This is a genomic window from Mesorhizobium sp. M1006 (genome assembly GCF_040318825.1).
Classification (GTDB): domain Bacteria; phylum Pseudomonadota; class Alphaproteobacteria; order Rhizobiales; family Rhizobiaceae; genus Mesorhizobium.
The window spans coordinates 1-55,433 of the sequence record NZ_JAMYMZ010000035.1; the positions used below are offsets into that span (position 1 = coordinate 1).

At 59.5% G+C, this 55,433-nt stretch carries 59 protein-coding genes and 5 pseudogenes (1 of these 64 running past the window's edge); 38 read left to right on the forward strand and 26 right to left on the reverse strand.

The features are described 5' to 3' along the window. Window positions 1–181: 181 nt before the first annotated feature. From NKH60_RS25350 to NKH60_RS25365, 4 genes and pseudogenes are all read right to left on the reverse strand, one after another. A pseudogene (locus NKH60_RS25350) lies at window positions 182–394 on the reverse strand (IS5/IS1182 family transposase); the annotation flags it as partial. 23 nt (window positions 395–417) lie between these two features. After that, complete coding sequence (locus NKH60_RS25355; protein WP_352873743.1) at window positions 418–1,308, reverse strand: hypothetical protein; 891 nt, start codon at window positions 1,306–1,308, stop codon at window positions 418–420. A 619-nt stretch (window positions 1,309–1,927) separates the two neighbouring features. Further along, window positions 1,928–4,279 (reverse strand): P-loop NTPase family protein, encoded by a 2,352-nt coding sequence (locus NKH60_RS25360; protein ID WP_352873745.1) that lies wholly within the window; start codon window positions 4,277–4,279, stop codon window positions 1,928–1,930. Window positions 4,280–4,543: 264 nt separating this feature from the next. Continuing rightward, window positions 4,544–6,022, reverse strand: a complete 1,479-nt coding sequence (locus NKH60_RS25365; RefSeq protein WP_352873747.1) for a serine/threonine-protein kinase — start codon at window positions 6,020–6,022, stop codon at window positions 4,544–4,546. A 436-nt stretch (window positions 6,023–6,458) separates the two neighbouring features. Here NKH60_RS25365 and NKH60_RS25370 point away from each other — a divergent pair, with 436 nt between their 5' ends. Next, window positions 6,459–6,740, forward strand: coding sequence for a hypothetical protein (locus NKH60_RS25370; protein ID WP_352502694.1), 282 nt, complete (start codon window positions 6,459–6,461; stop codon window positions 6,738–6,740). Between the two features lie 7 nt (window positions 6,741–6,747). On the opposite strand, the gene NKH60_RS25375 is transcribed toward NKH60_RS25370, so the two are convergent. Next, window positions 6,748–6,999, reverse strand: coding sequence for a DUF6074 family protein (locus tag NKH60_RS25375; protein WP_352457909.1), 252 nt, complete (start codon window positions 6,997–6,999; stop codon window positions 6,748–6,750). Between the two features lie 75 nt (window positions 7,000–7,074). Between NKH60_RS25375 and NKH60_RS25380 the strand changes: the two are divergent. The 10 genes and pseudogenes from NKH60_RS25380 to NKH60_RS25425 form a co-directional block, all read left to right on the forward strand. Then, window positions 7,075–7,273: pseudogene (locus tag NKH60_RS25380) on the forward strand (transposase); the annotation flags it as partial. Between the two features lie 644 nt (window positions 7,274–7,917). Beyond that, window positions 7,918–8,115 carry a hypothetical protein gene (locus tag NKH60_RS25385; protein WP_023722969.1) on the forward strand — a complete coding sequence of 66 codons (198 nt, stop codon included), beginning with the start codon at window positions 7,918–7,920 and terminating at the stop codon, window positions 8,113–8,115. A 665-nt stretch (window positions 8,116–8,780) separates the two neighbouring features. After that, entirely contained in the window at window positions 8,781–9,008 is a 228-nt protein-coding gene (locus NKH60_RS25390) for a hypothetical protein (RefSeq protein ID WP_352662301.1), read from the forward strand. A 274-nt stretch (window positions 9,009–9,282) separates the two neighbouring features. Further along, window positions 9,283–9,501, forward strand: coding sequence for a hypothetical protein (locus tag NKH60_RS25395; protein ID WP_352566830.1), 219 nt, complete (start codon window positions 9,283–9,285; stop codon window positions 9,499–9,501). A gap of 190 nt (window positions 9,502–9,691) precedes the next feature. Then, on the forward strand, window positions 9,692–9,946 hold the full coding sequence (locus NKH60_RS25400) for a DUF982 domain-containing protein (RefSeq protein WP_352566828.1): 255 nt from the start codon (window positions 9,692–9,694) through the stop codon (window positions 9,944–9,946). 540 nt (window positions 9,947–10,486) lie between these two features. Continuing rightward, a complete protein-coding gene (locus tag NKH60_RS25405; protein WP_352873789.1) occupies window positions 10,487–10,678 on the forward strand; it encodes a DUF982 domain-containing protein in 192 nt (63 codons plus the stop codon). 8 nt (window positions 10,679–10,686) lie between these two features. Next, window positions 10,687–10,926, forward strand: coding sequence for a DUF982 domain-containing protein (locus NKH60_RS25410; protein ID WP_352873751.1), 240 nt, complete (start codon window positions 10,687–10,689; stop codon window positions 10,924–10,926). 49 nt (window positions 10,927–10,975) lie between these two features. Then, complete coding sequence (locus NKH60_RS25415) at window positions 10,976–11,137, forward strand: hypothetical protein (protein ID WP_352873753.1); 162 nt, start codon at window positions 10,976–10,978, stop codon at window positions 11,135–11,137. A 327-nt stretch (window positions 11,138–11,464) separates the two neighbouring features. Next, complete coding sequence (gene ligD, locus NKH60_RS25420) at window positions 11,465–13,363, forward strand: DNA ligase D (RefSeq protein ID WP_352873754.1); 1,899 nt, start codon at window positions 11,465–11,467, stop codon at window positions 13,361–13,363. 104 nt (window positions 13,364–13,467) lie between these two features. Beyond that, complete coding sequence (locus NKH60_RS25425; protein ID WP_352873791.1) at window positions 13,468–15,129, forward strand: DNA polymerase/3'-5' exonuclease PolX; 1,662 nt, start codon at window positions 13,468–13,470, stop codon at window positions 15,127–15,129. 21 nt (window positions 15,130–15,150) lie between these two features. On the opposite strand, the gene NKH60_RS25430 is transcribed toward NKH60_RS25425, so the two are convergent. Next, on the reverse strand, window positions 15,151–15,789 hold the full coding sequence (locus NKH60_RS25430; protein ID WP_352873756.1) for a hypothetical protein: 639 nt from the start codon (window positions 15,787–15,789) through the stop codon (window positions 15,151–15,153). A 374-nt stretch (window positions 15,790–16,163) separates the two neighbouring features. Between NKH60_RS25430 and NKH60_RS25435 the strand changes: the two genes are divergently transcribed. The 6 genes from NKH60_RS25435 to NKH60_RS25460 all read left to right on the forward strand — a co-directional run bounded on the left by NKH60_RS25435 (window position 16,164) and on the right by NKH60_RS25460 (window position 21,923). Next, a complete protein-coding gene (locus NKH60_RS25435; protein WP_352873758.1) occupies window positions 16,164–16,478 on the forward strand; it encodes an alpha/beta fold hydrolase in 315 nt (104 codons plus the stop codon). A gap of 1,170 nt (window positions 16,479–17,648) precedes the next feature. Continuing rightward, window positions 17,649–18,518, forward strand: coding sequence for an MBL fold metallo-hydrolase (locus NKH60_RS25440; protein WP_352467862.1), 870 nt, complete (start codon window positions 17,649–17,651; stop codon window positions 18,516–18,518). A gap of 354 nt (window positions 18,519–18,872) precedes the next feature. Beyond that, a complete protein-coding gene (locus NKH60_RS25445; protein ID WP_352503351.1) occupies window positions 18,873–19,325 on the forward strand; it encodes a YidB family protein in 453 nt (150 codons plus the stop codon). Between the two features lie 15 nt (window positions 19,326–19,340). Beyond that, window positions 19,341–19,772, forward strand: a complete 432-nt coding sequence (locus NKH60_RS25450; protein WP_352503350.1) for a TPR end-of-group domain-containing protein — start codon at window positions 19,341–19,343, stop codon at window positions 19,770–19,772. Window positions 19,773–20,236: 464 nt separating this feature from the next. Then, window positions 20,237–20,443, forward strand: coding sequence for an alpha/beta fold hydrolase (locus NKH60_RS25455; RefSeq protein ID WP_352873760.1), 207 nt, complete (start codon window positions 20,237–20,239; stop codon window positions 20,441–20,443). Window positions 20,444–20,996: 553 nt separating this feature from the next. Then, complete coding sequence (locus NKH60_RS25460; RefSeq protein ID WP_352873762.1) at window positions 20,997–21,923, forward strand: ArsR/SmtB family transcription factor; 927 nt, start codon at window positions 20,997–20,999, stop codon at window positions 21,921–21,923. Window positions 21,924–22,149: 226 nt separating this feature from the next. Here NKH60_RS25460 and NKH60_RS25465 read toward each other — a convergent pair whose 3' ends face one another. Continuing rightward, window positions 22,150–23,073, reverse strand: coding sequence for a glycoside hydrolase family protein (locus NKH60_RS25465; RefSeq protein WP_352473704.1), 924 nt, complete (start codon window positions 23,071–23,073; stop codon window positions 22,150–22,152). Window positions 23,074–23,472: 399 nt separating this feature from the next. On the opposite strand from NKH60_RS25465, the gene NKH60_RS25470 reads away from it, so the two are divergent. Continuing rightward, complete coding sequence (locus tag NKH60_RS25470; protein ID WP_352873764.1) at window positions 23,473–24,645, forward strand: glycosyltransferase family protein; 1,173 nt, start codon at window positions 23,473–23,475, stop codon at window positions 24,643–24,645. Between the two features lie 2 nt (window positions 24,646–24,647). Further along, complete coding sequence (gene glf / locus NKH60_RS25475) at window positions 24,648–25,790, forward strand: UDP-galactopyranose mutase (RefSeq protein ID WP_352467893.1); 1,143 nt, start codon at window positions 24,648–24,650, stop codon at window positions 25,788–25,790. A gap of 139 nt (window positions 25,791–25,929) precedes the next feature. On the opposite strand, the gene NKH60_RS25480 is transcribed toward glf, so the two are convergent. Together NKH60_RS25480 and NKH60_RS25485 are read right to left on the reverse strand one after the other, a co-directional pair. Then, the gene (locus tag NKH60_RS25480; RefSeq protein ID WP_352503346.1) at window positions 25,930–27,096 is read right to left on the reverse strand and encodes a glycoside hydrolase family 1 protein; all 1,167 of its coding nucleotides are present in this window, start codon (window positions 27,094–27,096) and stop codon (window positions 25,930–25,932) included. A 206-nt stretch (window positions 27,097–27,302) separates the two neighbouring features. Continuing rightward, window positions 27,303–27,827, reverse strand: a complete 525-nt coding sequence (locus NKH60_RS25485) for a YciE/YciF ferroxidase family protein (protein WP_023677856.1) — start codon at window positions 27,825–27,827, stop codon at window positions 27,303–27,305. Between the two features lie 551 nt (window positions 27,828–28,378). On the opposite strand from NKH60_RS25485, the gene NKH60_RS25490 reads away from it, so the two are divergent. The 3 genes from NKH60_RS25490 to NKH60_RS25500 are packed head-to-tail and all read left to right on the forward strand — an operon-like array spanning window position 28,379 to window position 29,225. Next, complete coding sequence (locus NKH60_RS25490) at window positions 28,379–28,543, forward strand: hypothetical protein (protein WP_352503345.1); 165 nt, start codon at window positions 28,379–28,381, stop codon at window positions 28,541–28,543. Between the two features lie 11 nt (window positions 28,544–28,554). Further along, complete coding sequence (locus NKH60_RS25495; RefSeq protein WP_352822687.1) at window positions 28,555–28,953, forward strand: DUF2231 domain-containing protein; 399 nt, start codon at window positions 28,555–28,557, stop codon at window positions 28,951–28,953. An 8-nt stretch (window positions 28,954–28,961) separates the two neighbouring features. After that, on the forward strand, window positions 28,962–29,225 hold the full coding sequence (locus NKH60_RS25500; RefSeq protein WP_352706234.1) for an SDR family NAD(P)-dependent oxidoreductase: 264 nt from the start codon (window positions 28,962–28,964) through the stop codon (window positions 29,223–29,225). 1,155 nt (window positions 29,226–30,380) lie between these two features. On the opposite strand, the gene NKH60_RS25505 is transcribed toward NKH60_RS25500, so the two are convergent. The 3 genes from NKH60_RS25505 to NKH60_RS25515 all read right to left on the reverse strand — a co-directional run bounded on the left by NKH60_RS25505 (window position 30,381) and on the right by NKH60_RS25515 (window position 32,723). Beyond that, window positions 30,381–30,608, reverse strand: a complete 228-nt coding sequence (locus NKH60_RS25505; RefSeq protein WP_352873768.1) for a hypothetical protein — start codon at window positions 30,606–30,608, stop codon at window positions 30,381–30,383. Between the two features lie 394 nt (window positions 30,609–31,002). After that, complete coding sequence (locus NKH60_RS25510; RefSeq protein ID WP_352473695.1) at window positions 31,003–31,386, reverse strand: hypothetical protein; 384 nt, start codon at window positions 31,384–31,386, stop codon at window positions 31,003–31,005. 983 nt (window positions 31,387–32,369) lie between these two features. After that, a complete protein-coding gene (locus tag NKH60_RS25515) occupies window positions 32,370–32,723 on the reverse strand; it encodes a hypothetical protein (protein WP_023680319.1) in 354 nt (117 codons plus the stop codon). A gap of 644 nt (window positions 32,724–33,367) precedes the next feature. Here NKH60_RS25515 and NKH60_RS25520 point away from each other — a divergent pair. Further along, on the forward strand, window positions 33,368–33,877 hold the full coding sequence (locus NKH60_RS25520) for a ferritin-like domain-containing protein (RefSeq protein ID WP_352690964.1): 510 nt from the start codon (window positions 33,368–33,370) through the stop codon (window positions 33,875–33,877). Window positions 33,878–34,576: 699 nt separating this feature from the next. On the opposite strand, the gene NKH60_RS25525 is transcribed toward NKH60_RS25520, so the two are convergent. From NKH60_RS25525 to NKH60_RS25555, 6 genes and pseudogenes are all read right to left on the reverse strand, one after another. Then, window positions 34,577–35,347, reverse strand: coding sequence for a hypothetical protein (locus tag NKH60_RS25525; RefSeq protein WP_352508326.1), 771 nt, complete (start codon window positions 35,345–35,347; stop codon window positions 34,577–34,579). Next, a complete protein-coding gene (locus NKH60_RS25530) occupies window positions 35,344–36,228 on the reverse strand; it encodes a hypothetical protein (protein ID WP_352873771.1) in 885 nt (294 codons plus the stop codon). Before NKH60_RS25530 ends, NKH60_RS25525 begins: the two co-directional genes overlap by 4 nt. Further along, on the reverse strand, window positions 36,225–36,620 hold the full coding sequence (locus NKH60_RS25535) for a phage holin family protein (protein ID WP_352508328.1): 396 nt from the start codon (window positions 36,618–36,620) through the stop codon (window positions 36,225–36,227). Before NKH60_RS25535 ends, NKH60_RS25530 begins: the two co-directional genes overlap by 4 nt. A gap of 4 nt (window positions 36,621–36,624) precedes the next feature. Beyond that, window positions 36,625–36,972 carry a hypothetical protein gene (locus tag NKH60_RS25540; RefSeq protein WP_352508329.1) on the reverse strand — a complete coding sequence of 116 codons (348 nt, stop codon included), beginning with the start codon at window positions 36,970–36,972 and terminating at the stop codon, window positions 36,625–36,627. Between the two features lie 229 nt (window positions 36,973–37,201). Continuing rightward, window positions 37,202–37,770, reverse strand: a pseudogene (locus NKH60_RS35200) (transposase); the annotation flags it as partial. 62 nt (window positions 37,771–37,832) lie between these two features. Then, the gene (locus NKH60_RS25555; RefSeq protein WP_352873774.1) at window positions 37,833–38,882 is read right to left on the reverse strand and encodes a YihY/virulence factor BrkB family protein; all 1,050 of its coding nucleotides are present in this window, start codon (window positions 38,880–38,882) and stop codon (window positions 37,833–37,835) included. A 242-nt stretch (window positions 38,883–39,124) separates the two neighbouring features. On the opposite strand from NKH60_RS25555, the gene NKH60_RS25560 reads away from it, so the two are divergent. Next, window positions 39,125–39,982: an alpha/beta fold hydrolase gene (locus NKH60_RS25560; RefSeq protein WP_352508333.1), complete on the forward strand. Its 858-nt coding sequence runs from the start codon at window positions 39,125–39,127 to the stop codon at window positions 39,980–39,982. Between the two features lie 340 nt (window positions 39,983–40,322). On the opposite strand, the gene NKH60_RS25565 is transcribed toward NKH60_RS25560, so the two are convergent. The 3 genes and pseudogenes from NKH60_RS25565 to NKH60_RS25575 all read right to left on the reverse strand — a co-directional run bounded on the left by NKH60_RS25565 (window position 40,323) and on the right by NKH60_RS25575 (window position 41,638). Next, window positions 40,323–40,487 (reverse strand): hypothetical protein, encoded by a 165-nt coding sequence (locus tag NKH60_RS25565; RefSeq protein WP_352873776.1) that lies wholly within the window; start codon window positions 40,485–40,487, stop codon window positions 40,323–40,325. A gap of 538 nt (window positions 40,488–41,025) precedes the next feature. Then, a pseudogene (locus tag NKH60_RS25570) lies at window positions 41,026–41,239 on the reverse strand (alcohol dehydrogenase catalytic domain-containing protein); the annotation flags it as partial. A 150-nt stretch (window positions 41,240–41,389) separates the two neighbouring features. Next, complete coding sequence (locus NKH60_RS25575; RefSeq protein ID WP_352516146.1) at window positions 41,390–41,638, reverse strand: cyclophilin-like fold protein; 249 nt, start codon at window positions 41,636–41,638, stop codon at window positions 41,390–41,392. Window positions 41,639–41,791: 153 nt separating this feature from the next. On the opposite strand from NKH60_RS25575, the gene NKH60_RS25580 reads away from it, so the two are divergent. Beyond that, entirely contained in the window at window positions 41,792–42,349 is a 558-nt protein-coding gene (locus NKH60_RS25580) for a 5'-3' exonuclease (RefSeq protein WP_352508345.1), read from the forward strand. Window positions 42,350–42,748: 399 nt separating this feature from the next. Here NKH60_RS25580 and NKH60_RS25585 read toward each other — a convergent pair whose 3' ends face one another. Then, window positions 42,749–43,033 carry a DUF982 domain-containing protein gene (locus NKH60_RS25585; RefSeq protein WP_023680323.1) on the reverse strand — a complete coding sequence of 95 codons (285 nt, stop codon included), beginning with the start codon at window positions 43,031–43,033 and terminating at the stop codon, window positions 42,749–42,751. 57 nt (window positions 43,034–43,090) lie between these two features. On the opposite strand from NKH60_RS25585, the gene NKH60_RS25590 reads away from it, so the two are divergent. Beyond that, window positions 43,091–43,510 (forward strand): hypothetical protein, encoded by a 420-nt coding sequence (locus NKH60_RS25590; RefSeq protein ID WP_352682210.1) that lies wholly within the window; start codon window positions 43,091–43,093, stop codon window positions 43,508–43,510. Between the two features lie 186 nt (window positions 43,511–43,696). On the opposite strand, the pseudogene NKH60_RS25595 reads toward NKH60_RS25590, so the two are convergent. Further along, window positions 43,697–43,849 (reverse strand): annotated as a pseudogene (locus NKH60_RS25595) (diguanylate cyclase); the annotation flags it as partial. A 244-nt stretch (window positions 43,850–44,093) separates the two neighbouring features. Continuing rightward, on the reverse strand, window positions 44,094–44,321 hold the full coding sequence (locus NKH60_RS25600; protein WP_352508336.1) for a helix-turn-helix domain-containing protein: 228 nt from the start codon (window positions 44,319–44,321) through the stop codon (window positions 44,094–44,096). Here NKH60_RS25600 and NKH60_RS25605 point away from each other — a divergent pair. Next, the gene (locus tag NKH60_RS25605; protein ID WP_352508346.1) at window positions 44,254–44,625 is read left to right on the forward strand and encodes a hypothetical protein; all 372 of its coding nucleotides are present in this window, start codon (window positions 44,254–44,256) and stop codon (window positions 44,623–44,625) included. The genes NKH60_RS25600 and NKH60_RS25605 overlap by 68 nt on opposite strands. Before the next feature lie 296 nt (window positions 44,626–44,921). On the opposite strand, the gene NKH60_RS25610 is transcribed toward NKH60_RS25605, so the two are convergent. Continuing rightward, complete coding sequence (locus NKH60_RS25610; RefSeq protein WP_352457937.1) at window positions 44,922–45,260, reverse strand: hypothetical protein; 339 nt, start codon at window positions 45,258–45,260, stop codon at window positions 44,922–44,924. Window positions 45,261–45,436: 176 nt separating this feature from the next. On the opposite strand from NKH60_RS25610, the gene NKH60_RS25615 reads away from it, so the two are divergent. Next, window positions 45,437–45,745 (forward strand): hypothetical protein, encoded by a 309-nt coding sequence (locus NKH60_RS25615; protein ID WP_352682161.1) that lies wholly within the window; start codon window positions 45,437–45,439, stop codon window positions 45,743–45,745. Beyond that, window positions 45,732–45,920: a hypothetical protein gene (locus NKH60_RS25620; protein WP_352508339.1), complete on the forward strand. Its 189-nt coding sequence runs from the start codon at window positions 45,732–45,734 to the stop codon at window positions 45,918–45,920. The genes NKH60_RS25615 and NKH60_RS25620 overlap by 14 nt, the downstream gene beginning before the upstream one ends. 315 nt (window positions 45,921–46,235) lie before the next feature. On the opposite strand, the gene NKH60_RS25625 is transcribed toward NKH60_RS25620, so the two are convergent. Then, window positions 46,236–46,553 carry a KTSC domain-containing protein gene (locus NKH60_RS25625; RefSeq protein ID WP_352508340.1) on the reverse strand — a complete coding sequence of 106 codons (318 nt, stop codon included), beginning with the start codon at window positions 46,551–46,553 and terminating at the stop codon, window positions 46,236–46,238. Between the two features lie 172 nt (window positions 46,554–46,725). On the opposite strand from NKH60_RS25625, the gene NKH60_RS25630 reads away from it, so the two are divergent. From NKH60_RS25630 to trbL, 9 genes are all read left to right on the forward strand, one after another. After that, on the forward strand, window positions 46,726–46,959 hold the full coding sequence (locus NKH60_RS25630; protein ID WP_352508341.1) for a hypothetical protein: 234 nt from the start codon (window positions 46,726–46,728) through the stop codon (window positions 46,957–46,959). 969 nt (window positions 46,960–47,928) lie between these two features. After that, entirely contained in the window at window positions 47,929–49,956 is a 2,028-nt protein-coding gene (locus NKH60_RS25640; protein ID WP_352509271.1) for a conjugal transfer protein TraG, read from the forward strand. 120 nt (window positions 49,957–50,076) lie between these two features. Beyond that, window positions 50,077–50,490 carry a CopG family transcriptional regulator gene (locus NKH60_RS25645; protein WP_352509270.1) on the forward strand — a complete coding sequence of 138 codons (414 nt, stop codon included), beginning with the start codon at window positions 50,077–50,079 and terminating at the stop codon, window positions 50,488–50,490. After that, window positions 50,487–51,455, forward strand: coding sequence for a P-type conjugative transfer ATPase TrbB (trbB, locus tag NKH60_RS25650; RefSeq protein WP_352509269.1), 969 nt, complete (start codon window positions 50,487–50,489; stop codon window positions 51,453–51,455). The genes NKH60_RS25645 and trbB overlap by 4 nt, the downstream gene beginning before the upstream one ends. An 11-nt stretch (window positions 51,456–51,466) precedes the next feature. Then, a complete protein-coding gene (locus NKH60_RS25655) occupies window positions 51,467–51,775 on the forward strand; it encodes a TrbC/VirB2 family type IV secretion system protein (protein ID WP_352509267.1) in 309 nt (102 codons plus the stop codon). After that, on the forward strand, window positions 51,775–52,047 hold the full coding sequence (locus NKH60_RS25660; protein ID WP_023680309.1) for a VirB3 family type IV secretion system protein: 273 nt from the start codon (window positions 51,775–51,777) through the stop codon (window positions 52,045–52,047). The genes NKH60_RS25655 and NKH60_RS25660 overlap by 1 nt, the downstream gene beginning before the upstream one ends. Then, window positions 52,041–54,491 (forward strand): conjugal transfer protein TrbE, encoded by a 2,451-nt coding sequence (gene trbE, locus NKH60_RS25665; protein WP_352873781.1) that lies wholly within the window; start codon window positions 52,041–52,043, stop codon window positions 54,489–54,491. Before NKH60_RS25660 ends, trbE begins: the two co-directional genes overlap by 7 nt. Then, window positions 54,488–55,213 (forward strand): P-type conjugative transfer protein TrbJ, encoded by a 726-nt coding sequence (trbJ, locus tag NKH60_RS25670; protein ID WP_352473678.1) that lies wholly within the window; start codon window positions 54,488–54,490, stop codon window positions 55,211–55,213. The genes trbE and trbJ overlap by 4 nt, the downstream gene beginning before the upstream one ends. Before the next feature lie 36 nt (window positions 55,214–55,249). Further along, window positions 55,250–55,433, forward strand: partial view of a P-type conjugative transfer protein TrbL gene (gene trbL, locus NKH60_RS25675; protein WP_352873783.1) — the 5' portion only. Its footprint extends 1,139 nt past the window's final position; the window shows 184 of its 1,323 coding nt (coding positions 1–184); it begins with the start codon at window positions 55,250–55,252; its stop codon lies off the right edge, out of view.

A 55,433-nucleotide genomic window follows, 5' to 3' on the forward strand; every position in this document is an offset into this window, starting at 1 on the left:
CAAGACGAAGATTGACAGCACGTTGCGGTTGAGGAGCTGGCAAAACCCAGGCTGTGTGCAAGCGAATGGGTTGGCCCCGCTTTTCATTTTCCGCGTAGCCTGTGCCTGTGGCTGCCCGGGGCCACAAGGCGTTGGTGCACAAATGTGGCATTAGGCACAATCAGCTCTTTGATGCCGCCTGCTATGTCGGCCTTGCCGGGCGGCGAACGGACTCCGGGCGTGCGCACGCCGTCATGCGGTTGAGAACGGCGCAGCCGATGGCGACCTCGGTCTGCTGAGCCGAAAAGGAGCGGGCTCGCAGGCGACGTCCGATCAGCCCCTTGTAGCGCCCGACGGCGGTCTCGATCAGGGCGCGCTTGCCATAGCCGGTGGACGCCTGCCAATTCAGCCTTCCAGCATTGGCGAGCCCACCGCGCGTCAGTTCTTGACCCCCACTCGAGCGCGCAGCGTCGCCGTGACATGATCCTCGCGCGGTTCAACGAAATCGATAGCGTTACCATTCCTCGATTGAAGGCTGATCGTCATCCAGTTCTCGCCACCTACTAGGACGCGAGTGACAAGCTCGGCGACTTGACTGGCCTGCTGAACAGTCGCCGGATCGAGTTTGAAATCGTCATCAAGCAGCGTGCGGACGTCCCATAGAGGGACGGTCCCATCGTCGACGGGGCCGCGTCGCATCGCTCCCGTAAGGATACCTCCATCGATCGCACAGGACAGCGAAGACATTTTCAAGAAACTCAACCGATGGTCAGGACGCGCAAGATCGGCAGCAACTGTCGCGATATGCAGAGCAGCTAACCCAGCCTCGGGGGTACTCCATTGCTCAGAACGCTCGCGTAGGCGCCCGATGGTGTGATCTGAAAGGTAAACAGATGGGGCGACGTCAAAAGCGTCGCGCTTGCCCCGATTTGTAGTGAAGGTGGCGCATAGTGCAGTTACTCCGCTTTCGTGCTCCAACCCTTGAAGCGGATGGCTGCCATGCACCAGCATGCGCAGATCGAATATCGTTGCCTGCCGGTTGCCTTCCAAAAATAGCGCGATGCGAAAGCCACGATCAGAGGGAGGGAGGCGCACCAGACGCGTAGCAGCGGCATCAAGAAGCTTTACCCGTCGCGGCGGCGATCCTTCATCCATGAACGCATGACGCAACGCTACTTGCGCATCGCGCCACGTCGCCGCCTTGCCGCCGGGATCGAGCGCAGGCGCGCCTATCCTCTCTCGTCGAGCAATCTCGTAAGCGAGATTTTTCGCGTAGATGCGCGCTTCCGTACCAAGTTTGCCAGGCGACTGTCTCATGACGGCATCCATAGCCCATTCCCACCATTTGGGTATAGGCGAGCGGATCTTGGCTCGGCGGGATCGAGGGGGACACTGCGGAGCGGGGCGGATAGCGCGCACGTCGCGCGAATAAAAACAGAGCGCCCCGTCGCTGGGACGCCCTCATGTCGGCCTTCGTTGAAGCGAGTAGCCATGGGGAGTTCCTCTCGTTGAAGGAACTTCATCGTCTGATAGCAGCCTTTACCTGCTCACGGACGATGATTTACCGCAGCCCCACAACTAGGCGACCCTCCCGCGGAGCGGGTTTGTACATGAGGCGCCTTGCGCCCGGCAGCCTTGGGGCCGATAACGGACCGGCAGCTTACAGGATGATGTCCAGCCGCGGCCTGCTCGAGTCGGCATTTCGGTGAAACACGGTGACCTGATGCGTCCTGGCCCGTTTGCTTAATGCTTGGCCACGAGGCTAGCGCTCAGCGCGAGAGAACAACCTGCACACGGGTGGTGTCGCAGGTTGAATCCCTGCATCAAACTTAACAGCCCGGAGGCGGGGCAAGAACCACACTCGTTTCCCACCTGGTGTAAAGACATTTTAGCTTGGCAAGAGATTCTTAGACGGCTTTAGCGTTTGGCTTCAGCTTGATGAATCATTTCAAGCTCCGCCAGGCCGACCTTTATAGCCGAGGCGCGGAGCAGCCTTGGTGCCCGTGCGGAGCCCTTCCATTTGGGCATGCGCATAAGTAATCGACGCAATGATTTGCCGGCCGCCAAATCCAGCCTCTTCGTAGAATGGATGCCGGCGACAACGCCGCTGAAATTCGAAGGAAAAATATTCCTTAAGGTGGTTGAGGACCCTCACTTTGGACCCCATCGACATCTCTTGTTGTTGCTGCTCAGCCCCCGACCAAATCGACCCAATAGCGTCGGCTGTATCGCGCGATGCGAGCTTCAGGTTGGTCGTCACGCCGACCAGGTATTCATCGCGGCGTAACAACATACGCCCGTGCGCAAATCCCGAGGCATGAACCCGAACGGCATCGTCGTCCTTCAGGTCCGTAATCATGTGGCTTTCCGGTTCAACAAGCCCTTTCTCGACCAAAATCATCAAGGCCTTGTACGAGTCTTGCTCATCATAACCGAGACGGCCCATTTCACTTACCATCCTGCGGACAGTGGCATAACCCTCCTGTTGGAAATCAAGTCGAAACTTCCGATTACGGATGAGGTATTCGAGGATGTCACAGGTCAGCAGATTGCTGGGCCTTACGTGGGTTTCATCTGCGCTGAGGATGTCGTGAATGTATTTCGAACCGCCGTTGAAATACTGGTAGCGACCGCGCATCAGTGCCCGAATGATATGCCGGTCGGGGATGCGGAATGATGTTCCCAAGATCGCCGCGCCAGTGATTTGGTTCGTTGGCACGTGAGGGGAGATGATTATGTCGCCAAACATGCCCAATGCCCGCCGCACATCCTTTGCGACGAGGGCTTCCAAAGCAGGTGCAACCTGGATTTCGTGGTTATCGAAAAGCGAGAGGTAAATCGCCATCAGGAATTCACCAAGCCGCGATGCAGGGTAGCGAACCCGATTCCCGTTGGAGAGGTAATATTCCTGATGCTTCTCGACCTCGCTAGGTAGCGTCTCCAGCACCAGCTCCATGCGCTTCTTGATTACCTGGGCGAAGCGCGGAGGGCGAATATAGAAATTGATGGCGTTGATGAACGCATTCAGCGGCGGTTCGTCTTTGTGGGCTTCGAAGGTCGAATCCCTGAGATTTATGAGGACAAGCCCCTTGGTGACATCTTTGAACCATTGGGATGCCTCAAATATCTTCAATTCCTGGTCGCGCGAACGCTTATCCACGTTGTCGAAGACGATGACCATTCCCAGCTGCTTTTCACCTGAGAAGTGGCGCGAGATGCACTCCGCAAACTTCACCGGGTCGGCCATCAGCGCTTCGAGAAGTGAGGTCCGCCGACGTGCATAGTCCGCCGGGTCTGCGGTTTGCAGTAGCTTCGCCGGGCCGCGCTCAAACTTCGCCAACTCGCTTGAAAAAATACGTTCGACCTGCTCCAGATCGTAGATGTCGACCCCATTAACTTCCGCGAACGAAGCGAGGAATTTCTCAGCTATAAACGTGGTGAGGTGGTCCAAATCTGGAGGAATATTGTTGAAGTTTATGAATGCCCATACCGTCTTGCTGGAAAGCTCCCTTGTCATCAGGTGGCGGTAATACCGGCGAATAAAGGTGCTTTTACCGGCCCCGACATTCCCTACAATCAGCTGCACGCGGCTAAAGAACATCGGATTACCGGCGAATTTTTTGACCTCTGTCGTTAGGCCGGTGGCGGCGGTGCGGGTTATCTCTAGGGTCTTTAGCTGGTTGCCTGTGATGCTAGAGGTGCGGTCCTTTAGGAACGTCTCCAGTAGCCCTTCATAGCCGGTGATTTCATCCGACGTGACGTAGGCGCGGTCGATAACGTCGTCCGACGTGTCATCCGTGTTATTGAAGTACTTAGTCAGGACGGGAAAGAGTGGGTTGGCGAACTCATTGACGCCCAGCTGTTGACGGAGCTTCGCTTGCCCTCCCAGCGCCGTTGACACTGGCCAGAACCGACGCCCTTGGAAATGCGGCGCCAGAGACGCAGCGCGCGTTTCTAATGCGTGCTTGCCTATCGCTCCCACAATAGCGTCAAAGACCGCCGTGCCAGGCTTGACATCCGCCGCCTGTGCCAGAAGCACATTTGTCTCGCTATCCCATTCGCAAAGGCCAATCTGCTCGCCATTACTCGCTAGCACGTAACCGATTGGATTGACTTCAGGCGGGTACCGCCGATTGATTTCTCCGGCATATAGCCGGGCTTCCCTCAACCCGACCTCAATCTTCACGTCCAGTGCTTTGGCTTCGACAATGGCCAGTGGCAGGCCGCTCAGCCAGACGGAATAGTCGGGAATATAGCCATACCGCTTCCCGGCGGCCTTATCGATTTCGGTGGGCGACATGTATTCCTTCGTCCGAAGCCAAGCCGAAGGAATGTTGAGATATGTGGGACTTGCCAGAAAGGGATAGAGGAGTTTTTGCTCAACATCGCTCTCGGTTCGAAGCTCGTTGGCTGCGTACCGGGGGTTTGCTGGCTTCGGCTTCTGTTGGAGCCGGGCTATCATTGCGCCCTCATAGAGTTAGAACGTCAACTTACGAGAAGATTGCTGATTCGGTCAGTGTTCTCTCCCGGATTGCGCAGATATTTTCCGCCTCAAAGACCGGGGCTATTTGAAGAATTCCGGTGACAACGGCAGGCTGCTCGGCGGTCTAAGCTTCTTTTGCGCAGCTTTAGCAAAGAGGTGGACCCATCTATCTTGGAAATTGTCTTCGTCTTCGGCGTCGATTTTCAATGGGCCATGAGCAAGCTGCCATCCGCTGACCACGTTGGAGAGCGCGAGCTGAAACTCTTTATCGCGGGGACTGAGGGCAACCGGAGCCTCACTCATCGGTGCACGGCTGTTCCAGGTCCAAAATGACATTTCGTGCCAGCGGTAATCTGTTTCCTTCGGCGCTCGGGCGTAAACCAGGGAGACAGCAAATGTGTACACCGCAGGGTCATATTGCGAAATTAGGTCTTGAGCCGCTTGTAGGGTCAGCTTCGAAAACGCGGCAATATCCCATCCGTTGTCATACGGTGATGCGCTCGGCATTACAGGCTCACTGTCACCCGTGATGAGCTGAGCTGGTCCAAGTTGCACTAACCTCGTCTCGCGTCTGACGGTGGGTGAGGCATGAACGATTTCATCGAACAACCGCTGCAATATCCGGTTTAGCTCGGAGATGGCCTCTTTGCTAAGGGCAGCCCGTTCGCGCTTCGTGGCCTCTGCCGTTTGACGAACAGCCTCCTCAGCGGCTTCCGCCTCGGCAATAGCACTTCCTGCCTTTGCCAACGCATGACCCGATGACCTCAACGGCTTCTCGGTGACGCTCGCCAACACGGTTGCACAACGGTCAAGAGAGGGCCGAGAGGCCGGGCTTTTCCTAAGCATCGTTTGCACGAGGCCGTTGATGCGCGGGTCAACCCCCTTGAGTTCGGCCGGCATGTCGTTGAGATGCGCTTTCCGAATTGCGTCAAAGTCGCCTTGGAATGGAGGGCGTCCGGTCACCATACCGTAGATGATGCAGCCCAAGGCATAGACATCAGTGGCTGTTGTGGGCCGTTCGCCACGCCATTGCTCTGGAGCCCCATAGGGCGGCGTGAGCGAATCTCGCAGCGTGTCGAGTGAGGTGGCATCTTCAACAAACTTCGCAATGCCGAAATCCGCGACCTTCCAGCGACCTTCATGCCAAAGGACATTGGCCGGTTTGAGGTCCCGATGAACGATATCGCTTACCTCTCTCAGCCCGTTAATGATGTCGAGCGCGGCTGTTTTAGTCTCCTCCCAGGTCAGCACTCCGGCATCCCGAATACGGTCCTGAAGGCTATATTCGCAAAGCGGCATGACCAAGAAATATCGGTCGGTATCGGCGTCCTGCCCTTGGTCGAGCACAGGCACGACATTGACGAGTGTCCGACTGCCCAGCGATTTGCCGATATTCAGCTCGCGGTGAGCCGCAGCGCCAGCGGAAAGCTTCAGTCGCTTAATGGCAACGTCACCGTTCGGGCCGCAGCCGTTGAAGACCTCGCCAAATCCACCCCCAGCACCCAACGGCTGGTTTTCGTGTAGCGTCCAAACGCCGTTGTCCAGCTTTATAGTGCCCACCGCGACCTCGCTCCCAAGACGAAAGGGCGAATCTTACTACGCGAAGTGAGTCGCACAAAGAAAAACACCGACGCGAGGCCGGAGTTCTGTGCATAATGTCGTTATGTCTGCCTTTCGGCGTGAAGGGAATATGAATCTCGAACACCGAAAGGTCTTTCGGTTTGGGAAGTTGCCAATATGCTAACCAGTTGAAATTCGTCTCCCTAGCTGTTCGGCAAGCGGGCGACCTGTCGCGGTATAGGTACAATTGCCCAGCTGCATTGGCTTGCATCGTGCTCAGGACGTCGAGAAGAAGCTACACGACATATGTCCGCTTCCAGGAAGTGCTCGACATGCCTGAATGTCCGCCATGAGGCGCAAAGCCGACGTTGAGTTAGCAAGTTCAGGCCCAACGGATGTTCATGATATGTGCTTCGAACGTCGCATATAAGGCAGTGTGGAACTCAACGGCGGCTCATTGGTTTTGCGGGTTCAGCTCGTGGAAAAGGTCCGTCGGCCTTCCGTGAATGCCGGTTTCCGCATCGCCTACCTCGATTTCGTCGATGACCGCCGGACAGGCGAGGCGGAGCCGTATCTCGCCCGAGAGCACATTCGCGCGCATGATTTCGACGAACGCGCCTATCTTTTCATCCGCAGTGAGAAACCTGCGTTTGACGGATGCAGTGGTGCTACGCTTGTGGAGCCCGGGGCGTCTCTATGCGGCAATCCTTCATCGTGAGCCGATGCTATTGTGCAAGTTTCGCAGCACTGCGGGTGGCGATATCGCCCAAGACAGCATGAAGAAGCGTTCCAACTTCCTGTTCGGCGACCCCGGGTGCAATTCCTGATTCGGACAGTTGAACGAGAATTGCCTTGGCGGTGTTGCGCCAGAAGGCGTTCGCGTCCTTCCCGTTCTTGGATTCCAGGACCCGGGCGATCCCTTCGACCAACTTCCGCCGCCGATGCAGCGGAAACGCGCTTATGTTTGAATCACACATCGATCACCTCACCCCTTCAGTCGCGCGAATAAGCATTGGCGGGTGAGAAAATTTGGTTAACAGCGCTTTTGGACAATGGTCAGCAATGGAATAAAGCGTCTACCCAACAAGCCAAGAGGTGTGCCACGTGTTGATGATCGGCGCGTGCTGAACGGCCATCTTCTGGGTGCTGCGCTCCGGTGCTCCATGGCGCGACCTGCCTCAGCGCTATGGCCCGCGCACCACCTGTTGCAACCGCTTCGTCCGATGGCGAAAAACAGGTGTGTGGCTGCGCAGTAACGAGTCTACGGCCTAAGGTTTGCGGAGCCTCACGCCGGCGCGGCTGCCGTTCTCCGGGATGAACTCGACGCCGGCGGCCTAGAGGGCGATGCGCAAGGCAGCAACGGTTCGCTCTTGTGTGGAGCCCTGTCGGGCCGCGACATCTACTTAATGTCTATTTTAGACAGTCGCCGCGACCATAACTTTTGATAACAGGTCAGGGTCGCGGGATGCCGAGCCGCTTGAAATACCGAGTTACGTCCGGATGCTCGCGATCGTCCCGCCTCAACCGCGCAAGCGCGTCATCATCGCCGGCGAGCGCCATAGCCAAACCGGGAGCGCTTATTCTCCACGGAGCACCGGGCATTGTCTGGTTGTGAAGACGGTGCTTGATCACCAGCCGCCTGAGTGTGTCTTCGCTTACGTTGTAGTCGTGCCTGAACAGATCAATGGCCCTCTGGACCGTGATCGCCTCTGCCCGTGGGATCTAGAGCGGCCGAAGCCGTTCGCCTGTTGCCGGCGCTGTTTTGACACGGCGCGCATTGGTCATTCGGCCCATCGCGCTTTTCTGCGGCCCGCCGTTTCGCCCGACATCAGGGAACGATATCGCCCCCCATGTATTAGAAACCCATGGACACTATGGAACCCCACGGCCACGGGATGGCGGCCGATCTTTTGACATCGGAAGTTGCCAATGCCAGGCAGCGCATCCACCGGACCGAGCTCGCGCTTCAACGCACTGAAGAAATGCTGGCGGAAAATCTCGCGCTGTGCAGCAGGATACGAACTGCGGTCGAGGCCGCAGACCGCTTGGTGAAGATCGATCCCCCCAGCTTTGAAGGACGTCGCGCGGGTTGAACTGGGCCGGCGTTTCATTCGCCTTGCGGCACCCTGCCGCAAGAGCCTGCCCGTTGGCATCACAGCGTGAGCAAACATTGGACAGAAGCATTCCAACGTTCACGATGTGCAACACCGACGCTAGAGCGACACGAATCTTCAGTTCAAAGAGCGAGGATTAATGCTGCGGCAAACGAAGGGGGCACGGGGGGTCTTCGCGCGAGCCAGTTATCCGATCTCCCGCTCAGAAATTTCTACCAAATATTCCGACCTCCTGATGGAACCCATTCGTTGCGGGCGAGTTGCGGCTCATTGGGACGGACTTCCCGAACATGACAACGAGCAACAAAGCAGACCATCAGTCTGTCTCCGAAGCGTTTCGGAAACTGATCCGTTCCGAAGGCTATCGTCATCACGTACAAACGTTCTTAAATCTGGAGGTCGAACCAGAACTGCCGCCAACCCTACAGTCATTACTTGCGGCTATTGATCGGGCCAAACAGGGGCCGACGGAAGAAGTCCCTTAGCGGGCTGACTGAGCGTCAAAGCGGAAGAGTACAGAGGCTCGCTCCGTACTTTTTTCTCTGGTTCCCGCTCAGAAATTCCGCCAAACATTTCTTCTTGATTTTTCCCGATAGAGGGTAATGAATATCCCCTTGGGTTCTCGCTGAGGTGGGAGGCCTTGTATGAACGTTTGGACGAACTGCCGACCCGACAAAGTGACTGCCAAACACCTTGTTCACGAGCTGATCCTACAAGCCCGTCGCGGCCAAATCATCTCCGTCAAAGAGACTATCGCAGCGGTGCGCCGAGACGGGCCACATCTGGCGGAAACTGACTGCGAGCTGGTGGAGGTTATTGTCAATGTTGCCCCAGCCTTTGGCCTGTTCGTCGGGTTCGATCTTCGCGAATAGCCTCATGGCAACCCATTGGTTCTCGCCTGCGGTGTACGTCAGGACAGACCGACCTGGGATTGTGGGAGAAAGGCGGCTCGAGGCGCGTCAATAGGATCGTGGAGGAGCATGAGGGTCTTCGCGAGCCGGTGTCCGATCCCCACCACAGAAATTCTACAAACATTCCTGACTGTCGCGGCCCAGCGCCGTACCAATTTGTACAATTCGTACATGGCCTTGATGCCGCTCAGGTAGGGAGTAGAGTACGCTTCGGCGTGTCCCTGGGGAGGGCTGGATGAGCGTCGCGCGGAGGGTCGGTCCGCTTCTAGAGCAAGCAATCACTGTACTCCTCAACAGGGCGGACCGTGGCGACACGGTCTCGATAAAAGCGGCACTACGCGAAACGCGGGAGACTGCGCCTTATTTGGTGGCCTCCGATGAAGAACTGACCGAGGCGATCGTCGAGGCAGCAACTGCCATGGGCCTCTGCGTGGCTTTCGACTGTGGCGAGTAGCTGTCAGCCACTTCAGTCACTGTGGCATCGCAACAAAGCGCGCCGTCCTGCGCTATTTTCCCATTTTCAACAGTTAGAGGTAATCCGCAATTACCTTCGCAACGTGCTAAATCTGCCTGTAGAACGGGAACTGCCGGCTGAGCAAAGGTAATTGCTGGAGGAACTTGATAGGGCCGACAAAGAGTGACGTATGGCTCTCCACTGGTTCAACCCTCCGGTCCCGGTCAAGACCGAGCGTCTCGGGATCATCCGCAACGTCAACAACGCCGAGGCAGCCGGCGAGGAGCTGATGAAGTGGACCAAGCGTGGCCCTTGCTGGGACCTCGCGGTGCGCGTTTGCATGACCGTGATTTTCGACGAGATGGAAGCTGAGGAGGCCCGCAAGGCATTCCTGGCTGCGGCAAAAGAGGAGGGGACATTACTCCCCCCAATGACAACCAGCTAAATTGGATTGCGGTATAAGGTTCTAGGTGTCTCAGACTGAAACCGCCTTCGCGAAAGGAGCCCGCCGCCAAGCATGGAGATGAGAGGCGACGGACCCCGCCACAGCGGCTGCACATCCACGAAGTAATCCCGCTGCCGCCTCTAAACCCGCGAGGGCCTACATCGTTCCCTTAGCTGCAGCTAAAGCGGGGTTGGTCGGCGGGCTCTTGCCGCTCTAAGTTCCCTCTTATGGTCCCCTCTGGTTCGCTCCCCCGGTCTACGTGAAGACGAAACGTCGGGGCATTCGCAATGGGGTCAGCCACGTCGAGGGAGCCGCCGAGGAACTCCTGGCATGGGACACAAAGGGCCCGAGGTGGACGAAGGCGGTCCAATCCTGCGTCGACGCGTTCGAGGGCAGGATGTCCCCCATGAGGTGCGTGAAGCTTTGAGGCGGCTGCCAAGGAGGCCAACGTGTATCTCTCCCCTGAGTAGGAGGTATCATGGCGCCCATCTGGTTCGTCGCTCCGGTGTTCGTGAAGACTGAAACCGGTGTCAGGCATGGCTGCAACGCTGCAACAATGCGAAGGAAGCCCTTGAGCAGCTCAAGATGTGGACCCGGCGAGGGCCTCGCTGGCATAAGGCGGTGACCCTCTGCCTGTCAGCCTTGGAGGGCGATTCGATTGACCCCCACATAATACGAAAGGCCTTTGAGGCTGCCGCTAAGGAGGCCAACGTGTATCTCTCCCCTGAGTAGGAGGTGTCGTGGTAACCCATTGGTTCTCCCCTCCGGTGTACGTCAAGACCGACCGACCTGGGGTCACCTACCGGTGCAACAATGTCGAGTGCGCCGCCGAGGAACTCCTGAAGTGGACCAAGATGGGGCCCAAGTGGCGGAAGGCTGTGCAACTATGCATCGAAGCCGTCGAGGATCGGGCGACCCCCGAGGAGGCTCGTAAGGCCTTCGAGGCTGCTGCCAAGGAGGAGGGGGTGCTCCGTGAGTAGCAGGCCGGTGCCCATGGCTATGTTGGGAAGGACCCCCTAGGCTGTCTGAATGCTGACCAAGTCCGCGCTGCTCGAAATAGACCCGGATACGAGAGCATTCACTCTGGTCGGCGCATTTATGGGCCATTTTGCACTTCTTGAAACTGGCATCGGAGCTGCTCTGGGCGAGGTAGTTGGCGTCAATGGGGCACGTCGAGTAGTCATCAATTGAAACATGGGGTTCGACGAGAAGATCAAAACCGTACCCACAGGGGACCGGAACCGGAATGTCAGGCTTCTAAAGCCGATGGCAGAAACCGGACACGCTGTGGCGGCATTTGAGGGCACGTTCCTGCTCTTGATTATTGCCTGTGAGCTGTGCGCGAAAATCGGGGATGGAAGGGCCGGAGGCAGGAAGCACGGCCTCAGGCCGAGGCGCTAATCAGGCGCGTCGGCAATGATCCCGAAAAGCTCAAAACGGCGGCAGCGAAACTAAAGAAGTAGTCGCGCGTTGGACGCGGATAACGCTATTTCGTCTCTGAGTATGGTTTAGGTCAGAGTGGTCAAGCCAACGTCGGGTAAGGCAATCAATGGGTCGAATGCTAGTCAAGCGAAGTCGCCCGCTCGTGACGAGGTCACTTTAGCGCCGCCCGCTTTCCGGCCGGTCCAGCTCGCAACGCTCGTGGACACGGTCCCTGCCGGCGATCGTTGGATCCATGAGATGAAATACGACGGCTATCGTATTCTCGTTGCCGTCGGCGGTGGCGAGGCGCGAGCCTACACACGATCTGGTCTGGACTGGTCTAGCCGTTTTCCCTCGATCCTCTCCGAGGCTCGCAAGCTCAAGGTACGCTCCGCCCTGATTGACGGCGAGGCCGTGGTTGTCGATGCGGAAGGAAGATCTAACTTCCAGGCGCTTCAGAGTGCATTGAAGGGTGCCCCGGCGACTATCGACTTTTATGCGTTCGATCTGCTGCAGCTCGACGGCGAAGATCTGACAAGGCTTCCTCTTGTTGAGCGCAAGGCGAAGCTGGAGGCGATCTTGCCTGCGAAAAATCCCGTCCTTCGCTACTCCGACCATATCCTCGGTCGCGGAGAAGAGTTGCTCGATCGCTTCTGCGCAGCCGGCCTTGAGGGCGTCATTTCAAAGCTCGCGGATTCGAGCTATGTGGGAGCCCGCGGCGCAAGCTGGCTGAAGATCAAATGCATCAGGCGGCAGGAATTTGTGATTGTCGGCTGGACGCCGTCCGACAAGGTCCGCGCGTTTCGGTCCTTGATCCTTGGCGTTCATGACGGCGGCAAGCTGCGTTACGCCGGGATAGTCGGCACCGGCTTCGATACCGCTGAACTTCTTCGTCTCTTGAAGATCATGGCGCCGCTAGAGCAGAAGGCCGCGACCGTCGACGCACCACGCGCCGAAGTGCGCGGCGCACACTGGCTCCGTCCGAAACTGGTCGCTGAGATTGCCTTCACCGAAATGACAAATGAAGGGACTTTACGACATCCGAGCTATCTTGGTCTCCGCGAAGACAAGAAGCCGGAGGCGGTCGTGCTCGAGACGGAACGTCATGCAGCCGATCTCGCCGCGTCTGCGACAACCGCCATCGCGATAAGTAACCGTGACCGCGTCATCTATCCGGAGTCCAACATCACCAAGGGACAGCTTGCCGACCATTACGCAGCGGTCGCGGCGATCATGCTTCCTTGGGTGGGCAGCCGGCCGATCAGTCTGGTTCGATGCCCACAGGGCCGCGCGAAGAAGTGCTTCTTCCAAAAACACGACGCCGGCAGCTTTGGCGACAAAGTCCACCACGTCGGCATCACGGAAAAGGACGGGCACGAGGAACCATATCTCTATGTCGACGATGCCGACGGACTGATGACTTGCGTCCAGATGGGAACGATTGAGCTGCATGGATGGGGGGCTCGGATCGAGGATGTCGAAAAGGCCGACCGCCTCGTGTTCGACCTCGACCCCGATGAAGGCCTCGATTTTGAGGCCGTCCGCGCCGCTGCCTTTCAGTTCCGCGCTATCCTTAAATCGCTGGGACTTACGACTTTCCCGATGCTGACGGGAGGCAAAGGAGTGCACGTCATCGCGCCGCTCACCCCTGGCGCCGAGTGGCCAGAGGTGAAGGACTTCGCGTCTCGCCTGGCGCAGGCGGTCGCCAAGAGCGATCCGGCCCATTTCACGGCCGTGTTGTCAAAGGCGCGCCGCAAGGGTCGCATCTTTGTGGACTATCTACGCAATCAGCGCGGGGCGACCGCGATCATGCCCTACAGCGCGAGATCACGTCCGGGCGCTCCTGTCGCGGCACCGATCACGTGGGCGGAGATGAAGACAATAGATGCGCCCTCTCATTTCCACGTGGGCGATGCTCCTGAATTAAAGAAACGCGCAGCCTCCAAAGCTCTGGCGGGATGGGGTCGCGCTGACCAATCCTTGCCCAATCTGTAGCGTACGACGCGGGAAGAGGCAGTAAAGCCGGGATTTAAAGGACAACGCGCTCATGGCCTTGCCTGATTGGAACCTGCGGAGATCGGCCTCGTTTGGCTGAAGCCATGGCAAAAACCGATCCGAGGACCGTCGCCAGTCTTTTGAGGGAATACGCGCAACGGGCGTCTATGCGCGACGACAATCCCTATCGCATAAAGGCATACTTGCGCGCGGCAGACAGTCTGACGGCGCTGTCGCAGCCGCTTGATCGGATCATCGCCGCCGGCGCCCTCACCAACATCCCGGGGATCGGTGAAGCGATCGCAGACATCGTGACCAAGCTTTACCAAACCGGCACGCACCCGAGCCTTGAGAAGCTGCGCGAGGATGTTCCAGCGGGCGTGATGGAGCTGTTTGCCATACCCGGGCTTCGTCCTGATAAGATACTGAAGCTTCATCAGGCGCTCGGCGTGAACTCGCTGGCCGAGCTCGAGGCCGCAGCAAGAGAAGACCGCATACGCCCAGTCAAAGGCCTCGGCGCCGCGCTCCAGACAAAGCTCCTGCAGAACCTGGCCATCGTGCGAAGCGGCGAAACGCAACTTCACCTGCACAAGGCCGCCGCCCTTCTCGAACATGCGGTCATATCGGTGAAGCAACAGCATCCAGAGTTTTCGCGCGTCGAGATTGCAGGCGACTTCCGGCGCGGTTGCGAGCTCGTTTCCGATTTCGCCCTGGTAGCGCAGGCCAGAAAATCGACTGGAATCGAGGATACGACCCTCAGGCTTGTTGTCACGGACAGGAAGCACTTTGGCGCGAGCCTGCTCGAAGCAACCGGTTCGGCAGACCACCTCAAGCAACTGAAGACGTTCGCGGCCGACAAGGGGTTCACCCTAAACGCCGACGGGCTTCATCGCGGGAGAAAGCTGATCGCGTCAGCGACAGAAGAAGAAATCTACCAAGCTCTAGACTTGCAGTTTATCGAGCCTGAATTGCGCGAAGGCAGGGACGAGATTGAGCGGGCGGCAAAGCAGAAGCTACCCGCCCTCATTCGGGATGAAGATCTGCATGGCATCCTGCATTCTCACACGACCGCATCCGATGGCACCGAAACGCTTGAGGCAATGGCTGAAGCCACGCGCAAGCGCGGTTTCGAATACTATGGTGTCGCCGATCATTCGCAGTCCGCTCACTACGCAGGCGGCCTTTCGTTGCAGGAGATTGCTGAACAGCACCGCGAAGCTGACCGGCTGAACAAGGCATACAATGGAAAATTTCGCATACTGAAGGGCATCGAGGCGGACATCCTGGCGGATGGCTCGCTCGATTACCCGAATCACATCTTGGAGCTGTTCGATTTCGTCGTCGCGAGCGTGCACAGCCGCTTCAAGTTGCCCAAGAAGGAACAGACGGAGCGTATCATCGAGGCGATCGGAAATCCTCGGACGACAATCATCGGGCACATGACCGGTCGCCAGCTGTTGCGCCGACCCGGTTATGATCTCGACGTCGACAAAGTCCTCAAAGCGTGTGCGAAACACGGCGTCGCTGTCGAAATCAACGCACATCCGTGGCGACTCGACCTCGACTGGCGCTGGCATCAAAAGGCACTCGATCAGGGCTGCATCTTCAGCATCAATCCGGACGCTCATTCGATGCGCGAGCTCGACCACATGCATTGGGGTGTCGAGATGGCGCGCAAGGGCGGTGTCCCTGCGAAGCGGGTCCTGAATGCGATGCGTTTGACGGCCCTTCTTGCGCATCTCGAACGCCGCAGGCAAACGTTCTAATCTGCTTATGCGCCCGGCCTATCAGCGCAGGAGTCCGTCCTTCTCAAAATCTTCCCAGCCGCGCAAATTGGAGTGCGAGTTCTCATCGTGGCCATAGCCACCTGAAGCTGCAGTTCCGCGACCGCTTCTTTGAGCACGTTTCATAGCGGCCTTCCCCGCGGCTCGCCGCCTATTGTCTGCAGCTGTCGCTGCGTCCTGTTCGCGCCAGACTGTTACCAGGTCGCGGTCAAGCACATCCTCCACGTGCTGCGGGTCGAACACGTGAAAGGTGATGTTCCTTGCCCGCCCGCGGAGTTTCACCGTTTTCGTCCCGGCGCTCTGCAAGCGACCATCTTTCAGCCAGCGGTGCCGTTCGGCCGTCGAGATCGTCAGAATGTCCTCGATTTCACGGGGGATTACGGGCAGGTCTTCGATATTCTGCAGTGCTTTGGATACGATCCCGAATACCACCTGCACATCATTCTCGGCGCCCTGAGACACGCGCAGGGTAAGCACGCGGGACTCGATATGGAGCAGTTTCCTGAAGTCCGCTGGAAGGCGGGCGCGTATTTCGAGAAAAATACCCCTCGCTCTGACGGACGATCCAAACGTTGCAGCCGGGGTCAAAGGCCACTCTCCAATCAGCTTCGCTGTTGCATTGATTTTACGGCGCGTGGACATGCCCCTTTATATAGGTCCCCGATAGTCGGCAGCGATGAGCCGATCGCAAAGCCAACATGAGTTCTAATCCGCCAGCGGTCTGAACCACGATGCCCAAAGGCGCAACCACGATTGTGAGCGGGGCCGTTTGCAACTTCGGCTAACAGGAAACGGCAGAGTTGATCTCGAAGTGCGATATCAGGCGCGTCGCCGCCTGGCGGCTTTTTGGGGGCCGTTTGCTGTCCGTCCGGTTATTGCCGAGGGACCAGTTAAAGCCGCCGTTCGGCTCACGACCTCTTCGCGGAATACAAGGCAAGTTCAGATCCCGCGGAAGTCGACATTGAACTGCCTCTCCGTTTACACGTTTGGCAAATGTTGCGAATGGAGGGAGTTGCATGTTTGAAGGTTTCTCGCTGGAGCAGATCAAACTTCCGGAAGCGACGCTCAGAGTGCGGGTTGGTGGAAGGGGCCACCGCTTCCTGATGCTGCACGGTCATCCTCGCACCCATGCCACTTGGCATCGCGTGGCGCCGATTTTGGCTGAGGAATACACCGTAATTTGCCCTGGTCTTCGGTGCTCGCCCTTGCGGTGTGTCGCAACACAATCAGCGCGTCCGGTTTGCCGTGAACAGATCTTGCTGATGCACCAGTTCGTCCGCGACGTGCTGACGGAGGCGGCGTGTGCCATTCGGGTGGATGGCCGAAAATAACCCCACCTCTGCATGACGCGAATTGTCCCAGCCCGGGTAGGCCGTTATCGGGTACAGGCAAATACCCTCGAATCGATGCTCCGACGCCCATAGCGGCACGCACCTCGTCGCGGCATACATAGTGGAGCCAAGCCGGCCCGCCGGATCCCTCTGAGCCGGTCTCGGCAATGAACATCGGCTTACCGTACCGATGAGCAACCTCGAGCAACATTTCCGACAAAGCGCGGTACTCATGGTGTCCCATCGATATCGTCGGCCCGTTTATTTACCATTGATTGTGCGGCTAGAAATTCAGGCCCACGACATCGACAACATCTTCGCTCCCGCCCAACTCAGGTTCGACGCGGCCCAGCAACATGTCGTAAGCTTCGAACTGCCCCTGACGGGCGTTTTCGGCCCGACCCCGTTCGCTGCGGGTCCGGTCACGAGGAGCGATTTGGATAAGGGGCTCGGCCCAGACAAATCTGCAGGCGGGGTCGATCTCCCGCATTGCACGAACACCCGCGATGGCAGCCTTCACGAGATGCCGCTTGAACCATCCACGTTTGTTCGGCCCCACGCGGGAAATAGCCGACCTCAACAGCCCATGCGAAAAAGGAGATCTAGTTGATGGGACACAACAGAGGCGGTGTTCCGGCGATCGAACGCTGTACGCTCACGGCTTCTGCCGCGAACGAGGCATAGGCATCGATGAAATGCAGCGATCGCTGATCGACATGGTCTGGAGATCCGTAATGGAAGATGTCCCAGATAACCTGGACACCTGCCGATCGGGCCGCCTTGACCATTGGCGCCCAACTTGACCAGTCATAGGCGAAGCTTGCGGAACCGGAGCCTCCACCTGGTGCTCGTCCATACGCCCCACTTCGCTCATTCGAAGTCTTCTTTCAGCAGTCGGCTTCGAACTCGGCCGCCTTGTTAGGACCGGGAACCGCGTTGGCGAAATACCGCATCCAATGGGGCGCGCCATCTTCGTTGCTCAGTCCAGCTCGTCCTGGCGCGACCGGGTAATGCCGAACCGATTTGGTCGAGCCTTTGTTCCTGTGGTGGACTGTCCGGAGCTGGGTGGCGAAGGAGGAACAAGGAGGGCCGTGCCAAGTTCGGGGCGATATACCACCGCCGCCGATCGACTCGAGCGGCTGCTCAGCAACAAGAGAGGCACGGGATCACATGACCGTTCAGATTCGACTTTCCGAGATCGACCACGCCAGGCGCGAGGATCGTGGCGACGGCGCTTGGAGCATCGCACCGGACTTGGGCTATTTGCGCCTAGCAATCGTCAATGTCGTGTTCTTCGGCGCACCGGGCAGCGGAGATCGGAACTGGATGCTGATCGATACCGGGTTGCCGACGTCCCGCGGCAGCATTCTTGCGGTCGCGGAAAAGCGGTTTGGCACGAACGCACGGCCGGCCGCGATCATCCTGACCCACGGCCATTTCGACCATGTGGGAACGGTTCTAGACCTCGCGAATAGGTGGGACGTGCCTGTCTTCGCGCATCCACTCGAGCGCCCCTATCTGGACGGAACCGCGTCCTATCCGCCACCGGATCCCTGGGTCGGGGGTGGACTGATGGCGCTGCTTTCGCCGCTTTTTCCACGGGGGCCAATTGATCTTGGCAACCGTTTGGAACTCCTACCTGCCGACGGATCGATCCCCGGAATGCCCGGATGGCGATGGCTACACACACCCGGGCACGCTCCTGGGCATATCTCGCTCTGGCGCGAGGAGGACCGCTCGCTGATCGTAGGGGACGCTTTCATCACCACCGGTCAGGAGTCAGTCTATGAGGTCGCCGTTCAGGATCTTGAGATGCACGGTCCGCCGCGCTACTTCACGCCGGACTGGGATGCGGCGGAAAGATCCGTGAAGCACCTGGCTGCCCTGAACCCGCACATGGTCATCAGTGGACACGGTGCGGCTGCTGCGGGAGTGGGCATGCGTCAAGCTCTTGACAGCCTGGCTGAGCGGTTCAGGGTGTTCGCCGTCCCGCCGAAATTGAAATTCGTGCGCGAGCCGGCGGCAGTCCTAGGTAGCTGAGGCTAACTGAGCCGCCGTCGTTCTGAAGTATGATCAAGTTGGGCAGACTCTATCTCTCGAGCCGGTAGAGTTACCCGTCGGGTCGCGCTTTCCATCGTCGCGACAAACTCTGACAAGCGGAACAAACCCGGGAGGCGCCGGGTTAGGGTCGCTCGATCGGCGCAGGGCGACTGCGGCCAAGCGCCCTGAAGTTCTGCGTCAGGAGAAGACGTCAGATGGAAAACGAGTACCCGAAGGACGCGTCCTCTCCGCCCGCGAGCCGACCGGCAATAAGTTGTTCGAGTCCACACGCGTCGGCATCCGCCAAGACTTGGCTTTGATTCGCTCATCGGCCAAAACCGTGGAGGAGACCAAATGGCAAATCTGGGAAGATTGGCGATCGCGATGCTTGGCGTTCTGGCATACCAAAACCGCGACAAGCTCTGTGAATTGATTCCGGGAGCGGGGTATCTTAACCCAAACGACCCGCAACGCAGAATTCTGGCTCAGATAACGAATGGCGTGTCGAGGGCTGACCTTGGTGAGATCCTCGACCGGTTCAGGGAGGTGGGGGCAGGATCGAAGGTCGACTCGTGGGTTGGCAGCGGGCCAAACCAACCGATTGAGCCAAGGGACGTCCAAGCGGCAATGGACGAAGGTACACTCACGTCCATTTCGATGCAGACGGGTCTTTCGCGCGAGGAGCTAATCAGAAGGATTGCGCGGGATCTACCCGAGACAGTCAACGAGATGACGCCGAATGGTGAATGGCCGCCTGAGCCGACACATGGCTTGGATAAGTCGACCCTGCTCGACAATGTATCCTAGGGGACACAGCCAGGAATGCAGCCGGCCAAGGCGAGATCCAGGGTGGCAACTCTACACCGGGGGACGCTCCTGCGCGATCGCCTTCATCCGCTCGCGAACCAAGGATCTGTTTCGAGCGCGCCGAACGCGCAACTGGCCGCCATCCTGAAAATGCGGCACCGCTGCATCGCGGCGCCCTCGCTCGCGTATATCGGTGAGCGGAAGAAGGCGCGTTCCTGGCTGGCCAGAGCGCTGGCGATCGATCCGGACGACTTCGTGACGCAGTACAACGCCGCTTGCATGTATTCCGTGCTCGGGGAAGTGGAGGAAGCGGTGCGGTACCTGGAAAGAGCCGTCGGAGGAAGCGTGAGTCAGAACGTATTGGAACGAATCCGTCACGAAGTCGATTTCGACGCCATTCGCGATCACCCGCGGTTCGTGCAGCTTCTTAGTTCACTTGGCTTGTGACGCACAGCTGTACTTGCACAAGCTTCGGCCTGCCTAGCAGCCGCGTTCGGTTTGGGTGGCGGATTCAACTGATCGCAGCAACACACGCTCTTTTCTGAAAGATGGAGTGTGAGCCATGAAGCAGCGAAGTCGCATCTGCTACTCGGCCGCTCAGCGCCTGAGATTTGGGTTCGATGGCAGGCGGGCGAGTCGATGAGCTCGATCGGACGACGATTCGATCGGGAGTCTTCATCGGTCCGTTCTTGCCGCCGCGCCTGGGCCTTGCACTGGCGGGCTGCCGGCCTTGCCTGTCGCCGGTGGTGTTTTCCCGCACATTTTGCTGCTGCCGCTGCTTGTGCTGCTCACCTGGCCGCTCGCCATGGGCAAGTATTTCGCCCCGGCATCGTCTCTGCGGGGTTTGCTTCGTCGGCAAAGGACATCGCCAGCTGGCCTCACAGCTGCGGTCGATCGCGGCCGAATCGGGATTGATGCTGGCCGACGCGCTGGCCGGCGGCCGCTTCACCCGCTACAATGATCTGTTGATGCCTGCCGGCATTATTGCCGGGGCCGGCGACCGGTTGTTCGATGCGAAAGCCGAGGCTCTTAGACTACAATCGGAGATTCCTGGTTCGTTTGTCGATATCATCCCGCAGGCCGGCCACATGGTCCACCACACCGCACCGCACCGCTAGCTGTTCTCGCCATGGTGGACAGGGTCGCTGCCGCGGCCAGCATGAAGTAGGCCGGCACTGGCGCGATCCCGAGAAGTGGAATCGCGATTTTCGGAAAAGATCATGCTCAAAAGCAATAGGTAGAACCCCGTCCCGACTCTATCGGGTGGCGAATCCGATGATTTACTTCACGGCGGCACGCACTTCAGCGAACCGCATCCTGTGCATCCATCCGCGCCGGTTCGGCTAACATCGACGTCGAGGTCCCGTATCTTGGGGATTTGGCCAGGGGAACGGCCCCAATTCCGTGTTCGGCTTCTGCCTCTCTTTGTGGCTGCCAGCATCTAGTCGTCTGCAAATCGAGGCCACGGACTGACAAGCACCACCGCACTACAAGGAGCTGGCGGTCGGAGAACAAATGTAGACATGTCGCACCATCCTTGCGGGTACGGCTTGCGATGCATACTGACGGTCGAGGGCTTAATGTAACCAAATCAACGGCTCGGCGTTTCGGTCAGCGCCGTTGCAATGAGCGAAGCCATAACCTCTGTCACGAGCATAGACTGGCGATTTCATGAGTCGCAATTTTCTGGTGATCGAACCTGAGGAAGGAATTGCCGTGCTCAAGGGGCTTGCCTCCTCGGCGCGGATCTCGATGCTGAAACTGCTGCATGAGAAGGGGCCGATGAATGTCAACGAAATCGCCGCCGAGCTGTCGCTTCCGCAGTCAACCGTCTCGACCAATATCCAGGTGCTGGAGGATGCGGGGCTGATCCGCACCGAGAGCCTGAAAGCGAAGAAAGGCAACCAGAAAATCTGCTATCCGACCGCCGAAAAAGTGCTCATCGTGTTCAAGGGTGAGTATCGTAAGGTCAAGAACGACGCGATCGAAGTGTCGATGCCGATCGGGCTTTACACCGGCTTCGAGGTTACCGCGCCCTGCGGCCTTTGTTCGCCGGACGGCATCATCGGTCTGCTCGATGTGCCGAACACTTTCCTTGATCCGGACCGCATGAAAGCCGGTCTGCTATGGTTCACGCGCGGTTTTGTCGAATACCAGTTCCCCAACAATGCCAAGCTCGCCAATGCCGAGATCACCGGACTCGAAGTTGCGTTAGAGGTGTCTTCGGAAGTGCCGGGCACCAGCGCCGATTGGCCCTCGGACATCACGCTGACGATCAATGGCGTCGATGTCGGCACATGGACGTCACCGGGAGATTTCGGCGACAAGCGCGGCGTCTTCACGCCCTCCTGGTGGAAGCTCAAGGGCTCGCAATACGGCAAGCTGAAGACCTGGCGAATTGCCAAGGACGGCACCTATGTCGACGGCGTCAGGATTTCCGAAACCGGCCTCGCCGCACTCGATCTGAAGAGCCATCATTCAATCCGCGTCCGTATCGGCGTCAAGGACGACGCCGAGCGCCCCGGCGGGATCAACATTTTCGGCATGGGCTTTGGAAATTACGATCAGGACATCCTGCTCAGGATCAAAACCGCGTGAATCCACTGGCGGCGTGCTGCGCGCAATTACGGTCCACTGCCGAATTTCAGCTGGCAACGTCGTTTATGGCGACCAGCTTGCCTGAGGTGTATAGATGCCCCCGTCGCAAGCTTCGCCGACTGGCTGCGTATCACCTACTACCCTCAATCACCGGTATAAAGCGATCCCTCCCACCAACCGCCAGAGCGTTTCATCCTCCGTTCCGGCAAATGCCGGAACTTACCATCTAGGCAACTCTCGAAAGTATATGCCGATCCAGGTCACACTTTGCCAACCCGAACCGCCAGCGATGGTTGGTCGCCTCACGCCTGCTCTGGTAGAACAAGGTCAGTTGCCGGCCGTCGATCATCACCGTCGAATGGCCATTCTCGCCGGGCTCACCAGGGTCGAGAACGGGGCCAACGGAAACGTAGGGACCCTTGACGTCATCGGCGATGGCGAAGAAGACGCGCTGCCGGCTGCCGCGCGGACCTTCGGGGAGGAAGCAGGTGGCGTTGAGAAGCACACGACCGTCCGGCAGCTCGACGAGCTGCGCGCCTTCGATCCCCCATTCGTAATCGGGGTGCTCGCGCGCATTGTGATGCGGCACGTCGAGATGATCGAGTATCTTGCCGAGACGTTTCCATGGCCCGAACCAGGAATCGGATTGGCTGCGCGCCAGATAGACATCAGGCTGGGGCACCCTGGTGAATTTGGGCATGCCTGAATAGACGATATAGCGCTTGCCTCCGACGATTGCGGGGTGGGGATCGTAGATGCCGTCCTCATCGGTGTCGGGCAGCGACAATATCGCCGGATTGAGCACCACCCAATGAAAGCCGTCATTGGACACCGCGTGCTCGCAACGTCCGCCGGACTTCATGAATTCGGTCTGGATAAACATGTGGAAGACGCCGCACTCATGAATGACGCCGGGCGCCGCAATGCCAGATCCGGTTACCGGCAAAACGATCGCCTCGTGCTCTGTCCAGGGTCCATAAAGATCCGGCGCTGTGGCGTGGAGGATTTTCCAGCTCTCTGTTGTGACGGTGCCGCTGGAGCCGAAGACGTGCCAGAGCGTGCCGTCGAACACCGGACAAGGGTCCTTCAGATCATCCACAACCTGCGGGTGAAACAATGGAAAGACGTTGGTTTCAAAGTCGATCTTCATTCGCCAGCCATCCCTCGATTCGTCTCGGTCTCCATTCAAATGAACCACCGGCGCGACTCAGATGATTCGATTCCAAGCGTATTTATAGCTCCGCTGATGAACGGTTGTTGAACGATTGAAGGATTTGAACCGCTCTGTGGCAAAGGGCCACATTTGGGGAGCCCGACCTGACGCGAGGGGCTTCATCATGTGGATCGAATGGGGGCGGCCGGCTCGCCCCTTCTCTGTTGAGCCGTCGCAAGTGGAGCGGACGGCTGGTCTCGCCCGAGACAGTTTGGAGCTATGGAACAACTTATCGGGATGGAAGTTATATAGAAGGCTGCGAACTTCATGTCAAAGCTGCCTCGATTGACTTTTGTTAGTCGAGGCATTTTGTAACTATATCGAAGGATAATCTACATGGAAATGGCGGCGGGCCGGGCCAAAACACCAAAAAACCCTGTACAACCGTCTATTTTAATTTGCTTTTCACACCTCCGATGGAACTTCGTATATCAGAGACCACAACACATTCTGACCCTGGCGTCAAAACAGCAACAGCTAATTTACTTCGAAGAGCCAATCTTCGATGAGAGGCGCCACCCTTCGATGCGGGTGCACAATATTACCCCCAAGATCAGAATAGTGACGCCGCTGATCCCAGTTGGTACTTCCGCGACCAGGGCGGACGCAATCCAGCGCAGGTTCGTCGATCAGATCCTCGCCTCCACGCCGCATGACCGATTGACGAGCTGGTATTACACGCCCATGGCGCTACGCTTCAGCGATCATCTCGCCTGTGACGTCTGCGTCTACGACTGCATGGATGAACTCTCCGCGTTCAAAGACGCTCCCGCAGAGTTGACGCAGTTGGAAAAGGCGCTGTTGCAACGTGCCGATGTCGTCTTCACGGGCGGGCAGAGCCTCTACGAGGCCAAGCGCAGCTTGCATCGGGCGATCTTTCCCTTCCCGAGCAGCATCGACGTTACCCATTTCCATCAGGCTAGGGCGCCAGGTGAAGACCCGTTCGATCAGGCCGACATACCTCACCCGAGGGTGGGGTACTTCGGGGTCATCGACGAACGGCTCGACCTTGAACTTATCGCGCATGCGGCTGCGGCAATGCCAGACGTGCATTTTGTCATGCTCGGCCCTGTCGTCAAGATCGATCGGGCGAGCCTTCCCACGGCAGGCAACCTGCATTGGCTGGGCGGCAAGTCCTATGCAGACCTGCCGAACTATCTCAGGCATTGGAGTGCCGGCTGGATGCCGTTCGCGCTCAACGAAGCGACCCGCTACATCAGCCCGACCAAGACTCCCGAGTTTCTTGCGGCAGGACTGCCGGTGTTGTCCACGGCGATCGTCGACGTTGTGCGTACCTACGGCGTCGAAGGCCTTGTCGAGATTGTCGAGGCGGAGGACATCGAGGCCAAGCTTCGCTCGATCCTGGCCCACCCCCGCGATTTCCTGGTGAAGAAGGCCGACGCCTACCTCGCCGACATGTCCTGGGAGAAGACCTGGAGCGCGATGGCTGCCCACATCGAGCGCGCCCATGCGATGAAGAGCGTCGTCCCATTCCTGAGGAGGGCGTGAGCGTGTTCGACTGGTTGATCGTAGGGGCCGGTTTCGCCGGCAGTGTGCTGGCCGAGCGTATCGCATCGCAACGGCAGGAAAGCGTCCTGATCATAGACCGACGAAATCACGTCGGCGGCAATGCCTATGACTGCTACGACGAGGCGGGAATACTAATTCACCGTTACGGGCCTCACATCTTTCACACCAACGCCCAATCGATCGTCGACTATCTGTCGCAATTCACGCAATGGCGGCCTTACGAACATCGCGTGCTGTCGCTTGTCGATGGAAAGCTGCTGCCGATACCGATTAATCTCGACACCATAAACCGCCTCTACGGCCTTGAATTGACGTCCGAGCAGCTGCAGGACTTCTTCACTTTCCGACGCGAAACGGTCAAAGAAGTCCGCACCGCCGAGGACGTCGTGGTGAGCACAGTAGGCAGAGAGCTCTACGAGAAATTCTTCCGCGGCTACACGAGGAAGCAGTGGGGTGTCGACCCTTCCCAGTTGAGCAAGTCAGTGACGGCGCGAGTCCCGACCCGGACCGATCGCGACGATCGGTATTTTGGCGACAGCTTCCAGAACATGCCGGCAGGCGGGTATACGCGCATGTTTCAGCGCATGCTGGATAGTCCCAAGATCAAGATCATGCTGCAGACCGACTACCGCGAAATTCGCGACAAGATCCCCTTCCAGCAGATGATCTATACCGGTCCGATCGACGAGTATTTCGACTGGAAGCTTGGTCGCTTGCCCTACCGTTCGCTGCGCTTTGAGCACACGACGCTTGATTGCGAGCAGTTTCAACCGGTCGCCGTCGTCAACTATCCGCAGACGGAAAAATACACACGGATCACCGAGTACAAGCATCTGACCGGTCAGCAGAGTCCGAAGACCAGCCTCACCTACGAATACCCCACCGACGTCGGAGATCCTTATTACCCGGTGCCGCGGGCCGAAAACGAGGCTTTGTACAAACGATACGAAGCTTTGGCCGCGGCGTGCCCGGAGGTCTGGTTCGTCGGACGTCTTGCAACATATCGCTATTACAATATGGATCAGGTGGTCGGCCAGGCATTGGCTACGTTCGGGCGCATTCAGACACGCCTGCCAGCAAACGGGATGCTCGTCACGCCGACGCAGCGCGAGGCGGCCGAGTGAATGATGCGCCGGCCTGACCGGCGTCGGGCGACCCACGGCCAAAGAGGCCAACGATGTTTCTCGGCTTCTCGGCGAACAGCTCTAGATATGCTGTGCTGTTGATGCAGCTGAAAAGCGCGCACTGTTCGTATCAGCGAGGCTATAGCGCGCTTGCTTGTTGTTCCTCAAACGCCAAGAACGATTGGCGCTGGCGCTCCAACTCGTCCGCAAGTGGCTTGCGAACAGTGCGCGAGCCGTCCGCATGAATGGTGGAGAACAAGCCGACTTCGGCGTGGCGCGAATTGTCCCAACCTGGGTAGGCCGTCACCGGGTACAGGCATATACCCTGAACAGGTGCACCGAGGCTCGTCGCATCGCGCACTTCGTCGCAAACGTAGTGAAGCCAGGCTGGCCGGCCTGAACCTTCGGCGCCGGTCTCGGCGATGAACATCGGCTTCTTGTATCGTTCGGCGACCTCGACCAGCAATTCCGAAAGTGCACGGTATTCGTGGTGCCCCATCGGTATCGTTGGGCCATTCAAGTACCATTGGTTGTGCGGATAGAAGTTGAGGCCGATGACGTCCACAACGTCCTCGCTGCCGCCCAACTCCGGTTCCACGCGCCCGATCAGCATGTCATACGCCTCGAATTGGCCCTGGCGAGCATTTTCGGCGCGCCGCCGCTCGGGGTGAGTACGGTCACGAGGAGCAATATGGATCAGCGGTTCAGCCCAGATGAACCTGCAGCCGGGTTCGGCCTCCCGCATGGCCCTCACGCCGGCGACCGCTGCCCTGACAAGGTGTCGTTTGAACCATCCACGCTTGTTCGGCCCGACGCGGGGGAAATAGCCGACCTCCACAGCCCATGCGAAAAACGAAATCTCGTTGATCGGGCAGACCAGGGGAGCCACCCCGGTAGCGGAGCGATGAACCCGAACAGCTTCCGCGGCGAAACGGACGTAGGCCTTGATAAACCCCGGGCCACCTTGGTCGATATGGTCTGGCGAGCCATAGTGGAAGATATCCCAGATAATCTGCACCCCGGCCGCCTGGGCTGCTTCGATCGCCGACGTCCAACTCGACCAGTCGAAGACTCCGGGCGCTGTTTCAATCAGGTGCCAGCGCAAGCCGTCGCGGATCGTGCGAAGCCCAAGGTCGGCACAACGGCGATAGTCGGCATGTGCATGGATGTCATGTGAGGTCGCGCGGATCAGATCAAGACGGGCCCCGTCGGCGCGCCTGTGGGAGGAACACTCGAAACCAGCCATGAAAAAGCTGTCGAACCCGGAAGAGCCTGCCGTGGGCCGACGAGCGGTATCCTCGTTCATACCAACATCCTGTCGCCCAAGGCGTGGGCAAGTAATCGCATTCGCAGTCCCCCATTGTCAGTTCCGGTGGCCTAGTCGAAACCGGTCGGCCACCACCACGTCGACGGCTCGGCGGCTGCGGTGTACACGTGTGCCTGGATTGGCGAATACAACCAAGCTCCAATCCCGTCTGCCGGGGGCCGCGGTCGCGTCGATTCGATCCGAAGTTATGCGGCCTGTTGCATCGCCCGTTCGTTGACGCCTGTTTCGCCTAGTCGGGTGAGCGCCTCATCGGTTGCTTTTTCTTCCTTGAGCGTCTGTTCGAGTAGCGGGACGGCGTCTTTCAAGCCAAGTAACCCGGCCCATGTGACAAGAGTCCCGTAGCGCGCTATTTCATAATGTTCGACGGACTGGGCTGCAGCCACGAGACCCGCGTCCAATGCCGGAGCCTCCTCGAATTCCTCCAAAATCTCCTGTCCTTCTTCGATGATGCCGTCGATCGCCGGGCACGTTTTCCCTTGGGCTCTCTTGCCAAAGGCGTCGAAAACTTGCTGCAGACGCTCGATCTGACCTTCCGTCTCGTCACGATGTTTTTCGAACGCCGCCTTCAACTCTTCGGATTCCGCGCCCTTTGCCATTTTCCGGAGCGCCGTCAGAATCTTGCGTTCGGCGTAGTAGATGTCTTTCAGACCATCATAGAAAAGGTCTTCCAAGCCCTTGGAGCTGCCCTGAGAGCTTTTTTTTGTCGCCATTGTCATCTCCTCTTTCATTTGTATCGACGCATGCATGGCTCTAACTGGACCAGTCTCTTGTTGTTCCTTCGCCACGGCACAGCGGCAGCCAACAGCGAGCGACGGTCGGGTTGACCGTTGATTTCAGTCCGCCGCGCCAGCAGCGGCTTGAGCATCTCGGCTGCGCTCCATTGCGGAAGTTCCGGAATGAGGATCGTCTGCCTGAAGGGTTTCCGCTGTCATCGAGTCCTTGCGGCCGCATTTTTCGCAACGGACCTTTGCCCTCACCTGATCAAGGTTCCCGATCTCTTCTCGGAATTCGAGAGGGTTGGAGAAGCGCTTAAGGCGTTGGCGTCCCGGATCATTGCAAATTACATGGCCGGACTAGTGGACGAGGAAGAACTACTGTCGGCTTCCCGGCAGGCGCTTGGACGGCAAGTGCAGACCTGAGCGAATCCCCTGGCTAGAATTGGTCCGGAACCGTACAATAGCAAATCGTCAGCAATACAACATGGCCGCTGACGCTTGGGAGCGACTGTCGCACTCTTGGCCCAATACGAGGCATTGGTGTAATGGCGGAAGAACAAGGGCGGCTCGGCCCGAATGCTGAAATCGTCAGCGAGCTCGCGCGAGAGTCAGGCGTATCCGAACACCACATAGGCGAGATAATGTCGCTGGTCGGCTTCGATCGCGGCTCAATCCTGAGGGAAGCTCGTCTCCTCAAAAAGAACAAGTAGGGCCGGCGGTTTTGCACGGCGTCGGCGGCATCTGGTCCACCGGAAATGCATTCTGGGCCGAAGCATCCTTCTGGTTGCTCGGCTTTGTCCTGTTGATGAGCGCTGCCGCGGCGCTGGCCGGCTTTACCGATTTTCTTGGAAATTCAAGGGTGCGGTCCATCAATGCAGCGTGGCACCATATGGTCGGCAACGTCGTGGCCGTGGTGCTGGCGCTGGCCAGTTTCATGCTGCGCCTAAGCGCCGGTGCAGCCGAGGGCGCCTTGCCCTGGGGCCTGGCGCTATCAACGATTGTCGTTCTGCTGCTCGTCTACACCGGCTGGAAAGGCGGAACGCTTGTCTACGAACACAGGGTAGGCGTCCATCCCGAAGAGGGTGAGGATCTCAACTCCCGCCCGGAATTATCCCGATAGGTTGACGAATGGCCGAACTGCGGGGAGCCGTCGTCGTGGTCGCCGGCGCCTCGAGCGGCATCGGCAGAGCGACTGCTCTGGGTTTGGCGCGCAAAGGCGCACGGCTAGTGCTGGTCTCAAGAAACGCGGACGCACTCGACAAGGTCGCCAAGGAGTGCGCCGGCTTGGGCGGTGAGGCGCTGACCTTTGCCACCGATATGGCGGACGATGCGGCCCGTGGAGAATGCGCAGCTTTGCCGTGTCGCGTTTCGGCAGGATCGACGTGTGGGTGAATTGCGCCGCAGTCCTGCTTTTCGGCCGCTTCGAGGAAATCCCGCCGCATGTGTGATCAGGACGTTTCTGGTGGATGGCGCCGGTACTGAACAAAGCTTGTGACCAGTCGGATGCGGTGAGTGGAAGAGCCCGCCGGCTTCCCCAGCCGCCTTGGGGTGCAACCTGTAGTGAATGGACTGGAAGACAATCTTGCCGTCCTGAATGACGGAACTGTCGGCGCCCTCAATGGCGTCGAACCTGGACGAAGTTGCCGACCAGATCAGCAGTGTATAGGGGCCGCGGACCTGTTTTGCGATGTAGTTGAACTCACCTTGAGGCAGCTGCTCGCGCAGGCGTTTGGACGACAGGCGGACGGCATCATGGCCTCTAAATTCGAATTCGCGGTCAAGAGGACCACGTCCACAGCATAGTTGCGCCTAAGATCCTCCTCGATGTCGCCAGCGGCGCGAAGCCTCAGATGGTCTTCGAAAACCCCCTCTGCGGACCGAGCACGTCATGTCTCCTTTGCAGTACCGGAAAGGCCGTGGACAGCCGTCTCGTCCTTCGCGATGCTGAACGGATGCGACCGCGGTTTGTTCCTGAGGCCAACATGCGCTGGAGCCGGATTGCCTTGCACCCCCGATCACAAACGAATGAGAACATTCAATCGGGGTCCTCATGGCTTCCGGCATCGACATTCTGGCATGCTGACCAGCGACGAGGTCGGCAATTGTCCAGGACTAGAGCGGCCGGCCAGGTGCGGATGCAGCGGTGCCGGGGGGACCTCACGCTCCAAGGCCGTCCTGGCCTTCGCCAGCGACAACCACAAGGCCTGCAAAAAAGCTTCATCTGCTTGCAGTGTTAATCCGACCTCCTTGCAATGTTCAACGATCCTGTCCTGAATCGACACTGCGGTTTCATACCGTTGGACAACCCTTGCCAGAACGTCCTGACAGGTGCCAATCGCCATCTCCCGAATGTGGTCAGCGACGGGAGAGAGGGCAGCACGGGTGACATCATGAGCAACGGGGCGTCCCGATCAGTCGGATGTATTCCGCCTCGGGCTGCCCATACGAACGATCCGCCAACGCGCGTCTATAGCAATAGCTTCAGCCTTCAATTGAACAAGCAATCGTGCGGGGACCGGTCCTCACCCATGACCAGGGCTGATCCGGTCATACCGTCAAAGCAATAAGGCCAACCTCGGCCTCGACCTCAGCCCGAAGCTTCGCCACCATTGACCCGAGACCGCTCTCGAAGAAATCGACGGTGTCAATCGGGACCGAGGCCTGCTCCAGGTGCGTCGTCAGTCCCAAGTGACGGCCTTCGAGGTGAGGCTGCAGCAATGTCAGATCCGGCGCGCTCAGGCGCCGCAACAGTTCGTTCTTGAACGAGGTTTCCATCTGCGCTGTCTCCCGATCGGGGCGGAAGCGCGATGGTCGCTCACAGCTGACGACGCCCTAACAATTGCCGACAGTCAGGGGAAAGTATACCTAAAAGGGCCGGGAGTCTCAAAAAGCTACTATGCTGACCAGAGAAGCTCGTCAGTTTGGCGATCATCAAGATGCTGCTAACAAGCAGTGTCCGCCTCTACCGGTCGAAGGTTGTCTTCGCAATCTGGTGTGCGCCTTTTGTCGAAGCATACGGCCCCAAACTGATTCATCCTCTGGGGAAGCCAAGCGGTATCGACGCTGCCTGAAAACTTACGCGCAAGCGCTCCACACTTTCGGGGCGGCGCTTTGTCGATCGCCCAGAGTAGCCAAGCACCCTTCTTTATCCCATAGTATTCGTCTTCGCCTATTGCTCCGGAACGGCAGAGGTTTGCGGACGATTTCGTGCTGCTTCGGCAATTTCCGGGATGTATTTCGTCGCGGTGCAGCTTCGGTTCACATTGGCGCGTGCGTCGAATACCTCTTTCTCGCAGACCCGCTTGGCGAGCTCGATAGGCACATGAACTGCCAGAGGCACTTCCACCTCAGAGATTCCAAGCTCCCGTGCGATCTGCTGTTTCACTTCGTGCCTGCCAAGCGAAACATCGACGCCGACATCCTCGGCATCTTCGGTTGTCGATGATGCGCCTTGCCCCGGAAGATCTTGCTGCTCGGTCTGAGCAAATGACTGCACGGCAAAGAGTTGCAACGCGAACACGGCGAGCGGCAAAATTCGTTGGAATACTCTCATGCCTGGCTCCTGCAGGTGCCTTTAACAACGGCAAAGTGTTTGAAGCGTTCCAGAGGCGGGGATGCGCGCGCTCAGCGGCAGTCGAGGCGGGTTTTTTCTGTTGGCGTGGAATACGATATGGCGACCATGGTTGGGTGCCGACAGCCGACTGTGCTGGCACATCGGAGTGTAGGAAGTTGCCTACCGAGAAAGAAAGACAAGCCAGAGACGAGCGCGCCTCGGATGCTGCACGAGGATTGACCGACATTGAGCGTGCGGCACGAGACGCAAAGACCGCGGCTTCGGGAGCAGCGCCTGAAGGCCGCACTTGCTGTGACGTCGGCCCGCGGCATCTAAACCGAAGAGGACACCAAAACCGTGAAAGCCTAGCAGTCACTTGCACCACACGGACTTGCATTCAACCCCACGGTGCTCAAGATCCAAGTAGGCTCTGCAGCTCTCTAGGCTCAGAACGTCGTGCACCCAAGTTAGATCCTGCTGCAGCAGTCAGGACTACCCCAGAACGAATATGGCCAGCAGGGCAACAAAGAGAACAAGGGCGATCGCGGCGCCCCAGATGAGGACCTTTCCGGTGCCGCGTTGCTCTTCCTCGCGAGAAACGTCTTTCGCCATCCATGCATCCTTTGCGAAGGTCCAAACTGAGCAACGTGCCGTGCCAGGCTGTTCCCAACGCTCTCGGAGCCAACTTGGTGTCAGTCCAACTGCCGGTTGCCGTAGGGCTTCTTCGCTCTAGCGCTATCGGCAATACAGCGCGGCTCTCCTCTGAGCGCGACCGCAGCTCCCTTCGCGAGCAGGCGGATATGTATCTGACCGAAAGCAAACAGAAGCCAGGCCTGCCCACTGAAAGCACAAGCAAGCACAAGGTTCCTCAACTGACGCTCGGCTGGCGGCAACTTGCTCGCCAGCCGAGTTGAGTTCAGGCGGTGGTCGGGGGAGATCATCCAGCCACACGCTGGTGATTCCAACCTGAGCCGATGTGCCAATCAGCAACCTTCGTCGGTCTTTTTGACCTGGCCTGGCGCGGCGGTGTTGGCTGCCGTGTCCTGCTGACCTGGCGCCGCCTGCTGAGCGCTGCCAGTCTGCTGGCCGGGCGCGCAGTCTCTGGCCGAGTTCGGATTTGTGGTGCCGCTGGTGGTGGTCGTGTCGGTGCCTTGATCGCCGGACATGTTGGTCCCGCTGCTCGTCGTGCCGGTGCCCTGATCCGTCGTGCTGGGCATGGTTGTCGTGGTCGAGGTTCCGCTCGTCGAGGTTCCGCTCGAAGTTCCGCTGGTCGTCTGGGCAAAGGAAAGCCCTGCCGACACTGCCAGCACGGCCGAAGCCAAAAGGATGCGTTTCATCTTCTTTCTCCTGTCTGAATGCGCGGGATGCGCCTGGCAAATCGAACAGGCAGACAGAAGGAGTGTTCCCCGATGAAGTTCAACTTTTGTAACTCTGGTCATAGGTCAGCCTTAGGATGGCCGGCGTATATTAGAACCTCATGACGGCGGCTCGAGTCGAAAAGCAATCAACGAGCGGAGAGGCCGTCGCGTTCCTTGTGACTGCGGTGGCGCGGTGAGGCACAAGGCTCAATGCGGAGCGCCAGCGGCCGCGATCAGCGCCTCGTCGAGAATCCACTTCAGCTTCGCCGAGCGCTGGTAGCTTCATCTGCTTGCCGTTCTTACTTGCCAGGAACGACATGCAGCGGTCGCAGTATGCCATGCGGGACCTTCAATATGTCGCCGCGTCGGATGGCCAGGAAGCGGCCAGTGCCAGTTGGACTGTGTGATGGAGCGGCGCAGCGGCGAGCGTCCACGGGCCGTTTTCCTTGCGCCGATCTTCCCGATCTTCGCCTTTTCCACGCATCGCTGCAGGATTTTTCGCGAGGTGAATTGAGACCCGCCACGGCGCTGATCTCTGCGACGGTCAAGGCCCGTTCGGCGGGCTCTACTCCGGAACAATGTCCTCTTCTGAAAGTTTCCTTAGATCGCAAAGGAGATTCGAAATGTCAGAAAGCCGGGAATGGTTTGTCCAATGGCTTAGAGACGCTCATGCCATGGAAGAGCAGGCAGAAACGATGTTGAACGGGCAGTTAAGCCGTATCGAGAATTATCCCGAACTGAGCGACCGAATCCGACAGCACCTCGACGAGACCAAGCAGCAGGCTGCCCGGCTCAAGACTTGTCTCGATCAGATGGACGAGGGTTCATCCATGATGAAGGATGCTGGCGGTAAGCTGACGGCGATGGCGCAATCGCTGAGCGGCGTCTTCGCTGGAGACGAGGTGATGAAAGGATCGCTCGCGAGCTACACGTTCGAGCACATGGAAATCGCCTCCTACACGATCCTGATTGCCGCCGCTCGATCGCTCGGCGAAACCGAGGTTCTTCGGGCTTGCGAAGAGAATCTTCAAGAGGAAGTCGCGATGGCGGATTGGCTGAAATCCCGTCTTCCCTCCACGACCGAGCAGTTCCTTGCGCGGGCCGAAGCGGACAGCGACAGCGCCAAGCGGTGATCGGGTAGGAACGTAGTAACCGTAAACTGGGTGATCGGGATTCGTCCGCTAGCGCGTCCCCCTTCGTGAACGCTGGGCAACGAACACGCCTAGCAGGCGGTCGTCGAGCTGCGCATTTCGAGAAATTGCAACGACGAGCGATGCTAATATTGCGGCGTCGTCACTTAGAGAGTCGAAGCGTTCGCCTGCGCAAGCCTGGTCAAATACGCATTGGCAATAGCCAGATCGGAAGGGCTAGCGCAGCGCTCGGCGAAATAAAGCTCGAGTGGGCGTGTTAAAACGTTCCAAACGAGGTCGCGATAGCGGAATGCCCGAGAACGCTCTAGATGACTGAGCAGTTGCGTGCGCGGGCACCGGCAGCGCCAAGCCGGATCGGAGAAAGTTCGTCCTGACAGCGGACAGAGCGCGCCGTTGCGCTCACGTTATGGGGTCGGCAGCACTTGCACGGTTTTCGGGGTGAATTCCGCTTCAGCCGGTCGCTGGCGGTTTCGCTGAAGGCCGTGACCGACCGGCCGACGATCATCATGCTCGAAGGGGTTGACCGCTTTGTCCGATCTTCTCCGCCGTGCGCATCGTCATCGCGCCGTCCGTGGTTCCAGAATATGCAATCCGATGGCTGAACTCGTCGGGACTCGATAAATGTCAGCGCGGCATCATACTTTGCCTTCAGGACGACTGTTTCTCTGCAATGACCTCTGTCTACGCTCTTCCAGTTCGGTCGGTGTCCATCTGCTCATTCACACGTCGTTGATAGGCAAAGCCGACAGCCGCGGCGACTGCCAAACCTGCCGCCGCCAGAAGGAGTTTGTCCTCGGTATGCTCATTGCCCGATGCGTCTTGAACAGCTAACGAAGCTTCATCGAAGGGTGCGGATGCTCTCGCGGCAGTCTCGCCCTCGTGCGGCCCAACGCCGCTATGGCGGATACCCGCAGCTAGACGTTCTGTCTTCTCTTTTACAGTTTCCTTGGCCACGCCGGTCAACTCGGCAGCTTGGCGTTTTATTTTACCAGCCGTTTCAAGAGCGAAATCACTGACGCTTTCCGCCAAATCACTAGATTGCTCCTTCAGGCGCTCCTTGGCGTACGATAGGTGATCCACCTGCTGCTCGCCGGGTGGCCGGGCCGAATTGGTCCGCAATAAGCTGAACAATCCCGCTCCGACAAGTGCGGTTGCGATCGGCGGACGGCGGAGGAAACGCCACCCCAAACCGGCCCCAATCGCCAAAGCAGCGCTCGGATTGGCAGCCGCCTTGGCCTTGAGATCGTCAATAATCGCCTGCGCCACCGATTGCATTGAGGCTCTTGCTTTCTCCACCAGGGCATCCTTTGCCTCAAGCGCTTCGTGTTTCAAATCATCGGTAAATTCGGAGAGCGTGTTTGGCGACCGAAGTGTCGACAAGTCCTCGGCGAGCTTAGCCCGGGCAGCCTCAACTTCGTATTCAAGATGCTCAAGTTGCGGATCGGCCATCATAAATCTCTCTTGCCACCGGGGCGGGCAGGTTTGCTCGACCGAGCGTTGCCCGACCGCTGCGATTTGGCCGTTATTCCTTCCGAAGGGGTGGCGCTGCCCGGTTGCAGCTTGGCGGCCGGAGTGGATGAACCGCTCGATCCACTTGGGCTTGGCGAAGGCGGCTGCACGGGTTCACTTGATTGCTCTTCTGACAAGGCGCTTCCAAAGGCGCCCGCAACGTCCCTTGCGACCTCCTTCAGGCCGTCCGAATTCAGCCCATGTTCCTCGGCGGCGCTTTTGAGCCGTTCGCCCGCCTTTGATGTCGAGGACTTCAAGCGTTCCCCAGCTTTTTCAGCAGCATCCGTCAATCGCTCTCCTGCTGGGCCGAGCGTGCGCCTCTCGACATCGCTGGCCGGCAAAGCAGCAGCTATGGCGGCACCGGCTGCGAAGCCTGCCAGGACAAAAGCCAATGGCTGTTCTTCCACCATGCGGCCAATCGTGTCCTGGAACGTTGATTGGGCTTGCTGCACCACTCGCCCTGACTTCTCGGACACGGTGCGACCGGCCTGTTCTGCGTATGCCGCGACCGATGATGCGTAGTGACTTGCGGTTTCACTCACCTTCTCCCCAAGGCCGGCTAAATTGTCGCGCATGGCCTCTGCTGTCTCGCTAGCCTCTTCCTGCGTTTTTGACGCCCCGCCGCTGGCGGTGCGTGCGTGCGGAGCATTTTGGCGCCCGTTGGTTCCACGGGATTGCTCGCGATGCCCGGCACTTGAACCGCGGCTGCGCATTAGCAGCGCGCACCCTGCTGCGACGAGCAGAAGGCCTTCGGGATTGTTCCTAGCGGAGCTGAGAAGCCATTCTTTCGTTCCAAAATCCTGGACCTGTGAATTGCGGCTCATGTTAGTTGCTCCTTGGTTGTCGCAATATCCTGCTTTATTTGGCTTATGGAGTGTGTCGGCAGAAGTTCTTTTTGCGCATCAGCGCGGCCCCTATAGTAGGCGAAAACAGCGGCAGCCGCCGTTGCGGTCGCGACTATGAGACACGACCAGTGCAGGGCTATCCCTAAGCTCGAGATTCCAAGTACGAGGGCTTGCATTAGAAGCAGAGCGGCGACCACTCCCAGCGCGCCAGCAGCAGACATCCACACACCTGCTTGGAGCTTCGTTGAGACGTTGGCGGACAGCTCCGCATGCGCCAGGCGCAACTCTTTTTGAAAGAGGTCCGCGGCGTCCGCCAACACTGCCGACAGTGCTTGAGGGAGAGGCGAATTCTTCAGTTGTTCCTGTGCCATCAGATCAGTTCGCTCCCGGCCGCCTTTCCTTGATGGATTCTGAAGCGGGAGGCGCGCTCTTCAGCGTGCGGAATGTCAAAAAACCCGCTACGGCGGCCAGCCCAAACACCAAACCCGGCTTGCGCCTGGCCAAATCGGACGCTGCAAGAACCAGTTGATCGACGGATCTGTCTCGCAGGTCGTCTGCGTATCCATCAAGCCTATTGGCGAAGGTGCGCACGACCCCAGCGACGATCGGTGCATTTGTGTCGAGGTCCTCGGCCGCACGTTTGGTCGAACTCGCCAGTTGGCCCATCACCTCGGCGCCGCTGCCGACCTGACGGTCCAACATCTCCTTCACCTGATTGGTCACGGTGGACGCGCCACCAGCGGCCGCCCGTTTGGCGGTTCCCGCTGCCCCTTGTGCTATGTCCGACGCTTTGGATAAGGCGCCCCTTACGGTTGCTCCTATGTCTTCCGAGGTACCGTCACCAGTCCTTACCGCAGTTGGGGGACGCCGTTCAGAATTCCGGTTGTTCATGGTTTCCTCCATTCGAGGAGCAAACGGAGGTAAGGCCCGTTGGTTCCCAATGAGCGACTGGCTAGGGTCTCCAAGTTGCATTTTCGAACTCGGTGCGCGGATCGGGTGCGTTTGCATTGGGAATGACGAGTTGCTTGCGGGCGAGCGCAATGCGAATCACCCATCTGTCCCTTCCCTGCCTGCTTCAACTCTGATGGAAGGCGCCGAGGTGGGGACCATATCTGGCGACGGTGAGCGCGACGAGGAGAGGCTGCGCGGACCTTCACGGCCGCCGCGCACCGGTCTTCGACCGCTGCGCCTCCCGCTGTCACTGGCGATCGGCGCCAAGCCTACGAGTTTGGCGATGGCTTTATTGGAAAGGGTGCCAATCTCGGACAACTCGGCCATCAGGAGTACGCGGGCGACACCGTTGACCGGACGGAAGATCTAATCGAGACAGGCCCACAGCGGGTCGTCGTCGCGTAGCGAGGCGATCTCGCCTTCAAGTCGGTGGCTCTGACGCTTCAGCAGAACAACGACCTCGTCGAGGCTGGCGAGGGGTTCGGCATCGGCGACGGCGCTTTTGCGTTGCTTCTGGATGGTGAGATCGCCTGTCACCTCGGCAAGCCGGGCCCGCGGCTTGAGCCGTTCTGGGCCACGCTCCGCGGCGTGGTTACAGCCGCTTGACCATGGCATGCAAAGTGAGCTGCGCGCTACGCATTGCGCTCGTCAAAACGCGACTGCTGGTCGGCGTCATCGGCCGATCCGCCCAGCGTGTCGGCGACCGTGGCACCTCGCGAACCCATCGGCTGCTGCGCACCTGTGGTGGTGTCCATCGCTGTCTGATGCTCCATCTCGGAATTCAGCTCCGCACCTACAACCAGGATAATCACAGAAATCCAAGTCCACATCATCAAGCCGATCACTGCCCCAAGGGCTCCATACGTCGCGTTGTAGTTGGCGAAGTTTTCAAGATAGTAGGAGAATCCTATCGAGACTGCGATCCAGACCACAGCCGCGAGGAAGGCGCCCCATGTCGCCCATTTCCACTTTGCCCTTTCACGGCTGGGCCCGTAGCGGTAAATCAGCGTGGTCCCAACGCCAGCCATGATGAGCATCATCGGCCATCGAAGGATCCGCACAAGGGCTTCGATCCAGCCGCCGAGGTTCAGCAGTGCAAGCACGGCCGGCACAATCCCCACCGCGACGATAAAGCCGATGCCAATGAGGATGGCGCCAAGTGTGAAGCCCAAGGCCAGGAGATTCAGGTGGATGAAGCCGCGCTTTTCACTCTCCTCGTAGGCGATGTTCATGGCTTCGAATAGCGTCTTTATGCCGTTACTGGCGCTCCACAGTGTGACGGCAAGGCCGAAGATGAAGCCGAAGCTGAGCGCGCCAGTCTTCTGAGCGGCTAAGGACGCAAGCTGAGATCTGATAATATCCAGACCTCCCGAGGGCAGTACGCCGCCAAGGAACGCAACGTGCTCAGCGATGGTCTGAGGATCGGCGACGAGACCGTAGATGGACACGAAGGCGGCAAGCGCTGGAAAGAGGGCAAGAAGCAGATAGAATGCGGCCCCGGCCGCGATAAGCATAACACGGTCTTCGGTGAGCTCAGCGAACATCCGCCACAGCACGTCCTTCCAGCCGCGGCCAGGAATCTCTGACGGCCATTCGGCATTGCGTCCCCGGCCCTCCGGGTCGGGCGGCCGCTCAAGTTGCACTTTACCTTCGTAAGCGTCCTCGGTTGTTTTCTTCGACATGGCCGCCGGTCCGGAGCACCTTCGTCGCAGGGAAACGTATAGTAGCGCCAAAGGATGCAGGTGCAGACCTGCGCTTGCAAATAACACCCCGGCTGCAGAAACACTCGCGGCATCCCCACTTGGACCTTCGGCTCCCATGCCCATCTGCTGGGATGCGACGGCTGAGCGTGCATGTTGTCGGGACGACAGCCTGATAATCCTCATTGCGCTGGATCAGTTTTAGGACACTCGCGTTACCAGCCATGATCTCGCTCGCGCCTGAACATCAGTTCGTCAACGCCGGAAGCATTCGGTTTCATGTCGTTCAGGCCGGGCCTGCCGGGGGTAAGCCGGTCATGCTCCTGCACGGCTTCCCGGACTTCTGGATCGGCTGGAGACGGCAGATCGGTACGCTCGCTTCCGCCGGATATCGGGTCATCGTTCCCGACCAGAGGGGCTACAACACCAGCGACAAGCCAGGGGGCATCCGCGAGTACACGCTCCCCAAGCTCCTCGGCGATGTCTTCGCCTTGGCCGACGCGCTCGGCATCGGAAGGTTTCACCTCGCCGGCCATGACTGGGGCGGCATCGTCGCTTGGGCCGCCGGGGCAAAGTTGCCTCATCGCCTGGACAAGCTCGTCATCCTGAATGCGCCCCATCCCGACGTGGTGTTTACCCATGCCCTGCGATCTCCGACGCAGTTTCTGCGGAGCAGTTACGTGGTTTTCTTCCAGATCCCATTGCTGCCCGAAGCCGTTTTGGGTGCGCGGCGCTCCGCCTTGCTCGCACGAGCACTCAGGACATCCAGCCGGGAAGGCGCCTTCGAAGAAGAGGAGATTGCAGAATATCGGCAGGCTTGGGAGCGGCCGGGGGCGCTGACCAGCATGCTCAACTGGTATCGCGCCTTGCGCTTTCGCCCGAGCCTGAAGGAGCGGATCACGACGCCCACTCTTGTTATGTGGGGGATGCAGGACCAGGCTCTGGAATCCGGGCTGGCCAAGCGCAGTCTCGCCCTTTGCGACGATGGCCGCCTGCAGACTTTCGAGGAGGGGACGCATTGGGTTCAACGCGAAGAGAGCAACGCGGTGAATGCGGCGCTTCTGGCGTTCCTGGAGGGCTGAGGAACTCAAAAATGGATAGAAACTGGGGGCAGCGTCAGATGGAGCCGGAGGAGGCCTGCAGGGCATTCCTGGCTGCGGCAAAAGAGGAGGGGACATTACAACTAGCTAAGTTGGATTGCGGTATAAGGTTCTATTATCTCCGACCAACACCGCGCTTTGCGGAGTAGATCGACAATGAGATCGACATCGTCCGTCGCCCTGACATCCCCAAGCGTGACTTCGTCGGTAATGAAAAGAGCGGTCGTGCATCCGCCCACAAATATCAGACGCTCCCGAAAGTCGCTTCCCAGCGCCTCGGCTACTATCTGTAGCATGTGGAGCAGCTCGCCTCTGATGGTAGTCATTTCTTCAGAAGCCTTTCAGAAAGCCGCTCACCGGCAAGGCCCACCTCCCGCTGGTTTCCGAGCCGGATCGCATCGACAAGCGCAAGATATTCGTCCAGCCGCTCATCTTTCGGAACAGCTTCAGGCACGCTCTTGAACAAGGGCTCGATCGATTGGCCCATATCCCGGCCTTCCGCAAACGGCCAGATGTGGATGTACTCACCGCCCTCATCAGCAGTCCTTTTAGCATTGGCGCGGCAAAGGCCGTCGGCATGCCGCGCGTGATGCCGCCCGCCTTGCGGGGAACACAAATTTCAGTCCGTGGACGAGAAAATTGTGTAGATTGCGGCGAGGGGGATTGGCTCGGCCCGTATCTCGATCTTTGATGGCGAGTCCCGACGAGAGGGTTCGCTTGATCGAAGCGTCGATCTCGTTTTGCTGATCCCGGGTAGCGATTCCAGGCCGCGAACTGAGTACGGGGCCTCGCCCGAGAAGCTCCAATGAAGCTCCCCGGGGCCAACTTGCCCCTCCTGCTCCTGCAAGCTCACGAGCTTCAGAAGCATCACGATATCCTGACTTTTCATCCCATTCATGCGGTGTGTCCTCTGTCCTAGGACATAAGACCATATCAAGGTGTATGACCCCAGTGCAGAGCGAACTCAGAACATCAAGGTGGCTTGCGCCGTCTCACTCGGCCTCAGCAAACTCGAAAGCCAACTCTCCGCCAGCGAACTGGCCGGGACGAACCGTCCTGATTTCGCTGCCGACCTCCATGACGATGCCGCAGTATTCTTGACCCATGTGCATGGGGCTTCGACATTCTGGATCCCCCTATACGGCCACAGGTCCGAGCCGCAAATGCAGGTCGCCGAGAGCTGGATGATGGGTCAGTCGGATGAAGAACCTTCGGGTCGGCGACTTCATCGCAGCGGATGTCGCCAGGACCATAAAGAACTGTTCCAAGCTTCCAAGCATTGTTGTTGTCCTGTCGTCAGTATGGGATCAGGAGAGGAGTTAGATGCGGAGCGGAATTCGCCTCCCACCAGCAGAGGATCGAAGCCGCCGTCGATGCGACCGAGCCTAATCAATCCCTGGACCAGTGGTAGCCGGCGTAGAAGATCGCAAGTTTGCCCCAAGGTGCATAGTAGCAGAGGTCCCGAACGGGCCGCTGCCCTCTTCGCTGAGCTTGCGCGGCAGGTAGCTGATCTTCTCGTTGTTCGCGGAGCGCACCTACTTGAAGGTTTGGAGAAGGCCAACTGTCGTCTAGCTTTGCAGACCGGGCCGGATGCTTTTCCTCGAGGATTGCAATGATCGTACATTTAGTGGACGGCACATACGAACTGTTTCGCCACTTCTACGGCCAACGCCGGTTCAACAACGGCCATGACAAGCCGTTTGGCGCCGTCGTCGGCGTGCTGAACACAGTGCTGGAGATGATCGAGAATGGCGCCACACACGTTGGGGTGGCTACCGATCATGTAGTCGAATCTTTAGAAATCAGCTCTGGCCCGGCTACAAGACCGGGGATGGCATCGAGCCGGCGTTGCTCGCGCAGTTTCACCCCCTCGAGGAAGCCTTGGCGGCGATGGGAGTGGCGGTCTGGCCGATGATGGAGCTCGAAGCCGACGACGCGCTGGCCTCCGCGGCGCACAGCGCGGCTGCCGATGAGCGCGTGCAGAAGGCGTGCATCTGGACGCCGGACAAGGATCTCGCGCAGTGTGTCCGCGGTGACCACGTGGTCCAGGTAGACCGCAGGACCCAGAAAATTCGCGATGGCGCGGGTGTACGCGAGAAGTTCGGAGTTGAGCCGGCCCTCATTCCAGATTTCCTCGCGCTCGTCGGTGATGCCGCCGATGGCTATCCGGGTCTCGAAGGCATCGGCCTGGTCTCGGCTGCCCGGCTGCTTGGCCGCTACGGCCCTCTTGAACGCTTTCCGCCTGAAGCCCTCGGTAAGGTAGAGAGCTCGCGCTTTTGTTCAAAAATCTCGCGACGCTTCGCACGGACGCTCGGCTGTCCGCGTCCGGGACAGCCAGGACCCACTTAACCGACGGTGAATTTCTGCGCTGGCCAAACAGTGCGGCTGCACCTTATCAAAAATCGCGATCAGGATTGCGCGGAGAACTGGGCTTGATGAGCAGATGATTCTCCGTGGTCTCTTCGACCGCGAGTGTCTCGGCTCGACGGCATCGGTCTTGGCATCGCGATCCCTCACGCTCTGCTGGGCACGATCTCTTCGCCAGTCGTGTCTTTGACACGCTTGGTCCAGCCCGTTGACTTCGACGGGCCTACGACGACCAGTCGATCTCATTTAGACTGTACAGCCAGGGCCTTCTCACGTCCAGGCTAATAGCCCGTTTTGAGGCGTTTCGGCTGCCGCGGGAGAAGGCAGTATTTCGGGCTTCAAGTGGGGCGGCTCTTCAGTGTTAGGGAGGCCGGCATGACCTCACATCAGATCTTCAACCATCCGCGCAATTTTCCCCAGACCTGCGGTGGTCCCTCTTGTTCTAAGGAGTCCCTGTTCAGCCGCGGCCGCCTTGAAGGCCTCGAGCGCAGCTTGCTGGCTGCAATGCCCGGCGAGGGACTCCTCGACCATTCGGATCGCGTTGAGCCGCCCCGGCTTTCCCATTCTAGGCCATGGTTGCTGAAGCACCTTCATTGCGTCGGCTATGGACGCGACCACCGTCAGGTTGCGATTGAGGCAGATTGTAATTGGACTGAAGGCCCGCATTCTTGTCGCTCCCCACGATTGAACGCAGCTAAACGCGAAGACAAGGGCAGTGGTTGCATGAATGTGGACTACCGCGAATTCAAAGAATCGCTGGCCGATGCGATTGAGGCTGAGCTGGCTCTCCTTGGGCCCGGCACTTTGCCTAGCCGGACCATCCTCTCGTCGTACAACAGGACCCGGCCGGCAAAAAGCATCTGTGCACCGTCCGACGCCGCGAACTATTTTTCGAGCTCGTCACGCCGCTTGCCGACGGCTTCTCAAGCACACCGCGACGAATTCGACGGCTGTGAGGGAGGAGATGAAAAGATTATGGTCGTTTCGTTGGGCCCTCCTTTAGAGCAGGGGCTCCGAGGCGGTTTGTATCGAGCAGATGTCGCATCAGATCTTGACCTGGAGATCGGCTCCGGCAGCGGGATCGGCGCAGCGCGGCAAGGATGCCACGTTCCTTCGGCGGCCCACCGGCGATGGTCTGGCTGACGGCCCCGCGAAGGCGCGAAGCATCGAGGCCTTCTTCTGCCAGTCGGGCGAGCCAACTTTCTTTGGCTGGGAGGGCGGTGCAGTGCTTCGGCTCGGAACTGTTGACACATGCGTCAGGCTGGCAGACCGGAAGCGGCGGCGTGCCCTGACGTCATGGAGACTAGCCTCGCTTCCGAAGCCGCAGATTGTGATCTCGTTGGCTATGCAGAGCATCCAGCCGTCGTTTTGATCCGTTTCCGTCATCCAGAGCCAGCGACCATCCATGAGATCCGTCTCAAACGCTTAAAAGCCGGTCTTGCCCCGCCGCGACTGTGTGGAAATCAGCCATGTTTCAAAGTCGGAATGCTGGACGAACTCGACAAGGAACTGGAGCGACGCAAGCACTGCTTCGTTCGCTACGCCGACGACTGCCCTCTATGTTCGCAGCGAGCGTGCGGGCGCACGGGTGATGGCCAGCGTCGAACACTTCCTCGACAGGCGTCTGAAGCTGAGGGTCAAGATACGGAAGAGCGCGGGTCAGCTTGGGAGAGGAGCGTTTCATAGTCTGGTGGGGCCTAATTCGCCTCGTAGTCCTAGTGGTCACCTATCGGCGCTCACCGGTCCCCTGAAGCTCCCGATAAACGCTCCGCTCACTGACCCCAGTTCCTTTGGCTATCGCTGTTCTGGTCATGCCCTCGGCATCCAACTTCACGATCTTGTCGCGCTTCCCCATCGCTGTTGGCTTCGGTCCTGGGTACTTGGTCTTGTCGCCTTTTGGCGGCATCGATCCCGATCCGTTGGCGCTCCAGCATGACGCTACGCTCAAGGCCATCCGCCAGTATCTGGCGCCCTTCTACAAGTGGCGGCAGGCCGAGATCGTGGCGGCGGCCGAGCCGCTGATGCCTGGCCACCAGGCCTTTATCCGCATCATCAACCGGCGCGATCAGGCCAGACCTTTGAAACGCCTGTTCGTGGCCTCCACGCTCATATCGGCGCAGCGGGCGCTCGACATCACTAGAGCTCATTGGCAAGCAGTCCGCCGCTATACACTGGCCGTGTCCAGGCGTGGGCGTGGCCTTTCCGCCTGGGTATTAGGGTGCGGCCTGCCCGATCGGCCGTCCCTCGATCGACCCTGAGTTGCTGATCCGCATGGGGATCGTCGGCCAGCTCGTCCTCGACTCGATGAGCGAAGTCGTCGACGCCGTGCGCACCGGGAAGACAAGCCTGGAGCTGTAGCGGCCTCGCCTGTCCCGCCCCGGTGTCGTCGCTTCGCTGGCGCCACGGTGAGAACGCATAGATCTGGTCCAGTATTTTCAGCATCAGAACGTTGAGCTGGCGGGAACTTGCTCGCCAGCCGAGTTGAGTTCAGGCGGTGGTCGGGGGAGATCAGCCAGCCACACGCTGGTGATTCCAACCCGAGCCGATGTGCCAATCAGCAACCTTCGTCGGTCTTTTTCACCTGGCCCGGCGCGGCGGTATTGGCTGTCGTGTCCTGCTGACCAGGCGCCGCCTGCTGAGCGCTGCCAGTCTGCTGGCCCGGCGCGCAGTCTCTGGCCGAGTTCGGATTTGTGGTGCCGCTGGTGGTCGTCGTGTCGGTGCCCTGATCGCCGGACATGTTGGTGCCGCTGCTCGTCGTGCCGGTGCCCTGATCCGTCGTACTGGGCATGGTTGTGGTGGTCGAGGTTCCGCTCGAAGTTCCGCTAGTCGTCTGGGCAAAGGAAAGCCCGGCCGACACCGCCAGCACGGCCGAAGCCAAAAGGATGCGTTTCATCATCTTTCTCCTGTCTGAATGCGCGGGATGCGCCTGGCAAATTGAACAGGCAGACAGAAGGAGTGTTCCCCGATGAAGTTCAACTTTTGTAACTCTGGTCGTAGGTCAGCCTTACGATTGCGGGCGTATATTAGAAGCCTCTTGAAGAGGACACTGCCCGCACCAGAATCCATGGCATGGCTCGGGGAATAGGCATTGGTGACCAGGTGGCGATTACGGCCAGGGTTCGAAGGCGGATAACAATAACAGAGGACCGCGTAAGCGTCTCTATCCCAGGTTACGACTTCCCACATTCCATCATCGACCACACCAAGGTGAACCGAGGCCAGCAAATCGACCTGAAAGGCGAGGTCACGCGCATCGACGAGGACACCGTGACGATCGACCTCGGGCCGCTGGTCACGGTCGACCGTGACAAGGTCCGGCTAATGGAGAAATATCGGCCGCCAAAACGACGAAAGGCACTTGTCGATGCCCCGGATTAGAACCGACAACATCGCGACCGGCTATGAGGGCAGGCCGCATGACGGGCCGGTAGAGGACGAGTCGAAGCACTTGGTCTACTGCCCAGTCTGCGGCCAAACGTTCGACGCGCGCGATCTTGGACAGGTCTTTCATCACGCTGAGCCGCAGCACCAGCCGCTTCCGGTCGAGCAATAGTCCAGCTAATTGAGCTCCGGCGGCAGACCGTCATTGAGACCCTTCAGCGCGCCACCGACGTACGTTGGATGAGAAAAGGGTGCTGCGTGCACCGCGCCTTCCCCGCGCGCCGATGCTCCACCTGGACCGCAAAAAAGTCCCGCCGCACTGCCAGAACGGCGGGACCGATCAAACGCTTTGCACCAGGCGGGGGGATGCGGGGGGTGGGCTTGCCAAGTGAGCGCGGACCGTAACCAACCCTAAGCGCCACAGCGGCAACGCGTCCACCAACCGCCGGTTGGAGCGATAGGAGGACTGAGCCGCCGGCAGGTCAGGTCATCCCGGGTCGCTATCGCTCGCAACCAGACGGTAGCGGAAATTGTTGCGGATGTGGTCGTTGAAATAGCGGCCCTTGGCGAACGCGGCCCGGAACGCGGCAAAGGTTTCCGGCGGTACCCCCTCAAACTCGTACCGTTTACGGCTGGCGACGAACCACACCGAGAGGGTTCTTCTATCCCGATCATATTCCATCTTGCGGATCGAAGTAGATGGCATGAGCACCACAGCCCCAGGGCCCGCGCCTTGCGGGGAGCGCGGGCCGATCGGGATACCGATCTGCAGCAATACCTGGAGGGGAGGAATGGCTGCGTGCACCGAACTTGCGCGGCGGTCCCGTGTTCCAACCAGGATACAAAAAAGCTAGCTGCACCTTTCGGCATCATGCGGACGTTGGATTTGTGAGAAAGCGGGAGCGTCAATACCAACTTCTGGCGATGGAATTTTCCCGTGAGATAGGCACGCTCCACGGCGAAAGGAGTGCCCCGCCATGACCGTCCTCGCCTACAACCTTGCCAATGACATCGAAGGATTGTGGAGGGTCGTCTTCGTGCCGGACGAACTGCATCTGTATGTGGAATTCAGCCAGCCAGACGCCGACACAAACCCGGCTGATTGGATGAGCGTTGATGATTTCCTTGCATGGCGGCCGAAAGGCGCACTCCACGAGCGAGCGCGCGACAGCTTGGTTTCGCTCATTTGCAAGGCGCTGACAGGGCGATGAGACAAGGGAAACCCGCACAGAGATCCAGTGCGAGCGCCGCGAGTGGGCCTAGGGCCCCACAAGCCAGTGCCACCCCGCCGCCGGCAAACCGCGGCGGGCGAGTGCCTCGGGGACACGATGGTAGATTGCTAATGCGTTCGCGCGTGTGGCCTTAAGTCGCAAACTATTGGCTTCAGAAGCAGGGCGTAGGGCTTCATTGATGGTGCTACCAACACCATATGGTGACCCATAGCCTCCAAAACGAGAGAAGCTCGTCCCGACGGGTCGCACTGCGGCCGTCAGCTGGTAACTGCTACGAACTAGGAAACCATCATGCCTGAAAATATCAGACCAACTTCGAGAGATGTCCCCCTCATTCAGCTAGGCCTCTATCAGTGCCGCTTCCCGGTGAGCGAAGACGCTTCTGTACCCGGCGGTTATCGTTTTTGTGCTGGGCCAACTTCGCCGGATCGCGTCTACTGCGATCACCACCACCACATTGTGACCGCCGTGGACCCTCGTCGAGCCCGTTCGGGTCTTCACCTCGCTCAACGACGCGCCGCGTAAGTCTGACTGGCGGCGGCCTCCCGGCCAGGCGCTATGCGCTCCAAGGCCGCCTTGGCTACGACCTTTCCGTCGGCTCGGTCTGGCCCATCCTCCCTGTCTTCGCCGATGTATCCCCCGTCGCCCGATTGAGAACGACGATTTCTCGCCGAGCCCTTCAGCTCGCTACTCGCACAAACGCGTCGGCTCCAAAGGTTTGTCTGTCAGCACATCTTCAATGTGCCCGCGCCTGAAGCCCCAACATCTTCTGCGACCTAACCGCGTACCTGGCACCGCCGATCGGTTGCTGCGGCGGATTTTCGCTGTTCGCAGCTGAATAATGCCTATCAACCTTGTCATCGCACCTAGTCGCACGTAGCGGCCGTTCGAATTCTCATCGCTCGGCGCGATGTTTGGTCCGTCTGGCCAGAAGAGCGGAGCAAGCCATTGACACCCACGAAGTTGCTGATTGGGCAGATCGCTGTCGTATTCGCAATTGTCATTCTTGGCGTGTGGACTGCAACCCAATGGTGCGCCCACATGCTCTCCTATCAGCCGTCACTCGGCGCACCATGGTTTGTGACAGTCGGCTGGCCGATCTACCAGCCGTGGAAGCTGTTCGAATGGTGGTTCCAATTTGACGCCTATGCGCCTGAGGTCTTTGACAAGGCTGGCATACTTGCCGGAGCCAGTGGGTTCCTGGGCTGTGCCGCCGCGATAGCTGGGTCCCTCTGGCGCGCACGGCAGCGGGGGTTGGTCACCACCTATGGGTCCTCACGATGGGCCATGAAGCTGGAAATCGAGAAGGCGGGGCTGTTTCAGCCGGCCGGCGTTTTCCTTGGCGGACTGAATTATCGCTATCTGCGCCATGACGGACCGGAACACGTCATGGCCTTTGCGCCGACACGTTCGGGCAAGGGCGTCGGACTCGTTGTTCCAACCCTTCTTTCCTGGACCGGCTCGGCCGTCATTCACGACATCAAAGGCGAGAACTGGCAGCTGACCTCTGGCTGGAGGTCGAAGTTCTCGCACTGTCTCTTGTTCAATCCGACCGATCCGAGATCGGCGCGGTACAACCCGCTGCTGGAAGTGCGCAAAGGTCCAGATGAGGTCCGCGACGTTCAGAACATCGCCGACATTCTCGTCGATCCGGAAGGCGCGCTGGAGCGGCGGAGCCATTGGGAGAAGACCAGTCATTCACTTCTAGTTGGCGCCATCTTGCACGTGCTCTACGCCGAAGAGGAAAAGACACTCGCCCGTGTCGCCACCTTCCTGTCGGACCCGCAACGCTCATTCGCTGCGACACTGCAGCGGATGATGACCACCAACCACCTCGGCACGGTGGACAAGCCCCAGGTCCATCCGGTCGTGGCCTCGGCGGCTCGTGAGGTGCTGAACAAGTCAGAGAACGAGCGCTCAGGCGTTCTCTCGACCGCCATGTCGTTTCTCGGGCTCTATCGTGATCCAACGGTGGCCGCGGCAACATCGGCCTGCGACTGGCGCATTGCCGACCTTGTGGATGCCGAGCGACCGATGTCGCTGTATCTGGTCGTGCCGCCGTCGGATATCTCCCGCACTAAGCCCCTGGTGCGATTGGTGCTCAATCAAATCGGCCGGCGGCTGACCGAGCGCCTGGAGGGCGATCCAAAGAAGAGCCGCAAGCATCAGCTCCTGATGATGCTGGATGAATTTCCGGCGCTCGGTCGGCTCGACTTCTTCGAGACTGCGCTCGCCTTCATGGCAGGCTACGGCATCCGCGCTTATCTGATAGCGCAATCGTTGAACCAAATCTCCAAGGCCTATGGCGAGAACAACGCCATTCTCGACAATTGCCATGTGCGGATTGCCTTTTCCTCAAATGACGAGCGCACGGCCAAACGCATCTCGGACGCGCTCGGTACCGCGACGGAACTCAGATCGATGCGTAACTATGCCGGCCATCGGTTGGCGCCCTGGTTGTCCCACGTCATGGTAAGCCGCCAAGAGACCGCTCGCCCCCTGCTGACGCCGGGTGAGGTGATGCAGTTGCCGCAGGCTGACGAACTAATCCTGGTTTCGGGATTGCCGCCGATTCGCGCCAAGAAGTTGCGTTATTACCAGGATCCGAATTTCACGGAGCGAGTGCTGCCTTCGCCGGTGCTGCGCGACGGTGCCTACGCGGATCGGCCCACGTCGCGCCCGGACGATTGGAGCGGACAGGTGCGCGGCGTGGATCGGCGTCTTGCTGGCGACGACGACAGTGCCGGCGCGGCAATCGAAGACGGAGGTGTCCAGCAGCAGCGCCATCCGGGCCTGCCCGAAGAACGGACCCTCGTCGCCCAGGAGCCTGATCATGGCGATCTGTTCACGCCCGCAGACGATGACTGCGAGACGCTCGCCGACAAGCGCGTCATGGATCGGATTTCCACCGCAGCACGTGCGTACGGCCTCAATGAGGGAATGGGCGACGACAAGGACATCGTGCCCGGCTTCTGAACGGCGCGCCATACGCGGGCGCATCTCAGCGTAGATAACGGCCGTAAGCGATTTCGAGGATCTCGACGATGCTCGTTCCCGTCGCCGGTGCATCAGCGCCGGTCAGAGGGAACAAGCAGCATGAAGCCCCACCGCATTCGTCACCAGTTTTTGCTTGGACCCGAGTTGAGCGAGAAGCTGGAGAACCTCAGCCGCAATCCATCGACCACCAAATCGGCCATTGTGGCGCACGCGGTCGAGGCCTTTATCGAGCGGCGTGGGGAGAATGAACTCGACCACCGCTACGGCAAGAGGCTCGACCGTCTTTCCCGTGACCTCGGACATGTCAGGCGCGATGTCGAGATGATCCTGGAGAGCCTGGCGCGCTTCATCCGCTTTTCGATCACGCTTCATGCTCACACGCCGGTGCCGGACAAGGCGACGCAAGCGATTGCCCAGGAGCGCTTCGAGAAGTTCGTCGAACAAGTCGGCCGCCAAATCGCTTCCGGGAAACGGTCACTTGGCACCGACGATCGCAGGGGAGGGGAAGGATGAGTTCTCATCCGGAAGCCGACCATCGCCGCCGCGCCATGCTGCGCACCGCCATGGGTCCGGCGATCACCGAAGCCCTTGCCGATGCGACCGTCATTGAGGTGATGGTCAATCCCGACGGTGCGCTGCGGCTCGACCGGTTGGGTGAAGGCCGGGTCGACACCGGCGTGCACATGCATCCTTCTGAGGCCGAACGCATCATCCGCCTGGTCGCCTCCCACGTGCGCGCCGAGGCGCATGCGGACAATCCGATTGTCAGCGCCGAATTGCCATCGGGCGAGCGCTTCGAGGGTCTGCTGCCGCCTGTCGTGCTGGGGCCATGCTTCGCCATCCGAAAGCCTGCGGCGAAACTCTACACGTTGGCCGACTATGTCGCCGACGGGGTCATGCTGCCGCTGCAGGCCGATGCGCTGAAGAAGGCGGTCCGCGAGCGGCGCAACATCCTGGTCGCCGGCGGCACGTCGTCGGGCAAGACAACACTTGCCAATGCGCTGCTGGCACAAGCCGCCGATTGCGACGAGCGGGTGATCCTGATCGAGGACACGCGCGAACTGCAATGCGCGGCGAAGGATTGCGTTGCCTTGAGGACGAGGCGGGGGTCGATCACGCTCGCCGATCTCGTGCGCTCGACCCTGCGGCTCAGACCCGACCGCATCATCGTGGGCGAAGTCAGGGGCGCGGAAGCCCTGGACATGCTGAAGGCATGGAACACCGGGCATCCCGGCGGCATCGCGACGGTTCACGCCAATTCGGCGCGCTCCGCTCTCTACCGTATCGAGCAGCTCGCCCAGGAAGCCGTCGTCACCGTTCCCCGCCGCCTCATCGCTGATGCGGTAGATCTGATCGTCTTCATCGCTGGGCGCGGATCCTCGCGCCGCATTGACGCGATCGCTGAGGTCACCGGTCTCGACAGCAGCGGTGATTACGCCGTCACCCCGCTCACGCTTCCGCAACTCCAGCAGTTTTGAAAGGTCACCTCATGCTCAAGAAGCTTCGCTTCCTTTCGTCCACCGGGCTCGCGTTTCTTCTCACCGTCCCGGCCCACGCAGCGGGCTCCGGCATGCCTTGGGAACAGCCGCTGCAGCAGATCCTTGAGTCGGTCCAGGGACCGGTCGCCAAGATCGTCGCGGTGATCATCATCATCACCACCGGCCTGACCCTTGCTTTCGGCGACACGGCAGGCGGTTTTCGCCGGCTGATCCAGATTGTCTTCGGCCTGTCGATCGCCTTCGCGGCATCGAGCTTCTTTCTCTCCTTCTTCTCCTTCGGCGGCGGGGCACTCGTCTGATGGCCACCGGAGAGCAGCATATCGAGGGTTTCGAAGTCCCCGTTCACAGGGCATTGACTGAGCCGATCCTGCTGGGCGGCGCGCCGCGAGCGGTGGCGATCCTCAACGGCACGGTGGCCGCGGCAATAGGCCTTGGCCTGCAGCAGTGGATCGCCGGACTGGCGCTCTGGATCGCCGGCCACACGCTCGCGGTCTTTGCCGCTCGCCGCGATCCGGACTTCGCCAGCGTGCTTGTCCGTCATCTTCGCCTGAAGGGGTGGCTTGCATGCTGAACCTTTCGGAGTATCGCGGCAAAGCCGATCGGCTGGCCGATCATCTGCCCTGGGCCGCTTTGGTCGCGCCCGGCATCGTGCTCAATAAAGACGGTAGCTTCCAGCGAACCTTCCGGTTCCGTGGCCCCGACCTTGAAAGCGCGACCGAAGCCGAATTGGTCGGCATCTGCGCACGAGCCAACAATGCGCTACGAAGGTTGGGCTCCGGATGGGGGTTGTTTTTCGAGGCCGAGCGCGTTGAAGCGCTGGGCTATCCGAGCTCGGCTTTTCCCGATGCTGCCTCATGGCTGGTCGATGAGGAACGGCGCGCGGCCTTCGAGGGCAAGGTCGCGCACTTCGAGAGTCGCTATCATCTGACCTTGGTCTTCATGCCGGCGCCAGATGGCCAGGCGCGGGCGGAAAGCGCACTGGTCGACTCGCATCACTCGGGAGGGGCTAGAGACTGGCGCCAGGAGCTGGCGTGGTTTCGCGACGAGACCGACCGCGTCCTGGATTTGCTGTCCGGCTTCATGCCGGAAGTGCGCGCCCTCGATGATGCCGAGACGCTAACCTATCTGCACGGCACAATCTCGACCTACCAACATCCGGTCGCCATGCCGGAAACGCCAATGTATCTCGACGGTGTTCTGGTTGACGCGCCGCTTACCGGCGGCCTGGAGCCGATGCTGGGTGAGCAGCATCTGTGCACCCTCACCATCCTTGGTTTCCCGAACGTCACCCGGCCAGGGATCCTCGACGCGCTCAACCATCAGGATTTCGCCTACCGCTGGATGACGCGCTTCATCCCGCTCGACAAGACGGAAGCCACAAAGACACTGACCCGGTTGCGCCGTCAGTGGTTTGCCAAGCGCAAATCGGTCGCAGCCATCCTGCGCGAGGTCGTGACCAACGAACCCGTCCCTCTCGTCGATAGTGACGCCGACAACAAGGCGCTCGATGCGGATGCCGCCCTTCAGGCATTGGGCGGCGATCACGTCGGCTTCGGCTATCTCACCACAACGGTGACGGTATGGGACCAGGACCGGCAGGCCGCCGCGGAAAAGCTCCGAGCGGTTGAGCGCATAGTCAATGGGCTCGGCTTCACCACGATCCGTGAAAGCATCAATGCGGTCGAGGCGTGGCTCGGCTCATTGCCCGGCCATGTCTATGCCAACGTTCGCCAGCCGCTCATTCATACATTGAACCTTGCCCATCTCATGCCGCTATCGTCGGTTTGGGCCGGTCCGGCGACAAACGAGCATCTCGCGAAAGTCACCCGGATCGAAGCACCGTCGCTTCTTGTTGCCGAGACCAGCGGGTCCACCCCGTTTCGGCTTTCCACCCATCTCGACGATGTCGGTCACATGCTGATCGTTGGTCCGACCGGTGCCGGCAAGTCGGTTCTGCTCGCGCTAGTCGCTCTGCAGTTTCGACGCTATGCCGGGGCGCAGGTCTATGTCTTCGACAAGGGCAATTCGGCTCGTGCGGCAACACTGGCCATGGGCGGAGAACACCACGCGCTGGGCGCGGATGGTGCGCTTGCCTTCCAGCCACTGAGCAATATCGGCGACCAGACTACTCGCAGCTGGGCGGCGGAATGGATAGCCGGCCTCGTTGCCCATGAGAATGTCAGCGTTACGCCGGAGGTAAAGGAGGCGATCTGGTCGGCACTCATCAGCCTTGCGACTGCGCCGGTGCAGGAACGCACGCTGACGGGCCTGTCGGTTCTGCTTCAGTCCAATGGGCTCAAGGCCGCGTTGATGCCCTACACGCTCGACGGTCCCTTCGGCCGGCTGCTCGATGCCGATGAAGATCGGCTGGCTTTGTCGGATGTGCAGTGTTTCGAGACCGAAGAGCTGATGCACAGCCAAGGCGCTGTGCTCCCGGTGCTCACCTATCTGTTCCATCGTCTCGAGGAGCGGTTCGACGGACGGCCGACGCTGCTGATGCTCGACGAGGCGTGGGTCTATCTCGACAACCCTCTCTTTGCCGCCCGCATCCGCGAATGGCTGAAGGTGCTGCGAAAGAAGAACGTCTCCGTGATTTTCGCCACGCAGTCACTTGCAGACATCGCTGCCTCGTCGATCGCGCCGGCAATCATCGAGAGCTGCCCACAGCGCATTTTTCTTCCCAATGACCGTGCCGTGGAACCGCAGGTGCGGGCAGCCTATGAGTGCTTCGGCCTGAACGAGCGGCAAATCGAATTGGTCGCCCGTGCCACACCGAAGCGCCAGTATTATCTGCAGTCACGCCGCGGCAACCGCCTCTTCGAGCTCGGGCTCGGCCCGATCGCTCTTGCGCTCTGCGGCGCCTCTGATCCGGCCACGCAAGCTTTGATCGACAGCGTCCTGTCAGAGCACGGGCAGGACAGCTTTGCCTCCCGGTTCCTGAGTGCGCGCGGCCTCGATTGGGCTGCCGAGCTTCTCCAGCAATTCCCTCAACCAGACAAGGAGCAATCGTCATGATGCGGCGCCGCCTTCTCACCAGCCTGATCACCGTTTCCCTGATCGCAAAACCAATGGCCGACTACGTTCAGCCGGCCCACGCCCTGATCGTGTTCGATCCGTCGAATTATGCGCAGAACGTGCTGACAGCGGCACGTTCCCTGGAGCAGATAAACAACCAGATCCAGTCGCTTCAGAACCAGGCGACGATGCTGCAGAACATGGCGCGGCACCTTCAGCGCCTGGATTTTTCTTCCGTGGGCCAGCTCACAGGTTCGCTCCAACGGATCGACGGCCTGATGACCCAGGCCAGCGGCCTGAGCTTCGATCTCGACAAGCTTCAGAACCAGTGGCGTGTGCAATATCCGGAAAGCTACGACGCCACAATCGAGGTCAACGATGTGGCGAGCGCCGCGCGCGAGCGCTGGCAAAACGCCATGCAGGCGTTCCGCCAAACCATGAGCGCGCAGTCGCAGATCGTGGAGAACGTGCGGGCCGACGGCGACCTGCTTACCGATCTCGTCAACCGCAGTCAGGGCGCGGCAGGTGCCCTTGAGGCAAGCCAGGCCACCAATCAGCTGATCGCGCTTTCGACCAAGCAGCAGATGCAGATCCAGACGCTGCTCGCGACCCAGTTCCGGGCTGAAGCCGAAGATGCTGCCCGCAAGGCGCAGTCTGAGGAAGCCGCCCGCGAGACGACGAAGCGTTTCCTGGGCACCGGTACGGCCTATCCCGGCAACTGATCAGCAGTTCTTCAAGACAACGAGGAAGGCGGCGACATGAATGACCTCGGCGTCATTGATCGCTTCATGGAGACTTTTACCCGCTATATTGATAGCGGGTTCGGTCTGCTTTCGGGCGACGTCGCCTTTCTCACCACCATCCTGATCGGCATTGACATCACGCTGGCGGGCCTGGTCTGGGCGTTCGGCGGCGAACCCAATATTCTCGGTCGGCTCGTCC

Excerpts from the sequence above, each read along its gene's own strand:
- NKH60_RS25510 (WP_352473695.1), bottom strand. The coding sequence starts at position 31,386 with ATGAGAGTATTCCAACGAATTTTGCCGCTCGCCGTGTTCGCGTTGCAA.
- NKH60_RS25440 (WP_352467862.1), top strand. The coding sequence starts at position 17,649 with ATGACCGTTCAGATTCGACTTTCCGAGATCGACCACGCCAGGCGCGAG.
- NKH60_RS25615 (WP_352682161.1), top strand. The coding sequence starts at position 45,437 with ATGGCTCGGGGAATAGGCATTGGTGACCAGGTGGCGATTACGGCCAGG.
- NKH60_RS25590 (WP_352682210.1), top strand. The coding sequence starts at position 43,091 with ATGAATGTGGACTACCGCGAATTCAAAGAATCGCTGGCCGATGCGATT.
- NKH60_RS25450 (WP_352503350.1), top strand. The coding sequence starts at position 19,341 with ATGCAGCCGGCCAAGGCGAGATCCAGGGTGGCAACTCTACACCGGGGG.
- NKH60_RS25620 (WP_352508339.1), top strand. The coding sequence starts at position 45,732 with ATGCCCCGGATTAGAACCGACAACATCGCGACCGGCTATGAGGGCAGG.
- NKH60_RS25500 (WP_352706234.1), top strand. The coding sequence starts at position 28,962 with ATGGCCGAACTGCGGGGAGCCGTCGTCGTGGTCGCCGGCGCCTCGAGC.
- NKH60_RS25465 (WP_352473704.1), bottom strand. The coding sequence starts at position 23,073 with ATGAAGATCGACTTTGAAACCAACGTCTTTCCATTGTTTCACCCGCAG.
- NKH60_RS25390 (WP_352662301.1), top strand. The coding sequence starts at position 8,781 with ATGAACGTTTGGACGAACTGCCGACCCGACAAAGTGACTGCCAAACAC.
- NKH60_RS25585 (WP_023680323.1), bottom strand. The coding sequence starts at position 43,033 with ATGCGGGCCTTCAGTCCAATTACAATCTGCCTCAATCGCAACCTGACG.
- NKH60_RS25400 (WP_352566828.1), top strand. The coding sequence starts at position 9,692 with ATGGCTCTCCACTGGTTCAACCCTCCGGTCCCGGTCAAGACCGAGCGT.
- NKH60_RS25425 (WP_352873791.1), top strand. The coding sequence starts at position 13,468 with ATGGCAAAAACCGATCCGAGGACCGTCGCCAGTCTTTTGAGGGAATAC.
- trbE (WP_352873781.1), top strand. The coding sequence starts at position 52,041 with ATGCTGAACCTTTCGGAGTATCGCGGCAAAGCCGATCGGCTGGCCGAT.
- NKH60_RS25645 (WP_352509270.1), top strand. The coding sequence starts at position 50,077 with ATGAAGCCCCACCGCATTCGTCACCAGTTTTTGCTTGGACCCGAGTTG.
- NKH60_RS25430 (WP_352873756.1), bottom strand. The coding sequence starts at position 15,789 with ATGTCCACGCGCCGTAAAATCAATGCAACAGCGAAGCTGATTGGAGAG.
- NKH60_RS25525 (WP_352508326.1), bottom strand. The coding sequence starts at position 35,347 with ATGATGGCCGATCCGCAACTTGAGCATCTTGAATACGAAGTTGAGGCT.
- NKH60_RS25485 (WP_023677856.1), bottom strand. The coding sequence starts at position 27,827 with ATGGCGACAAAAAAAAGCTCTCAGGGCAGCTCCAAGGGCTTGGAAGAC.
- NKH60_RS25460 (WP_352873762.1), top strand. The coding sequence starts at position 20,997 with ATGAGTCGCAATTTTCTGGTGATCGAACCTGAGGAAGGAATTGCCGTG.
- NKH60_RS25505 (WP_352873768.1), bottom strand. The coding sequence starts at position 30,608 with ATGGAAACCTCGTTCAAGAACGAACTGTTGCGGCGCCTGAGCGCGCCG.
- NKH60_RS25560 (WP_352508333.1), top strand. The coding sequence starts at position 39,125 with ATGATCTCGCTCGCGCCTGAACATCAGTTCGTCAACGCCGGAAGCATT.
- NKH60_RS25610 (WP_352457937.1), bottom strand. The coding sequence starts at position 45,260 with ATGAAACGCATCCTTTTGGCTTCGGCCGTGCTGGCGGTGTCGGCCGGG.
- NKH60_RS25360 (WP_352873745.1), bottom strand. The coding sequence starts at position 4,279 with ATGTCGCCCACCGAAATCGATAAGGCCGCCGGGAAGCGGTATGGCTAT.
- NKH60_RS25470 (WP_352873764.1), top strand. The coding sequence starts at position 23,473 with ATGGAAATGGCGGCGGGCCGGGCCAAAACACCAAAAAACCCTGTACAA.
- NKH60_RS25655 (WP_352509267.1), top strand. The coding sequence starts at position 51,467 with ATGCTCAAGAAGCTTCGCTTCCTTTCGTCCACCGGGCTCGCGTTTCTT.
- trbB (WP_352509269.1), top strand. The coding sequence starts at position 50,487 with ATGAGTTCTCATCCGGAAGCCGACCATCGCCGCCGCGCCATGCTGCGC.
- NKH60_RS25535 (WP_352508328.1), bottom strand. The coding sequence starts at position 36,620 with ATGGCACAGGAACAACTGAAGAATTCGCCTCTCCCTCAAGCACTGTCG.
- NKH60_RS25375 (WP_352457909.1), bottom strand. The coding sequence starts at position 6,999 with ATGTGTGATTCAAACATAAGCGCGTTTCCGCTGCATCGGCGGCGGAAG.
- NKH60_RS25630 (WP_352508341.1), top strand. The coding sequence starts at position 46,726 with ATGACCGTCCTCGCCTACAACCTTGCCAATGACATCGAAGGATTGTGG.
- NKH60_RS25385 (WP_023722969.1), top strand. The coding sequence starts at position 7,918 with ATGGCGGCCGATCTTTTGACATCGGAAGTTGCCAATGCCAGGCAGCGC.
- NKH60_RS25445 (WP_352503351.1), top strand. The coding sequence starts at position 18,873 with ATGGCAAATCTGGGAAGATTGGCGATCGCGATGCTTGGCGTTCTGGCA.
- NKH60_RS25490 (WP_352503345.1), top strand. The coding sequence starts at position 28,379 with ATGGCGGAAGAACAAGGGCGGCTCGGCCCGAATGCTGAAATCGTCAGC.
- NKH60_RS25435 (WP_352873758.1), top strand. The coding sequence starts at position 16,164 with ATGTTTGAAGGTTTCTCGCTGGAGCAGATCAAACTTCCGGAAGCGACG.
- NKH60_RS25600 (WP_352508336.1), bottom strand. The coding sequence starts at position 44,321 with ATGGCCTTGAGCGTAGCGTCATGCTGGAGCGCCAACGGATCGGGATCG.
- NKH60_RS25515 (WP_023680319.1), bottom strand. The coding sequence starts at position 32,723 with ATGAAACGCATCCTTTTGGCTTCGGCCGTGCTGGCAGTGTCGGCAGGG.
- NKH60_RS25530 (WP_352873771.1), bottom strand. The coding sequence starts at position 36,228 with ATGAGCCGCAATTCACAGGTCCAGGATTTTGGAACGAAAGAATGGCTT.
- NKH60_RS25480 (WP_352503346.1), bottom strand. The coding sequence starts at position 27,096 with ATGAACGAGGATACCGCTCGTCGGCCCACGGCAGGCTCTTCCGGGTTC.
- NKH60_RS25520 (WP_352690964.1), top strand. The coding sequence starts at position 33,368 with ATGTCAGAAAGCCGGGAATGGTTTGTCCAATGGCTTAGAGACGCTCAT.
- NKH60_RS25355 (WP_352873743.1), bottom strand. The coding sequence starts at position 1,308 with ATGGATGCCGTCATGAGACAGTCGCCTGGCAAACTTGGTACGGAAGCG.
- NKH60_RS25395 (WP_352566830.1), top strand. The coding sequence starts at position 9,283 with ATGAGCGTCGCGCGGAGGGTCGGTCCGCTTCTAGAGCAAGCAATCACT.
- NKH60_RS25565 (WP_352873776.1), bottom strand. The coding sequence starts at position 40,487 with ATGGGCCAATCGATCGAGCCCTTGTTCAAGAGCGTGCCTGAAGCTGTT.
- NKH60_RS25660 (WP_023680309.1), top strand. The coding sequence starts at position 51,775 with ATGGCCACCGGAGAGCAGCATATCGAGGGTTTCGAAGTCCCCGTTCAC.
- NKH60_RS25415 (WP_352873753.1), top strand. The coding sequence starts at position 10,976 with ATGCTGACCAAGTCCGCGCTGCTCGAAATAGACCCGGATACGAGAGCA.
- trbJ (WP_352473678.1), top strand. The coding sequence starts at position 54,488 with ATGATGCGGCGCCGCCTTCTCACCAGCCTGATCACCGTTTCCCTGATC.
- NKH60_RS25555 (WP_352873774.1), bottom strand. The coding sequence starts at position 38,882 with ATGTCGAAGAAAACAACCGAGGACGCTTACGAAGGTAAAGTGCAACTT.